Annotated in this window: 59 protein-coding genes (1 of these 59 only partly in view); 28 read left to right on the top strand and 31 right to left on the bottom strand. The window is 68.6% G+C overall.

Translation table 11 applies throughout. The annotated features are described in order from the left end of the window. The 4 genes in view from ACFVIV_RS21200 to hutH are tightly spaced (at most 4 nt apart) and all read right to left on the bottom strand, a layout consistent with a single transcriptional unit that may run on beyond the window. Positions 1-329, bottom strand: the start of a protein-coding gene (locus ACFVIV_RS21200; protein ID WP_379198776.1) for a formimidoylglutamate deiminase. The gene continues 1018 nt to the left of window position 1, outside the view; 329 of the gene's 1347 nt are visible here — the first part of the coding sequence; it begins with the start codon at positions 327-329; the stop codon falls past the left edge of the window. After that, positions 326-1528 carry an allantoate amidohydrolase gene (locus ACFVIV_RS21195; protein WP_379198774.1) on the bottom strand — a complete coding sequence of 401 codons (1203 nt, stop codon included), beginning with the start codon at positions 1526-1528 and terminating at the stop codon, positions 326-328. The genes ACFVIV_RS21200 and ACFVIV_RS21195 overlap by 4 nt, the downstream gene beginning before the upstream one ends. A 4-nt stretch (positions 1529-1532) precedes the next feature. After that, the gene (gene hutU, locus ACFVIV_RS21190; RefSeq protein ID WP_379198772.1) at positions 1533-3182 is read right to left on the bottom strand and encodes a urocanate hydratase; all 1650 of its coding nucleotides are present in this window, start codon (positions 3180-3182) and stop codon (positions 1533-1535) included. Next, complete coding sequence (hutH, locus tag ACFVIV_RS21185) at positions 3179-4816, bottom strand: histidine ammonia-lyase (RefSeq protein WP_379198770.1); 1638 nt, start codon at positions 4814-4816, stop codon at positions 3179-3181. The genes hutU and hutH overlap by 4 nt, the downstream gene beginning before the upstream one ends. Before the next feature lie 94 nt (positions 4817-4910). Here hutH and ACFVIV_RS21180 point away from each other — a divergent pair, with 94 nt between their 5' ends. The 8 genes from ACFVIV_RS21180 (at position 4911) to ACFVIV_RS21145 (ending at position 11946) form a co-directional block, all read left to right on the top strand. Further along, on the top strand, positions 4911-5702 hold the full coding sequence (locus tag ACFVIV_RS21180) for an IclR family transcriptional regulator (protein ID WP_379198768.1): 792 nt from the start codon (positions 4911-4913) through the stop codon (positions 5700-5702). 209 nt (positions 5703-5911) lie between these two features. Then, complete coding sequence (locus ACFVIV_RS21175) at positions 5912-7348, top strand: sensor histidine kinase (RefSeq protein WP_379198766.1); 1437 nt, start codon at positions 5912-5914, stop codon at positions 7346-7348. A 95-nt stretch (positions 7349-7443) separates the two neighbouring features. Then, positions 7444-7797, top strand: coding sequence for a roadblock/LC7 domain-containing protein (locus ACFVIV_RS21170; RefSeq protein ID WP_379198840.1), 354 nt, complete (start codon positions 7444-7446; stop codon positions 7795-7797). Continuing rightward, the gene (locus tag ACFVIV_RS21165; RefSeq protein WP_067541109.1) at positions 7794-8138 is read left to right on the top strand and encodes a DUF742 domain-containing protein; all 345 of its coding nucleotides are present in this window, start codon (positions 7794-7796) and stop codon (positions 8136-8138) included. Before ACFVIV_RS21170 ends, ACFVIV_RS21165 begins: the two co-directional genes overlap by 4 nt. Positions 8139-8202: 64 nt before the next feature. After that, entirely contained in the window at positions 8203-8757 is a 555-nt protein-coding gene (locus ACFVIV_RS21160; RefSeq protein WP_379198838.1) for an ATP/GTP-binding protein, read from the top strand. Between the two features lie 14 nt (positions 8758-8771). Continuing rightward, on the top strand, positions 8772-9989 hold the full coding sequence (locus tag ACFVIV_RS21155; RefSeq protein ID WP_379198836.1) for a cytochrome P450: 1218 nt from the start codon (positions 8772-8774) through the stop codon (positions 9987-9989). Positions 9990-10008: 19 nt separating this feature from the next. Further along, positions 10009-11223: a cytochrome P450 gene (locus ACFVIV_RS21150; protein WP_379198834.1), complete on the top strand. Its 1215-nt coding sequence runs from the start codon at positions 10009-10011 to the stop codon at positions 11221-11223. Positions 11224-11529: 306 nt separating this feature from the next. Beyond that, entirely contained in the window at positions 11530-11946 is a 417-nt protein-coding gene (locus tag ACFVIV_RS21145; protein ID WP_379198764.1) for an NUDIX hydrolase, read from the top strand. Here ACFVIV_RS21145 and ACFVIV_RS21140 read toward each other — a convergent pair. Together ACFVIV_RS21140 and ACFVIV_RS21135 are read right to left on the bottom strand one after the other, a co-directional pair. Beyond that, positions 11934-13112 carry an MFS transporter gene (locus ACFVIV_RS21140; protein WP_379198762.1) on the bottom strand — a complete coding sequence of 393 codons (1179 nt, stop codon included), beginning with the start codon at positions 13110-13112 and terminating at the stop codon, positions 11934-11936. The two genes, ACFVIV_RS21145 and ACFVIV_RS21140, sit on opposite strands and share 13 nt — an antisense overlap. A 75-nt stretch (positions 13113-13187) precedes the next feature. Further along, positions 13188-13640: a carboxymuconolactone decarboxylase family protein gene (locus ACFVIV_RS21135; protein ID WP_379198760.1), complete on the bottom strand. Its 453-nt coding sequence runs from the start codon at positions 13638-13640 to the stop codon at positions 13188-13190. Positions 13641-13686: 46 nt separating this feature from the next. Between ACFVIV_RS21135 and ACFVIV_RS21130 the strand changes: the two genes are divergently transcribed. After that, positions 13687-15132 carry a PLP-dependent aminotransferase family protein gene (locus ACFVIV_RS21130; RefSeq protein ID WP_379198758.1) on the top strand — a complete coding sequence of 482 codons (1446 nt, stop codon included), beginning with the start codon at positions 13687-13689 and terminating at the stop codon, positions 15130-15132. Positions 15133-15148: 16 nt separating this feature from the next. Here ACFVIV_RS21130 and ACFVIV_RS21125 read toward each other — a convergent pair whose 3' ends face one another. Further along, complete coding sequence (locus ACFVIV_RS21125; RefSeq protein WP_379198756.1) at positions 15149-15634, bottom strand: MarR family winged helix-turn-helix transcriptional regulator; 486 nt, start codon at positions 15632-15634, stop codon at positions 15149-15151. A gap of 57 nt (positions 15635-15691) precedes the next feature. Between ACFVIV_RS21125 and ACFVIV_RS21120 the strand changes: the two genes are divergently transcribed. Beyond that, positions 15692-16543 (top strand): alpha/beta fold hydrolase, encoded by an 852-nt coding sequence (locus ACFVIV_RS21120; protein ID WP_379198754.1) that lies wholly within the window; start codon positions 15692-15694, stop codon positions 16541-16543. Between the two features lie 85 nt (positions 16544-16628). On the opposite strand, the gene ACFVIV_RS21115 is transcribed toward ACFVIV_RS21120, so the two are convergent. Beyond that, on the bottom strand, positions 16629-16802 hold the full coding sequence (locus ACFVIV_RS21115; protein ID WP_379198752.1) for a hypothetical protein: 174 nt from the start codon (positions 16800-16802) through the stop codon (positions 16629-16631). 18 nt (positions 16803-16820) lie between these two features. On the opposite strand from ACFVIV_RS21115, the gene ACFVIV_RS21110 reads away from it, so the two are divergent. From ACFVIV_RS21110 to ACFVIV_RS21100, 3 genes are all read left to right on the top strand, one after another. Further along, positions 16821-17474, top strand: a complete 654-nt coding sequence (locus ACFVIV_RS21110; RefSeq protein WP_379198750.1) for a hypothetical protein — start codon at positions 16821-16823, stop codon at positions 17472-17474. A gap of 52 nt (positions 17475-17526) precedes the next feature. Then, on the top strand, positions 17527-18402 hold the full coding sequence (locus ACFVIV_RS21105) for a DUF2268 domain-containing protein (RefSeq protein ID WP_379198748.1): 876 nt from the start codon (positions 17527-17529) through the stop codon (positions 18400-18402). A gap of 89 nt (positions 18403-18491) precedes the next feature. Continuing rightward, positions 18492-19121, top strand: coding sequence for a glyoxalase (locus ACFVIV_RS21100; RefSeq protein WP_379198746.1), 630 nt, complete (start codon positions 18492-18494; stop codon positions 19119-19121). On the opposite strand, the gene ACFVIV_RS21095 is transcribed toward ACFVIV_RS21100, so the two are convergent. Next, positions 19087-20328 (bottom strand): MFS transporter, encoded by a 1242-nt coding sequence (locus ACFVIV_RS21095; protein WP_379198745.1) that lies wholly within the window; start codon positions 20326-20328, stop codon positions 19087-19089. The genes ACFVIV_RS21100 and ACFVIV_RS21095 overlap by 35 nt on opposite strands. Before the next feature lie 85 nt (positions 20329-20413). On the opposite strand from ACFVIV_RS21095, the gene ACFVIV_RS21090 reads away from it, so the two are divergent. Next, entirely contained in the window at positions 20414-20881 is a 468-nt protein-coding gene (locus ACFVIV_RS21090) for a winged helix-turn-helix transcriptional regulator (RefSeq protein WP_379198743.1), read from the top strand. A 12-nt stretch (positions 20882-20893) separates the two neighbouring features. On the opposite strand, the gene ACFVIV_RS21085 is transcribed toward ACFVIV_RS21090, so the two are convergent. Beyond that, positions 20894-21127 (bottom strand): DUF397 domain-containing protein, encoded by a 234-nt coding sequence (locus ACFVIV_RS21085; RefSeq protein WP_379198741.1) that lies wholly within the window; start codon positions 21125-21127, stop codon positions 20894-20896. Beyond that, positions 21066-21557, bottom strand: coding sequence for a DUF5753 domain-containing protein (locus ACFVIV_RS21080; RefSeq protein WP_379198739.1), 492 nt, complete (start codon positions 21555-21557; stop codon positions 21066-21068). Before ACFVIV_RS21080 ends, ACFVIV_RS21085 begins: the two co-directional genes overlap by 62 nt. 404 nt (positions 21558-21961) lie before the next feature. Here ACFVIV_RS21080 and ACFVIV_RS21075 point away from each other — a divergent pair, with 404 nt between their 5' ends. Next, a complete protein-coding gene (locus ACFVIV_RS21075) occupies positions 21962-23653 on the top strand; it encodes a hydrogenase maturation protein (protein ID WP_379198738.1) in 1692 nt (563 codons plus the stop codon). Positions 23654-23701: 48 nt separating this feature from the next. Next, on the top strand, positions 23702-24529 hold the full coding sequence (locus tag ACFVIV_RS21070; protein WP_379198736.1) for an MHYT domain-containing protein: 828 nt from the start codon (positions 23702-23704) through the stop codon (positions 24527-24529). A gap of 11 nt (positions 24530-24540) precedes the next feature. Here the strand turns inward: ACFVIV_RS21070 and ACFVIV_RS21065 are convergent, their stop codons facing one another. After that, positions 24541-24951: a RidA family protein gene (locus ACFVIV_RS21065; protein WP_379198735.1), complete on the bottom strand. Its 411-nt coding sequence runs from the start codon at positions 24949-24951 to the stop codon at positions 24541-24543. A 77-nt stretch (positions 24952-25028) separates the two neighbouring features. Between ACFVIV_RS21065 and ACFVIV_RS21060 the strand changes: the two genes are divergently transcribed. Beyond that, positions 25029-25421 carry a winged helix-turn-helix transcriptional regulator gene (locus tag ACFVIV_RS21060; RefSeq protein ID WP_379198733.1) on the top strand — a complete coding sequence of 131 codons (393 nt, stop codon included), beginning with the start codon at positions 25029-25031 and terminating at the stop codon, positions 25419-25421. A gap of 72 nt (positions 25422-25493) precedes the next feature. After that, positions 25494-26189, top strand: a complete 696-nt coding sequence (locus ACFVIV_RS21055) for a hypothetical protein (protein ID WP_379198731.1) — start codon at positions 25494-25496, stop codon at positions 26187-26189. Between the two features lie 19 nt (positions 26190-26208). On the opposite strand, the gene ACFVIV_RS21050 is transcribed toward ACFVIV_RS21055, so the two are convergent. Both ACFVIV_RS21050 and ACFVIV_RS21045 read right to left on the bottom strand, forming a co-directional pair. After that, the gene (locus ACFVIV_RS21050) at positions 26209-27027 is read right to left on the bottom strand and encodes a bifunctional allantoicase/(S)-ureidoglycine aminohydrolase (RefSeq protein WP_379198729.1); all 819 of its coding nucleotides are present in this window, start codon (positions 27025-27027) and stop codon (positions 26209-26211) included. Between the two features lie 175 nt (positions 27028-27202). Continuing rightward, positions 27203-27736: a hypothetical protein gene (locus tag ACFVIV_RS21045; protein ID WP_379198727.1), complete on the bottom strand. Its 534-nt coding sequence runs from the start codon at positions 27734-27736 to the stop codon at positions 27203-27205. A 205-nt stretch (positions 27737-27941) separates the two neighbouring features. Here ACFVIV_RS21045 and ACFVIV_RS21040 point away from each other — a divergent pair, with 205 nt between their 5' ends. Next, the gene (locus ACFVIV_RS21040) at positions 27942-28370 is read left to right on the top strand and encodes an XRE family transcriptional regulator (protein ID WP_379198726.1); all 429 of its coding nucleotides are present in this window, start codon (positions 27942-27944) and stop codon (positions 28368-28370) included. A gap of 4 nt (positions 28371-28374) precedes the next feature. On the opposite strand, the gene ACFVIV_RS21035 is transcribed toward ACFVIV_RS21040, so the two are convergent. The 3 genes from ACFVIV_RS21035 to ACFVIV_RS21025 are packed head-to-tail and all read right to left on the bottom strand — an operon-like array spanning position 28375 to position 30538. Continuing rightward, complete coding sequence (locus tag ACFVIV_RS21035; protein ID WP_379198724.1) at positions 28375-28980, bottom strand: hypothetical protein; 606 nt, start codon at positions 28978-28980, stop codon at positions 28375-28377. Continuing rightward, positions 28977-30056: a hypothetical protein gene (locus tag ACFVIV_RS21030; protein WP_379198722.1), complete on the bottom strand. Its 1080-nt coding sequence runs from the start codon at positions 30054-30056 to the stop codon at positions 28977-28979. The genes ACFVIV_RS21035 and ACFVIV_RS21030 overlap by 4 nt, the downstream gene beginning before the upstream one ends. Beyond that, positions 30053-30538: a hypothetical protein gene (locus ACFVIV_RS21025; RefSeq protein WP_379198720.1), complete on the bottom strand. Its 486-nt coding sequence runs from the start codon at positions 30536-30538 to the stop codon at positions 30053-30055. Before ACFVIV_RS21025 ends, ACFVIV_RS21030 begins: the two co-directional genes overlap by 4 nt. Before the next feature lie 139 nt (positions 30539-30677). Between ACFVIV_RS21025 and ACFVIV_RS21020 the strand changes: the two genes are divergently transcribed. After that, positions 30678-31112, top strand: coding sequence for a hypothetical protein (locus tag ACFVIV_RS21020; protein ID WP_379198718.1), 435 nt, complete (start codon positions 30678-30680; stop codon positions 31110-31112). Here ACFVIV_RS21020 and ACFVIV_RS21015 read toward each other — a convergent pair. Further along, a complete protein-coding gene (locus ACFVIV_RS21015; RefSeq protein WP_379198717.1) occupies positions 31102-32829 on the bottom strand; it encodes a glycoside hydrolase domain-containing protein in 1728 nt (575 codons plus the stop codon). The genes ACFVIV_RS21020 and ACFVIV_RS21015 overlap by 11 nt on opposite strands. Positions 32830-33038: 209 nt before the next feature. Here ACFVIV_RS21015 and ACFVIV_RS21010 point away from each other — a divergent pair, with 209 nt between their 5' ends. The 3 genes from ACFVIV_RS21010 (at position 33039) to ACFVIV_RS21000 (ending at position 35358) form a co-directional block, all read left to right on the top strand. Then, on the top strand, positions 33039-33932 hold the full coding sequence (locus tag ACFVIV_RS21010; RefSeq protein ID WP_379198715.1) for an AraC family transcriptional regulator ligand-binding domain-containing protein: 894 nt from the start codon (positions 33039-33041) through the stop codon (positions 33930-33932). 8 nt (positions 33933-33940) lie between these two features. Further along, a complete protein-coding gene (locus tag ACFVIV_RS21005) occupies positions 33941-34933 on the top strand; it encodes an AraC family transcriptional regulator ligand-binding domain-containing protein (RefSeq protein ID WP_379198713.1) in 993 nt (330 codons plus the stop codon). Between the two features lie 233 nt (positions 34934-35166). Continuing rightward, on the top strand, positions 35167-35358 hold the full coding sequence (locus ACFVIV_RS21000; RefSeq protein ID WP_379198711.1) for a hypothetical protein: 192 nt from the start codon (positions 35167-35169) through the stop codon (positions 35356-35358). 11 nt (positions 35359-35369) lie between these two features. On the opposite strand, the gene ACFVIV_RS20995 is transcribed toward ACFVIV_RS21000, so the two are convergent. Beyond that, positions 35370-36719, bottom strand: coding sequence for a lipase family protein (locus ACFVIV_RS20995; RefSeq protein WP_379198709.1), 1350 nt, complete (start codon positions 36717-36719; stop codon positions 35370-35372). Positions 36720-36974: 255 nt separating this feature from the next. Between ACFVIV_RS20995 and ACFVIV_RS20990 the strand changes: the two genes are divergently transcribed. Further along, entirely contained in the window at positions 36975-38834 is a 1860-nt protein-coding gene (locus tag ACFVIV_RS20990) for a CocE/NonD family hydrolase (RefSeq protein ID WP_379198707.1), read from the top strand. Here ACFVIV_RS20990 and ACFVIV_RS20985 read toward each other — a convergent pair. Then, the gene (locus ACFVIV_RS20985) at positions 38804-40723 is read right to left on the bottom strand and encodes a CocE/NonD family hydrolase (RefSeq protein ID WP_379198705.1); all 1920 of its coding nucleotides are present in this window, start codon (positions 40721-40723) and stop codon (positions 38804-38806) included. The genes ACFVIV_RS20990 and ACFVIV_RS20985 overlap by 31 nt on opposite strands. 193 nt (positions 40724-40916) lie before the next feature. Continuing rightward, positions 40917-41219: a hypothetical protein gene (locus ACFVIV_RS20980; RefSeq protein ID WP_379198703.1), complete on the bottom strand. Its 303-nt coding sequence runs from the start codon at positions 41217-41219 to the stop codon at positions 40917-40919. Positions 41220-41360: 141 nt separating this feature from the next. Here ACFVIV_RS20980 and ACFVIV_RS20975 point away from each other — a divergent pair, with 141 nt between their 5' ends. Next, a complete protein-coding gene (locus ACFVIV_RS20975; protein WP_379198701.1) occupies positions 41361-42521 on the top strand; it encodes a DUF5925 domain-containing protein in 1161 nt (386 codons plus the stop codon). Between the two features lie 192 nt (positions 42522-42713). Here ACFVIV_RS20975 and ACFVIV_RS20970 read toward each other — a convergent pair whose 3' ends face one another. Both ACFVIV_RS20970 and ACFVIV_RS20965 read right to left on the bottom strand, forming a co-directional pair. Next, entirely contained in the window at positions 42714-43580 is an 867-nt protein-coding gene (locus ACFVIV_RS20970; RefSeq protein ID WP_379198699.1) for an LLM class flavin-dependent oxidoreductase, read from the bottom strand. 22 nt (positions 43581-43602) lie between these two features. Then, on the bottom strand, positions 43603-44475 hold the full coding sequence (locus ACFVIV_RS20965) for a LysR family transcriptional regulator (RefSeq protein ID WP_379198697.1): 873 nt from the start codon (positions 44473-44475) through the stop codon (positions 43603-43605). Between the two features lie 80 nt (positions 44476-44555). Between ACFVIV_RS20965 and ACFVIV_RS20960 the strand changes: the two genes are divergently transcribed. The 3 genes from ACFVIV_RS20960 to ACFVIV_RS20950 all read left to right on the top strand — a co-directional run bounded on the left by ACFVIV_RS20960 (position 44556) and on the right by ACFVIV_RS20950 (position 47179). Then, entirely contained in the window at positions 44556-45482 is a 927-nt protein-coding gene (locus tag ACFVIV_RS20960) for an EamA family transporter (RefSeq protein WP_379198695.1), read from the top strand. After that, entirely contained in the window at positions 45479-46408 is a 930-nt protein-coding gene (locus ACFVIV_RS20955; protein ID WP_379198693.1) for an SMP-30/gluconolactonase/LRE family protein, read from the top strand. The genes ACFVIV_RS20960 and ACFVIV_RS20955 overlap by 4 nt, the downstream gene beginning before the upstream one ends. Positions 46409-46531: 123 nt before the next feature. Further along, positions 46532-47179, top strand: coding sequence for a hypothetical protein (locus tag ACFVIV_RS20950; protein WP_379198691.1), 648 nt, complete (start codon positions 46532-46534; stop codon positions 47177-47179). Here ACFVIV_RS20950 and ACFVIV_RS20945 read toward each other — a convergent pair. The 8 genes from ACFVIV_RS20945 to ACFVIV_RS20910 all read right to left on the bottom strand — a co-directional run bounded on the left by ACFVIV_RS20945 (position 47176) and on the right by ACFVIV_RS20910 (position 55303). Beyond that, on the bottom strand, positions 47176-47337 hold the full coding sequence (locus tag ACFVIV_RS20945; protein WP_379198689.1) for a hypothetical protein: 162 nt from the start codon (positions 47335-47337) through the stop codon (positions 47176-47178). The genes ACFVIV_RS20950 and ACFVIV_RS20945 overlap by 4 nt on opposite strands. Before the next feature lie 60 nt (positions 47338-47397). Beyond that, positions 47398-48243 (bottom strand): lysophospholipid acyltransferase family protein, encoded by an 846-nt coding sequence (locus ACFVIV_RS20940; RefSeq protein ID WP_379198687.1) that lies wholly within the window; start codon positions 48241-48243, stop codon positions 47398-47400. A gap of 72 nt (positions 48244-48315) precedes the next feature. Then, on the bottom strand, positions 48316-49323 hold the full coding sequence (locus ACFVIV_RS20935; protein ID WP_379198685.1) for a sugar phosphate isomerase/epimerase family protein: 1008 nt from the start codon (positions 49321-49323) through the stop codon (positions 48316-48318). Next, positions 49311-50483 carry a Gfo/Idh/MocA family protein gene (locus ACFVIV_RS20930; protein WP_379198683.1) on the bottom strand — a complete coding sequence of 391 codons (1173 nt, stop codon included), beginning with the start codon at positions 50481-50483 and terminating at the stop codon, positions 49311-49313. The genes ACFVIV_RS20935 and ACFVIV_RS20930 overlap by 13 nt, the downstream gene beginning before the upstream one ends. 22 nt (positions 50484-50505) lie before the next feature. Beyond that, on the bottom strand, positions 50506-51552 hold the full coding sequence (locus tag ACFVIV_RS20925; protein WP_379198681.1) for a substrate-binding domain-containing protein: 1047 nt from the start codon (positions 51550-51552) through the stop codon (positions 50506-50508). Positions 51553-51578: 26 nt separating this feature from the next. Beyond that, positions 51579-52592: an ABC transporter permease gene (locus ACFVIV_RS20920; protein ID WP_379198679.1), complete on the bottom strand. Its 1014-nt coding sequence runs from the start codon at positions 52590-52592 to the stop codon at positions 51579-51581. After that, a complete protein-coding gene (locus tag ACFVIV_RS20915) occupies positions 52589-54085 on the bottom strand; it encodes a sugar ABC transporter ATP-binding protein (protein ID WP_379198678.1) in 1497 nt (498 codons plus the stop codon). The genes ACFVIV_RS20920 and ACFVIV_RS20915 overlap by 4 nt, the downstream gene beginning before the upstream one ends. Positions 54086-54112: 27 nt before the next feature. Then, a complete protein-coding gene (locus tag ACFVIV_RS20910) occupies positions 54113-55303 on the bottom strand; it encodes an ROK family protein (RefSeq protein ID WP_379198676.1) in 1191 nt (396 codons plus the stop codon). Positions 55304-55504 lie beyond the last annotated feature (201 nt).

The raw sequence follows: 55504 nt of genomic DNA, 5'->3' as shown, positions 1-55504 counted from the left end.
GCCAGACGGTAGTAGGACTCCGGTTCCAGCCGTTCGGCCAGGGCGTACATGTGGTTGCGCCAGGTCCAGAAGCTGCCGCGATCGTCGTGGGTGCGCCCGCGCAGGGCGCGGTGGAAGGCGTGCGAGTGAGCATTGGCGAATCCGGGCACGACCAGCCCGGGAAGAACAGTGCCGGTGGGAGTTTCACCGACGGCCACGCCAGTGATCACGCCATCCGCGACCTCGACGCGCACCCCGTCCGCGACTCCGGAGGGCAGCCATGCCCGACGACACCAGTACGTCTGGACCGCGCCCGGCCCGGTGGCGGACGCACCTCCCGTGCCGCTCATCCGGCCAGACTCCGCAGTACCCGCGCCAATTCCATTGTCCCGTGGTCGATATCTGCGGGCTCGGCGAATTCCTCCGGCGCATGGCTGATTCCGCTCGGATTGCGCACGTACAGCATGGCCGTCGGGACGAAGGGAGCCAGCACCGCGGCGTCATGACCCGCACCGGTGGGCAGCACCGGTGCGCCGCCGAGCAGTGTGGTGAGTTCGTCGCGCAGCCGGGGATCGAAATGCGCCGTGCCCTCGAACGACTGCTCCACGACGTCCAGCCCGCACCCCTCGAGTTCGGCCGCGGCCCTGGCCTGTTCGGTGATCGCGGCGACCAGCTCACGAACGTTCCCCGGTTCGGGCAAGCGGGCGTCGAGCCAGACGTCGACCTGCGAAGCGATGACATTGGTGCCGCCCGGGGTGGGCACGAGCCTGCCGACCGTGGCCCGCGCCTCGGGCACGGCGGCCGCCGCGCGACGCACCGTGCGAATCATGTCGGCGGCGGGCAACATCGGGTCGCGACGGTCGTCCATGAGCGTCGTCCCCGCATGATTGCCCTGCCCGGTGAACGTGAACCGCCAGCGCCCGTGCGGAATGATGTTGCTGCCCACCGCCAGCGGCGAATCCAGGTGAATGAGACCCCGCCCCTGCTCGACATGCAGCTCGACGAAAGCCCCTATCCGCCCGAGTGTTTCGTCATCCCGGCCGAAATGCTCCGGCACCAGCCCCGCCACCCGCGCCGCCTCGGCGAACGAAGTGCCATCCGCATCGCGCAGCACGAGCGCATCCGCCGGATCGAGCGTGCCGGTCAGCAACCGGGATCCCAGACACGGCACCCCGAACCGCCCACCCTCCTCCTCCGCGAACACCACGATCGCCAGCGGCCGCCGCGGCACGAACCCCTCCGCCCGCAACATGTCGAACGCCGCCAGCGCACTCACCACCCCCAACGGCCCGTCATAGGCCCCACCCCCCGGCACCGAATCCAGATGACTCCCGGTCACCACGGCATCCGCCCCCGGAGCCCCGAACCAAGCCCACACATTGGCATTCCGATCCACCTGCACATCGAGCCCCCGCACCCGCGCCGCCGCGGAAAACCACTCCCGCAGCTCGGAATCGGCAGTCGTGAAAACATGCCGCGAGTAGCCTCCCCGCGCCCGGTCGGCACCGACCGCGCTGATCTCGGACAGCAGATCATTGGCGGATGTCATCGGCTCACTTCTCCCACATCGGAACTCGAAGGTCTTTGGCGCGGGCGACGGTTTCCGCTTCCGGATAGCCGGCGTCCACGTGGCGTAGGACGCCCGTGGCCGGGTCGTTGGTGAGGACTCGTTCGATCTTCTGGGCGGCGAGGGGTGTGCCGTCGGCGACGGTGACCTGGCCGGCGTGGATGGAGCGGCCCATGCCGACGCCGCCGCCCTGGTGGATGGAGACCCAGCTGGCGCCGGAGGCGGTGTTGACCAGGGCGTTGAGGAGGGGCCAGTCGGCTATGGCGTCGGAGCCGTCGGCCATGGCTTCGGTTTCGCGGTAGGGGGAGGCGACCGAGCCGGCGTCGAGGTGGTCGCGGCCTATGACGATGGGGGCGGAGACTTCGCCGGTGGCGACCAGTTCGTTGAAGCGGAGGCCGGCGCGGTGGCGGTCGCCGTAGCCGAGCCAGCAGATGCGGGCGGGCAGGCCCTGGAAGGCGACGCGGTCGCCGGCGAGGCGGATCCAGCGGGCCAGGGATTCGTTCTCCGGGAACAGGTCGAGGATGGCTCGGTCGGTGGCGGCGATATCGGCCGGGTCGCCGGAGAGGGCCACCCAGCGGAAGGGGCCTTTGCCTTCGCAGAAGAGGGGGCGGATGTAGGCGGGGACGAAGCCGGGGAAGTCGAAGGCGCGCTCGTAGCCGGCCAGTTCGGCTTCGCCGCGAATGGAATTGCCGTAGTCGAAGACCTCGGCGCCGCGGTCCAGGAAGCCGACCATGGCGCCGACGTGCAGGGCCATGGAATCGCGGGCGCGGCGGGTGAATTCATCGGGTTTGCGACTGGCGTAGTCGTCCCAGTCCTCCAGGGCGATGCCGATGGGCAGGTAGGTGAGGGGGTCGTGGGCGGAGGTCTGGTCGGTGACGATGTCGGCCTCGACCTCGCGGCGCAGCAGTTCGGGCAGGATCTCGGCGGCATTGCCGATGAGCCCGACCGACAGCGGGCGGCGGGCCTTCTTGGCGGCCATGACCCGGGTGAGGGCGTCGTCGAGGTTGTCGGCGATCTCGTCCAGGTACCGGGTCTCCACCCGGCGCGCGGCATGGCGCGGATTGCATTCGATGCACAGCGCCACGCCCTCGTTCATGGTGATGGCGAGCGGCTGCGCGCCGCCCATGCCGCCCAGACCCGCTGTGACGGTGAGGGTTCCGGCGAGGCTGCCGCCGAAGCGCTTGGCCGCCACCGCCGCGAAGGTCTCGTAGGTGCCCTGCAGAATGCCCTGGGTGCCGATGTAGATCCAGGATCCGGCGGTCATCTGCCCGTACATGGTCAGCCCGAGCTGCTCGAGCCGCCGGAACTCCGGCCAATTGGCCCAATCGCCAACGAGATTGGAATTGGCGATGAGTACGCGCGGCGCCCATTCGTGGGTGCGCAGCACGCCCACCGGCTTGCCGGATTGCACCAGGAGCGTCTCGTCGTCGGCGAGATCGGTGAGGGTGCGGGCCAGGGCGTGAAAGCTGTTCCAGTCCCGCGCCGCCTTTCCCGTCCCGCCGTAGACGACCAGATCCTCCGGCCGCTCGGCGACTTCGGGATCCAGATTGTTGTGCAGCATCCGCAACGCGGCCTCGGTCTGCCAGCTGCGGGCCGTGCGCGACGTGCCGCGGGCGGCTCGGACGATATCGGTCATGGTTTCGAAACCCCCTGCTCGAGAATCTGATTCACCGCACCGGAGCGAATGAGCCGCTCCACCGCCGCGATATCGGGCGCCAGATGGCGATCCGGCCCCGGCCCGGGTACCCGCTCCCGCACCAGATCCCGCGCCGCCGCGGTCACCGGCGCGGGCCGCAGTGGTGCGCGGAAATCGAGAGCCCGTGCGGCGGTGAGCAATTCGATGGCCAGCACACTGGTCAACCCGTCCACGGCGCGGCGCAGCTTGCGCGCGGCGGCCCAGCCCATGGACACATGGTCCTCCTGCATGGCGCTGGACGGAATGGAATCCACCGAGGCCGGCACCGCGCACCGCTTGAGCTCGGAGACGATGCCCGCCTGGGTGTACTGGGCGATCATGTATCCGGAGTCGACGCCCGGATCGTCGGCCAGGAAGGCCGGCAGCCCGTGCGACCGGTGCACATCCAGCATCCGGTCGGTGCGCCGCTCGGCGATGCTGGCCACATCCGCGATGGCGATGGCCAGGAAGTCCAGCACGTACCCGACCGGCGCGCCGTGGAAGTTGCCGTTGGACTCCACCCGCCCGTCGGCCAGCACCACGGGATTGTCGATGGCGGAGGACAATTCGCGCTCGGCCACGGTCTCGGCATGGGCCAGGGTGTCGCGCGCGGCCCCGTGCACCTGCGGGGCGCACCGCAGCGAGTAGGCGTCCTGCACACGCGGGCAGTCCTCCCCGCGATGGCTGGCCACGATCTCCGAATCCGCCAGCGCCGCCAGCATATTCGCCGCCGACACCGCCTGCCCGGGGTGCGGCCGCAGCTGCTGCAGATCGGCCGCGAACACCCGGTCGGTGCCCAGCTGCGCCTCCACGCTCATGGCCGCGGTCAGATCGGCAAGATCGAACAGCCGATGCAGATCCGCGATGGCCAGCAGCAGCATGCCCAGCATGCCGTCGGTGCCATTGGTCAGCGCCAGCCCTTCCTTCTCGGCCAGCGTGAGCGGTGTCAGCCCGGCCTCGGACATGGCCTCCGCCATCGGCCGCAATCCCTCCACCACCGGCCGCGCACCCTCCGACCCCGGCCGCGCACCCTCTGCCATCGGCCGCGAATCCTCAGCCCCCGCGCGCGAACCCGCTCCCCCGAGCACCGTGCCCTCCCCCATGAGCGCCAATGCGACCGCGGCGAGCGGCGCGAGATCGCCCGAGCAGCCGAGTGACCCGTATTCGGGGACGACCGGAATCAGCCCGCTGTCGAGCAGTTCGGCCAGCGCCCGCGCGGTCTCGGGCCGCACGCCGGTGTGCCCGGTCATGAGGGTGCGCAGCCGCAGCAGCATCATGGCCCGCACCACCTCCGGCTCCACCGGCGCGCCCGCCCCGGCCGCGTGCGAGCGGATGAGCGAGCGCTGCAGATCGGTCCGCCGCTCCGGCGGGATGTGCCGCAGCGCGAGCGCCCCGAATCCGGTCGACACCCCGTACACCGGCCGCTCGCTGTGCGCCAGCTCGTCGATGTGCCCGCGCACCTTGGCCAGCCGGTCCAGGCCGTCCGCGGCCAGCTCCACCCGGGCGCCTTCCCGCGCGACCGCCACCACCTGCGCGGCCGTCATCGGCCCCGCGCCCACCACCACCCGCTGCGTCCCGATCGTCATGGGCACCATTCCAGTCCTTACGACCTTCGGATTCGAGCACCCACACCCGGATTTCGTCTGGTATTTCAGACAGTACGAACAATGCGAGCGCGAGGCGGGTGTGATGAGTACCGATATCCCGGCCCTGCGCCGCGGCCTGCGCATTCTCGGCCTGCTCGCCCAGCGGCCCAATCCCATGCCCGCCGGGGCCATCGCCCGTGAACTGGCCATCCCGCGCTCGTCCACCTATCAGCTGCTCGGCGAGCTACAGCACGCCGGCTATGTGGCCTACCTGCCCGACGAGCGCCGGTACGGCCTCGGCGTCGCGACCTTCGAACTCGGGTCCGCCTATCTGCGCCACGACCCGCTCGAGCGTCTGGCCGCGCCACTGCTGCGCACCCTGGTCGACACCGCCGGCTGCACGGGCCACCTGGGCATCCTGCACGGCAATGAATCGCTCTATCTCATCGAGCAGCGCCCGCCCCGCCCGCAGACCCTGGTGACCGATGTCGGGGTGCGCCTGCCCGCCCATCTCACCGCCACCGGCCGCGCCATGCTGCGTCACCTCGCCCCCGCGCACGTGCGCGCCCTGTTCCCCACCGCCTCCGCCTTCCCCATGCGCACCGCCCGCGGCCCGCGCGATCTCCGTCAGCTGCGCCGCATCCTGCGCGCCGAGACCGCTCGCGGCTGGTCGGTCGAGGACGGTTACATCACCCCGGGTTTCGCCACCGTCGCCGATGCCGTCTTCGATCACGGCGGCCGGCCCATTGCGGCGCTGAGTCTCACCCTGCGCCACCACTGCCCGGACGAGGATGTCGAATGCGGTGACACTTGGCCGGAATTGGCCGCCGCGGTGCGCATTGCCGCCGCCGCATTGACGACCGCAATCGGCGGCCGCCCGCCCGCGCGATCCTGATGCCCGTCCGTCTCAGTCGATTCCGGTAATAGGCCGGCGGACGACCAGCGGTTTTGTGCAGTAGCGAGCCCGCTCGAGTGCCTCTTTCCGACAGATCCGGGGTGAAAGTGACGCGGTGATAACGAAATAGGTATGTTGTTGGCTACCGTCGGGCAGTTTGCGCGAGTCGCCCGATCCGTGTGTAGCCGACAGGATTGACGAAACCCCATATGGCAGTGATGTTTCTCTGGATACTCGTCCCCGTACTTGTGCTCGCGATCGCGGGGGCCGGGTATACGGCAGTGCGGTTGCGTGCCGAAAGCGCGCGCGCCGACAATCTGGCCGCCCAGCTCCGTGGTTCGGAATACCTCATCGATCAGCTTGTCCGCAAGACGCTTCCGTCCATGACGGAGTCGGCACGCCGCCCGGGGCTGCCGGTGAGCGGACTGGAAATTCCTCCGGGCCTGGAGCATTCGAATACCGCGACGCTGCTGCGGCAGGCCGTCGAAACCTACGCCGATGATCTGCGCCTGCTGTGGGCCGAGGCGCTCGATCACGGCCGCCGCGAGGCCGAGGAGCGGGCGCGGCAGGCAATCGCCAACGCGGAGCAGGCCGTTCGCGCCGAGGCGCAGGGCGCCTCGCGGGATGTGACCGGCGCCGCGGTGCGCTCCTTCGGCACCTCCGTGGTGAGCCTGGGCGCGGACGTCGGCAAGGTGGTCAGCGTGGCGCTGCGCGAGCACCGCGATGACGCCGTCTACGAGACCCTCATCCGCATCGATCACAGTGTGCAGCAGATGATCCGGCAGGCGCAGTCCTATGTGATCGTCAGCGGTGGCCTGCCCGGCCGCCGCTGGCCGCAGCAGTCGGTGACCGATGTGGTCGGCGGCGCGGTCGGCCGTGTCCGCGACTACCTGCGCGTGCGGTCGGCGCAGGCCGACCGGGTGGTGGCCAGCCGCGTGGTGGAGCCGCTGGTGCACACCGTGGCGACGCTGCTGGACAACGCGCTGCGTTATTCGCCGCCGACGTCCTTCGTGGACATCAGCTTCCAGGAGGGCCACCACGGCGTGACCATCCTCATCGACGACGCCGGTGTGCGCATGAGCCCGGAGCAGTTGGAGGAGGCCCGCCAGGTGCTCTCCGGTGAGCGCTCCATCGACATCCTCGAGCTCGGTCCCGCCCCGAAGATCGGTTTCCCCAGTATCGCGGCCCTGACGAAGCGCTACGGCTTCAGCGTCTACATCGACGGGCCCAATATGTACGGAGGTGTGCGCGCGATGGTGTACATCCCCGAACAGCTGCTCGTCGCCCCGCAGGATGTGCGCGAGCAGCCGGCCGCGGTGCCGCCCGCGAGCACCCCGCCGGCGGTCGCCCCGGTGCAGCGGCCCGCGGAGGAGTCCGAGGCGGCCGCCGCGCTCACCGCCAGCGGACTGGCGAAGCGGCGGCGGCGCACCGTGGTTGCGTCGACCACGTACACCACCGGCCCGCTGCCGGTCCTGCAACCGGCCCCGGCCCCCGCGCCCGCGCGGCAGTCCGCCCCCACGCTCCAACTCGCACGACCCGATATCGCGGTGGCGTGGCACACCGGTTCGGTCAGCGGCCGCAATGCCGCCGCCTCGGCCGACCAGGGCGCCGCCGACTCCGATCAGACCGAAGGGAAGATCTCGTGAACTCACCGACTGCGACCAACCCGCAGGGCACGGCGCCGGTCTCGAACCTGGAAGAGGGGCCCAACCGGCTCGCCTGGCTACTAGCCGAGCTGGATATGCCCGGGGTGCGGTTCGCGGTGCTGCTGTCCGAGGACGGCTTGCGAATGGCGCACTCGGGCACCATCACCCGCGACAATGCGGAGCGATTCGCCGCCGCCGCATCGGGATTGCGCTCGCTGGGCAAGGCGCTCGGCGAATTCTGCGGGGGCCCCGGGGACAATGTGCGCCAGAACGTCACCGAATACGACGGCGGGATGATCTTCATTACCGCCGCCGGGGTCGGGGCCGTGCTGGGCGTGTCCACCACTCCGGAGGTCGATGTCGCGCTGGTCGCGCACCGGCTCAATGAACTCGCCACCCGGGTCGGGCACGAGCTCGGCGCGGTACCGCGCGGGGTCGCCCGGCCATGACCGGCCCGCGACGTGATCCCGACCTGGTCCGGGCGTATGTGCGCACCGGTGGGCGTTCGCGTCCCACTCGTCATCTGGACCTGGTCACCGTGATCGTCGCCGCCGGGACACCATTGCAGGGGGGCTCTCCCGACGCGCGTCGGATCTTCACCTTGTGCCGCAGTGCGCTGTCGATCGCCGAGATCGCGGCGCACCTCGACCTGCCGCCCTCGGTGGTGAAGATCGTCATCGCCGACCTGATCGACAGCGGTCACCTGATCACCCGGACGCCCGAACACACGTTGCCGGACGTCAGTTTGCTGGAAGAGGTACTGAATGGGCTTCGCGCCCTTGCGGTCTGAGTCCGCCACCGCGGAATCCGGCCCGCACACATCGCCCGCGCACGTCGACTACCTGCCGTCCACCATCACCCGATCGGTGAAGCTGTTGGTGGCAGGCAGTTTCGGCGTCGGCAAGACCACCTTCGTCGGGAGCGTCTCGGAGATCAAGCCGCTGCGCACCGAGGAGACCATTACCGAGGCCAGCATCGGCGTCGACGACATCACCGGGCTGGGCAGCAAGACGACCACCACGGTGGCCATGGATTTCGGGCGCATCACACTCAATCCCGAACTGGCGCTGTACCTTTTCGGCACTCCCGGCCAGCGGCGCTTCCTGCCCATGTGGGAGGAGCTGGCCATGGGCGCGCTGGGCGCGCTGGTGCTGGTCGACACCCGGCGCATCGAGCAGTCCGACGAGGTGCTGTCGGTGCTGGAGGAACGCGGCGTGCCGTATGCGGTGGCGGTCAACGAATTCGAGGGCGCGCAGCGCTATCCGCTCGACGAGGTGCGCGATGCGCTCGACCTCACCGAGTCCACGCCGCTGACCGCCCTGGACGCCCGCGATCGCCGGACCTGTGTGCACTCGCTCATCACCCTCGTCGAATACCTGTTTCAATCGCGTCAGGAGTCTCGCCTTTGACCACGTCGACTGGAATGCCGGTCGGACCGTCCACGCTTTCCGACGGCACCCACTTCCCGCTCTACACCGAGGAATTCGCGGCCGACCCGCACGGCAGCTACCGCGAGATGCGGCGTCGCTACGGGTCCCTGGTGCCGGTGGAGCTGGCGCCCGGGGTGCCCGCGACCCTCGTGATCGGATATCACGACGCGGTGCGGATCCTCAATGATCCCGAGCATTTCCCGGCCGATCCGCGGGTCTGGCAGGAGACGGTTCCGGACGACTCCCCGGTCAAGCCGATGCTGCAGTGGTATCCGAATGTGCTGCGCAATTCCGGTGCGGTGCACGCGCGATACCGGCAGGCCAATGTGGCCGCGGTCGACGGCGTCGATCTGCACGGCCTGCACGCCATCGTGGAACGCGAGGCGCTGCCGCTGATCAACTCCTTCTGCGAGCAGGGCGAGGCGGAGCTGATCAGCCAGTACGCCATGCCGCTGGTCTTCGCCGGGCTCAACGACATGCTGGGCTGCCCACCGGATATCGGCGCGCGGGTGGCCGCGGGCATGGCCGCGCTGTTCGATTCGGTGGACGAGAACGCCGCGCTGGGCATGCAGATGCTCAGTGAGGCGCTGCTGGAGCTGATCGCGCTCAAGCGGCGCGAACCCGGCGACGATATGGTGACCCGGCTATTGCAGCACAATGCCGCGCTCGACGACACCGAGATGCTGTACAACATCATCAGCATCTACGGCGCCGGACTGGAGCCGCAGCAGAACCTCATCATCAATACGCTGCGGCTGATCCTCACCGACGACCGCTTCGCCGGTGACGTGCTGGGCGGAAGCCTTTCCACCCGTGACGCTTTGGACGAGGTGCTCTTCAACGACCCGCCCATGGCGAACTTCTCCGTCTCCTATCCGCGCCAGCCCATGCTCATCAACGGCACCTGGTTGCCGGCGCATCAGCCGGTGGTCATCAGCATGACCGGCTGCAACAACGATCCGGCCATCAGCGGCGGCGAGCGCATCGGCAATCGCTCCCATCTGGCCTGGAGTCTCGGGCCGCACGCCTGCCCGGCGCGCTCGGTGGCCTCGCTCGTCGCGCAGGAGGCGATCGATCAATTGCTGGATGCGCTGCCCGAGTTGCGTCTCGCCGTTCCAGTCGATGAACTGGTCTGGCGCCCAGGGCCTTTCCACCGGGCGCTGGCAGCGCTGCCGGTCGTCTTTCCGGCGTGTCCGCCATTGAATGTGTGAGTAGGAGACGGCTGTGACGATGGAACCCTTGGCGCTGGATCTGACCGGTGTCGACATTCAGGGCGAGAACGCCCGCATCCGCGCCCGCGGCCCGGTGACCCTGGTCGAGCTGATGGGCGTGCCGGCCTGGTCGGTCACCGACGCCGAGCTGCTGAAGCGGTTGCTGGCCGATCCCCGGGTGTCCAAGGACGCGGCACAGCACTGGACGGCCTTCCGCGAGGGTGAGGTCACCGCGGACTGGCCGCTGTTCCCGTGGGTGGCGGCGGTCAATATGTTCACCGCCTACGGTTCCGATCACCGGCGGCTGCGCAAGCTGGTGTCGCCGGCCTTCACCCACCGCCGCACCATGGCCATGCAGCCGCGCATCGAGGAGCTGGTGACCGGGCTGCTGGACAAGCTGGCCGCCGCGCCCGCCGGTGAGATCGTGGACCTGCGTGAGGGTTTCGCCTACCCGGTGCCGATCCAGGCAATCTGCGAACTGCTGGGCGTCCCGGAGGAGCGCGAGCCCGCCCTGCGCGTCTGCGTGGCCCGCTTCTTCGACACCGAGATCAGCCCCGAGGCCGCGCTGGCCAACTACATCGAAATGGGCGAGCTCATCGCGGATCTGGTGGCCTTCCGCCGCGACAATCCCGGCGACGATATGACCAGCGTGCTCATCTCCACCCGCGACGAGGACGGCGAGCGGCTGACCGAGAAGGAGATGATCGACACGCTGATGCTGGTCATCAACGCCGGGCACGAGACCACGGTCAACCTGCTCGATCAGGCCATCTTCTCGCTGCTCACCCATCCCGAGCAGCTGGCCGCCGTGCGGGCGGGGACGGCGAGCTGGGACGACGTCATCGAGGAGACGTTGCGCTACGAGTCGCCGGTGGCGCATCTGCCGCTGCGTTATGCGGTGGAGGACATCGAGGTCGGCGATATCAAGATCGCCAAGGGGGAGGCGATTCTGGCTTCGTATGCGGCGGCCGGTCGCGACCCGAAGATCCACGGCGCGACCGCCGAGACCTTCGATGTCACCCGGGTCAACAAGGATCATGTGGCCTTCGGTCACGGTGCGCACCACTGCATCGGCGCGCCGCTGGCGCGGCTCGAGGCGAGCATCGCCCTCCCGGCGCTGTTCGAGCGCTTCCCGAACCTGCGGCTGGCCACCGATCCCGCGGAGGTCGCCCCGGTGATCGGCTTCATCTCCAATGGCCACCGCGATCTCCCGGTGTATCTCGACGCGGAATAGCGACCCGGGGCGCGTGTTCATGCGACCGAGCCCGGCTTGTGCCGGGCTCGGTCCTTTGTGGGGGAGAATGGAAAAGTGCAAGTCAGCTGACCGGGAGGTCTGTCTCCGGTTGGTCACGAAAGATTTCCGGATGGAACATCGGTTCGGTTGATTTGCATCGGATCTGGCGTATTCGGCTGCTGCTGAATGCTTCTCGGGCGGTAGCGTTGACAGTGGGACTGGACGTGGATGTCCGGTGTTACGGGATGCGGGTGTGCAGTGCAGGGTTTCGAGTTGTCGCCCAGACAATCTGTCGGGGAGTCGGCATTGACCGAATTGTCGGAGAAGGCCGCCGCGGAGGGGGTCGCTCTACGCGTGGGGGTCGTGCTGGAGCACAATGGCGCGGTATTGCTCTTGGAGCGTGACGAGTATGCCGAGGGGCGCAGCACGCTGAGCCTGCCGGGGACCATCGTGCGCGCCGGGGAACCGCTGGCCACCGCCGTGGCGCGAGCCGTCGCGGAGGAGACCGGGCTGACGGTCGTCGACATCCACCGCCACCTCGGCAGTTTCGACTATCTGTCCAATGCCGGAAAGCCGGTCCGCCGAGAGCATTTCGCGGCGGAAGTCGCCGCGGTCTCGCCGGTCCGGCTCACCAACTACGCCGCCTACCGGTGGCTGCCCCTCGATGGCGACCTACCCGTCACGTCCTCGATTCGCGCCATCCTCACCACCTACAGGGCGTGAGCCCGGCCCGCCCGGTGGATGATCGGCAGGGCCAGCAGGACCAGGGTCGCGCCGATCCAGAGCACGCCGGCGGTGGCGAGGCCGTCGACCGCGAAGCCGCCGAACAGCGCGCCGAGGGCGATGGAGATATTGAAGACCGACACGAACAGTGAGGACGCGGCCTCGGTGGTGTCGGGGGCCGAGCGCATGACCCAGGTCTGGAAGGTGACCGGCACGCCGCCGTAGCCCAGGCCCCACAGGATCAGGGCGGCGGCCGCGGTCACGGTGGTGTGGTCGGCGACGGCGAGCACCAGCATGGCCGCGATGAGGGCGGCGGCAATGGCGGCGGTGGCGCGGCGCAGGCCCTTCGAGACCAGCGCGCCGGCCAGGAAGTTGCCGCAGATGCCGGCAATGCCGAACACCAGCAGCAGCACGCCGATCGCGTGCTCGCCGATGCCGTCCTCGAGCAGGATGGGGCGCACGAAGGTGTAGGCCAGGAAATGGCCGGTGATGACCAGGAAGGTCAGCGCGAGCGCGGCGCGCAGGGTGGGGTTGGCGCCGAAAACCTTTGGCAGGTCCGCGAATCCGATGGTGCGCTGGGCGGGCAGGCTGGGCAGCAGGAAGGCCATGGCGATCACCGAGACCAGGCCGAGCAGGCCGACCACGGCGAAGGCGGCGCGCCAGCCGCTCAGATCACCGATGAAGGTGCCGGTGGGGACGCCGAACACGGAGGCGGTTTCGACGCCGCCGAAGATGACGGCGGTGGCGCGGCCCACCTGATGCTCGGGGACCAGGCGCAGCGCGATACTGCCCGCGATGGACCAGAATCCGCCGACGGCGATGCCGATGAGGAAGCGTGCGATCAGGATGACGGTGAAGCTGGTCGCCATGCTGGAGGCGAGATTGGCCGCGCCCATGAGCGCGATGAGGGCGACCAGCACGAGGCGGCGGTCGACGCGGCCGGTGATCACGGTGATCAGTGGGGCGGAGAAGGCGGCCACCAGACCGGGCACCGTGACCATCAGGCCCGCGGTGCCTGCGGAGATGTGCAGGGCCGAACCGACCGGGGTGAGCAGGCCGACGGGCAGGAGTTCGGAGGTCATCAGGGAGAAGATGCCGAGCGTCACGGCCAGTACGGCGAGCCAGCCGCGCAGCGGGGTGCGCTCGGGGGCGAGGAGGGCGGTCATGGCGGAAAACCTTTCGTGCACAAGGGGTCCCGGGGCGGCTCGCGGGGAGCCGCCCGGCGCGAGGAGAGCAGCGGATCAGAGGGTGCCGGGGGTCTTGCGGGTGGTGACGTTCATCCGGTTCCAGGTATTGGTGGTGAAGATGAGCGCGATGAGTTGCGCCAGTTCGGATTCGCCGAAGTGTGCGGCGGCCTCGTTGTAGACCGCGTCCGGAACGCCTTCGGGCAGTCGGGTGACCGCCTCGGTCAGAGCCAGGGCGGCGCGCTCCCGCGCGGTGAACAGGCTCGATTCCTCCCAGGCGCTGAGCTGGTAGATGCGCTCCTCGGCTTCGCCGGCCTTACGGGCGTCGGTGGTGTGGTAGTCGATGCAGTAGGCGCACCGGTTGATCTGCGAGGCGCGAATCTGCACCAGTTCCAGCAGGACCGGGTCGATGCCCTGGCGGGCGGCGGCGTCGAGGGCCATGACGGCCTTGAAGACCTTGGGGGCGACGGCGGAGAAGTTCATGCGTTCGGCGATCTGGATCGTTGTCATGACATAAACGTACGGCTGGAAAGACCCACGAATATGGTTCATTCCTATGGCAGAAGCATGGGTCAATTCTCGGCGATCTCCGGAGCTGCCCGAGTCGGATCAGGGCGTCGACCTGCACCTCGAGCTCGCGAGGGCGGGCAACCGGCGGTCCGCGCTCATGGCCGCCCTGCGCGAGGCCATTCGCTCCGGACGCCTCGCACCCGGCACCCGGCTGCCCCCGTATCGCAGTCTCGCGATGGACCTGGGCATTGCCCGCAATACCGTGGCCGCGGCCTATGCCGAACTGGTCGAGGAGGGGTGGCTCACGGCCCGCCAGGGTTCCGGCACCCGCGTGGCCCAGCGCGCCGTGCCCGCGCCCGATGAGCGCACCGGCCGCCCCTATCGCCCGGCCCCGCGCCGCGTCAGCCATGACCTGCAACCCAGTTCCCCCAATGCGGCGGCCTTCCCGCGCACCGCCTGGATCGCCTCGACCCGCCGCGCCCTGTCCGCGGCCCCCAATGACGCCTTCGGCGTGGGCGATCCCCGCGGCCGCCTCGAATTGCGCACCGCCCTGGCCGAATACCTGACCCGGGCCCGCGGCGTGCGCACCGAGCCCGATCGCATCATCATCTGCTCCGGCTTCGCCCACGGCCTGCGGCTCATGGCCTCCGTCCTGGACGGCCCAATTGCCATGGAGGCGTATGGGTTAGGCTTCTACCGCGACATCCTGCACGGCGCGGGGCAGCACACCATCCCGCTGACCGTCGATTCCCACGGCGCTCACACCGGGGAACTCCCCGCCACCGACGCCCGCGCCGTCCTGCTCACCCCCGCGCACCAATACCCCACCGGCGGCCCCCTGCACCCGGAACGCCGTGCGGCAGTGATCGATTGGGCCCGCTCCACCGGCAGCGTGATCCTCGAGGACGACTACGACGGCGAATTCCGCTACGACCGCCAGCCCGTCGGCGCGCTCCAGGGCCTGGACCCCGACCGCGTCGTCTACCTGGGCTCGGTCAGCAAGAGCCTCTCCCCCGCCCTCCGCGTCGGCTGGATGGCCCTCCCCGCCCGCCTCATCGACAATGTCCTGTCCGCCAAAGGCGCCCGCGAAATGCAATGCAGCGCAATAGACCAACTAACCCTGGCCGACTTCTTCACCTCCGGCGCCTACGACCGCCACCTGCGCCGCACCCGCATCACCTACCGCCGCCGCCGCGCCCAACTGGTCCACACCCTCGCCACCCGCGCCCCCCACATCCGAGTCTCCGGCATAGCCGCCGGCCTCCACGCCGTCCTCGAACTCCCCTCCGGCACAGAGGATTCCACCCTCCACGCCGCCCGCCGCCAGGGCCTCGCCCTCGACGGCCTCACCCCGTACCGCCACCCCGCCGGCCCCATGCCCACCCGAGACGGCCTGGTAATCGGCTACGGCACCCCCGCCGACCACGCCTTCACCCCGGCCCTCGAAGCCCTCTGCCTGGCCCTCCCCGACCCACCCGAGACTCGAAAGTAGGTCGCAGCCGGGCAATTCAGCGATCGCATCCGGCCGGGCTGTTCATGTCCACACCGGCGAAGGGTTCGCCGAGGTGACGCAGGACGCGCAGGCAGGTGTCGATATCGGCGGCGGTGAGGTCGCCGCCCACACCGCGCAGCACGGCGTGCTCGCGGGCGGTGGTCGCGGTGATCGCCGCCTTCCCCTTCGCCGTCAGGCTGATCAGCGGCGAGCGTTGATGCCGTGGGTTGTCGAGGGTTTCGACGAGCTCCTCCGCGAGGGCGTCATTGACCATGCGCTGGACGAACTGCCGGCTCAATGCCTGAGCGCGCCCCATCTGCGGAACGGTCATGGGCCCGTGCGTGCCGAGCAGATCGCACACGGCGCGAACACCGACCGACACCCCCGGCGGCAATGTCTCCTGCTCGATCTTGCGATAGACGTGCCGGTAGAGGATGCCGACCTGGGAGAAGACCTCCATGAGTCGAGGTGCGAGGTCATCGGGTGCGAGGGGATCGTCCACAGAATGATTATGACACCTCAGTTGTCAAACCAAACCAGTTATGACACCTTGGTTGTCATGACTGCCGCGACCGACCTGCACACCTTCGAATCCGCCGACGGCGCCCTGGCGTACCGCGATACCGGCGGCGCGGGCCGCCCGGTCGTCCTGCTGCACGCGAGCTTCGTGGACTCCACCATGTTCGACCCGCAACTGTCGGCCCTGAGCCGGCGCCACCGCGTAATCGCCCCCGACGCCCGGGGTCACGGCGAATCCGCCATCGCGACAAAACCTTTCCGCCAGGTCGACGACGTGGCCGCCCTCCTGCGTCATCTCGAAGTGGAATCCGCCGTCCTGGTGGGCGTCTCCATGGGCGCGATGACCGCGATCGACACCGCCATCGAGTATCCGGAGCTGGTCGACGGCCTGATCGTCAGCGGCCGCGGCCTCGGCGAGCCCGACTATCGCGACCGGTGGTCGAAGGATCTCGCCGCCGCCCAAGCCGACGCCATGACTCGCCGAGACATCGCCGCATGGATGGAAGCATTCGTCCGGTGGGCGGCAGGCCCGACCCGCTCACTGAACGACGTCGACCCGACCGTCATCGAGAAGCTCCGAACCATGGCCGCTCGAACCCTGGCCAAACACACTGCCCCACAACCGGACTACACCGTCCCCGCCGCCGACGTCACCACCCGCGCCCACACGATCCATGTCCCCGTACTAGCCGTCGACGGCGCACTCGACTCCCCGGACCTGACCGCAACCGTCGACCGCCTCCTCGACGCCGTTCCCCACGGCCGCCGCACCACAATCGACCACGCAGGCCACTTCCCGAACATGGAACAACCAGCGACCTACACCCGCCTGGTCGAAGAATTCGTCGACCAGACCGCCGGACTCCGCCCAGGCATCCAGTCCCGCATGTGAAACGACGCCGACCGGGAACTGGTGGCGGCAAACGTCGAGAGGGCGCCGCCACCAGTTCCCGGTCGATGCTGTTTCACACGGGCGCTCAGGGCTTGTTGTCGCCGGGGGGCTCGGGGTGGTCGGCGAGGCGGGCGTGGAGGCGAGCGCGGACCTGGTCGGGGGTGTAGGCGCGGCGTTTGCGTTCGGAGCGAACGATGACCACTCCGGTTGCCGCTACGCCTGCGGCGCCTGCCAAGCCGAGCACTTTCCACCAGCGCATGGGCCTAGGCTAGCCGGTGTGCCAGGCGAAGCGCTGTCGAGTATCGGGTTGGATGAAGCGGTGGAGCTCACGCGGACGGGTGATCTGTGGTTGTTTCGTGGGCATTCGGGGGCTGATCGGGCGATTCGGGGGCTGACGAACAGCCCGGTGAATCATGTCGGGATGGCGGTGGTGATCGATGATCTGCCGGCTTTGATCTGGCATGCCGAGCTGGGGAAGGCATTGCCGGATATTTGGTCGGGTAGTCATCATCGTGGTGCGCAGCTGCACGATATGCGGGCGGCGGTCATGCGGTGGGCCAATGAGTATGGGCAGCAGGCGTGGGTTCGGCAGTTGGATCGGGCGGTGACGCGCGAGATGGAGGATGCGGCGCTGCGGATGGTGGCGCGGCTGGACGGGATGCCGTTTCCGTCGACCAGTGCGCTGGCGGGGCGGTGGCTGCGGGGGCGGGTGCCGCTACCGAAGCGATCGAAGACGCGCGAGGCCGAGGCCGGGCTGGAGAACGCCTACTGCGCGGAGATCGTCGCCATGACGTACCAGGCCATGGGATTGCTGCCGGAGAAGCGGCCGAATTGGTATGACCCGGGCAGGTTCTGGAGTGGGGACAATCTGCGGTTGACCGACGGCTACCACCTCGGTGGGGAGATCGCGGTGGACGTTCCCGAGCGCTAGCGGATGCGCGGTGTTTGACCCTCACGTTACGTGAGGGCTTAATTTTCGGCGGGTGACGATAACTGTTCTCGACTCGTATACGGCTATGAAGGAGATCCTGCGGGCGCCGGTGGGTGATCGTGAGGGCATGCTGCGATCGATGCTCGAATCGATCGCGGGGATGTACCGGTATTTTCCGGGGGAGGTCGATCTGGTGGCGTTCCATCGGCAGGCGGCCGGGTTCCCCATCGATCGCGACGAGGAGCGTTGCCTGGACGCGCTGGAGACAATGGCGGCGGCCGGGGCATGGGAGCGCATGCAGCAGGCGCTCGATGCGGCGGCGGCCGTATTGGTCGACGCGACACCGGGATTCAGCGTGCCGGATATCACCGTACTGCTGGTGCTCGGCGATCCGGGCGACGCCAACTTCATGGGCCCAAGCCTGGGGGTCACCGGGTTCGGCGGCATCTCCGGCTACATCACGATCCCGTTCTGGCCCTACCCGGAGAACCTGGAGCGGCTGGAGAGCACGGCGGTGCACGAGCTCAACCACAATCTGCGCTACAGCCCCGGCGGCGTGGTGTGGGATCCGATGACGGTCACCGTCGGCGAGCATGTGGTGGGTGAGGGGTTGGCCGATGCCTTCGCGCGCCAGCTCTACGGCGACCTCGGGTACACCCGGATCGGCGTGCCCACCTTGCACGATGACGCGGCGTTCGCGAAAGTCGTTACCGGACTGGGGATTACCGGCATGCAGAACTTCAGCGCCTGGGTGCACGGCGACACCATCGCCGAGCATCTCGGGGTGACCCCGGTCGGGTTGCCGACGGGGGCGGGGTATTCCGCAGGCAATCGGCTGGTCGACGCCTACCTCGCGGCGACCGGCAAGACCGCGGCGCAGGCGCTGCACGTCGACAGCGCGGAGATCATCGCCACCGCGCTCGGGTGACCCGCAGCGGCGGTACGTGGCCGGTTACGTGGCGGAACCCGTGTTCGGCACGGATGTCGCTGGTCCAGGCGAAATTTAGCGTTATAGCCATGACGAACACCACCGCCACCGCCCCCACCACCGAGATCAATGTCAGCCTCGAGGTCGCCGATCCCACCGGCGTCGCGGCCGCCTACGAAGCCGCCTTCGGCCTCGGCGGCAAACTGACCTTCCGTCCCGCACAGGCGTCGCCGGAAGGCTTCCGCGGATTCATGATGTCCCTGGTAGTCGACCAGCCCGGGACCGCCGACAACCTCATCTCCGCAGCCCTGCGGAACGGCTTCACCCTGTTGAAGCCCGCCAAGAAGAACCTCTGGGGCTACGGCGCCGTCGTCCAAGGCCCCGACGGCACCATCTGGAAAATCACCACCTCGCAGAAGAAGGACACCGGACCCTCCAGCCGCGAGGTCGACAGCGTCGTCCTGCTGCTCGGCGTCGAGGACGTGAAGGCCAGCAAGCAGTTCTACGTCGAGCGCGGCCTCACCGTGTCGAAGAGCTTCGGCGGCAAGTACGTCGAGTTCGCACTGCCGGATTCCCCGATCAAGCTGGCCATGTACCCGCGCAAGGCGGCCGCCAAGGATGCCGGTGTCTCACCCGATGGGTCGGGCTCGCACGGGATCGTGGTCAGCGGCAATACCGGCCCCTTCACCGATCCCGATGGGTTCGTGTGGGAAGCCTGACGGATGCGTCCTCCTCGAGATGTTCACCCGCCGCAGATGCACTGCGGCGGGTGAATTGCGTTATGGCCCACAGGATCAGGGCGGACAGGGAGAAGGCGGCCCCGGTCAGGCAGGCGGCGGGCCAGCCCCAAGCGGTGTACGCCCAGGCGGTTGCGACCGCGCCCAGGGCGGACCCGAGGGAGTAGAACGCCATGTACGCGCCGATTACCGTGCTGGCCCGATCGGGATGGGCCGTGGTGAGCAGGTGCTGGCTGCTGACGTGGACGGCTTGCACGGCGAAATCGAGCAGGACGATGCCGAGGATGAGCAGCCACAGCGTTGACTCGGTGCGGGATACGAAGAACCAGGACGCGGTGAGCAATGCCAGCGCCGAACCCGTGATCGCTTGTGCGTGACCGGAATCGGCCCAGCGTCCGGCGCGCGCGGCACCCAGGGCCCCAGCCAGGCCGGCCAAGCCGAACAGGCCGATCTGAGTGGTGGTGAGGTGCCAGGGTGCGGCGGCCAAGGGAAGTGCCAAGCCGCTCCAGAGAGTGCCGAAGGATGCGAAGAGGAAGAAGGCGATCAGCCCGCGGGACAGGAAGAGACGGTCCGAGCGGACCAGTCGGCCCATCGACGCCAGGGCTCGGCCGTAGCGCGGACCGGGGGTTCTACGGTCCGGGGCGAGGGTGGTGTGCACGATGAAGGCCAGCGCCAGGCAGAGGATCGCGAGCAGAGCGTAGACGGCCCGCCAGCCGGTCGTATCCCCGAGGACGCCCGCGAGAATGCGGACGCCGAGGATGCCGAGCACCACCCCCGAGGTGACCGCGCCGATATTGCGGCCACGTTCGACCGGCGCTGAGACCGCTGCGACGTAAGCGACGGTCACCTGCACCACGACAGCGAAGAATCCCGCGATTGCCAAGCCCGCCAACGCGATCGGACCGTTGGGCGCGAGGGCCGTGATCGTCGCGCCGACCGCGGTGAGCGTGAGATGCGCGGTAATGAGGCGACGGCGGTTCAGGATATCGCCGAGCGGAACCAGCAGGATCAGCCCGAGGAAGTACCCGATCTGCCCGGCCGCCACCAGACCACCGAGCGATCGCGGAGCCAAGCCGAGGTCTCGGCCCGCTTCTTCCAGGACGGGCTGGATGGCGTAGATCGTCGATACCGCCGCCGCGCACACCGAGGCCAGGACGAATCGCCGCGAGCTTGTGACTGCTGTTGGCACAACACCTCCAAAATCAGTAGCAAAATGCAACTAATCGAGGATAGGTACAATCGGTTTCGAATTGCAACCGATTGGATGGAGGGCCATGAGCACGACCCCCGGTCCCAGCCGCGCGTGGACCGACCCCACCTGCCCGGTCGCACGCACCGTAGACCTGGTCGGCGACCGCTGGACCCTGCTCATCGTGCGCGACGCCATGGACGGCGCGACAACCTTCACGGACTTTCAGCAGCGCCTGGGAATCGCCCGCAACATCCTCACCGACCGCCTGCGCAAACTGGTCGACCACGGCATCCTCACCACCGCCACCACCCCCGGCGGCAAACGCCACACCTACGAACTAACGGCGGTCGGCCAAGACCTCTTCACCACCATCGTGGCCCTGCGCCAATGGGGAGAACGCCACGCCTTCACCCCCCACGAATCCCACTCCACTCTCGTGGACACCGAAGGCACCCCAATCCCCCAGCTACGCCTGGAAACCCGCGCAGGCAAGCGCGCCACCATAGCGACAACCCGAGTCCGCAAGGTGGGCGAGCGCGACCCACACTAGCCCACTGCGCGATCAGAGACCTGCGATGAAGGCAGCCCACTGCGCGGACGTAAACAGCAACGCTGGCCCAGTTGTGCGCTTGGAATCTCGGATACCGACCAACCCGCCGTCGAGGTACGAAACTTCTACGCAGTCCTGACTGGCACCGCTATAGCTGCTCTTGAACCAGCGAGCTCCGGATAGTTCACCGTTCACGCTCGTACTCCCTTGCCACCTGACGAAGCAGATCACGACTGCGCTGCGCATCCAACGCTATCCGCCGCAGCGTCTCATGCGCTGAACGATAACGCTCAACGATGTCGGCATCATCGAAATACATTGCACCGGTGTAGCTCTCAACGTAGACAACGGCTGGCTCGAGCGGCTCTTTGTTGTCGTCCTCACCGAAGTCCAAGATGATGAACGGTCCAGTGAGATCGCCCAGCGGCATCCCGGCGGAGTACGGCAGCACGCGGATCGTGATGTTCGGCTTCGTTCCGGATTCCGCCAGATGACGCAACTGCACAGACATGATCCGACGGCTGCCGACCACCCGGTGCAACGCCGATTCATCGAGAAGCACATCGAAATTCGCTGGCTGAGCTCGTCGAGTGACCAGAATCTGCCTGTGCATTCGCATCTCGACGCGACGAGTGATCTCGGAGTCGGACTCGCCCGGATGGCTGCTCAGTTTCATCCCGGTCGCCGCTGCCGGGTTTCGCGCCGGCACGTGGTGGCGGGGCGTGTCGACCTATGGGCGGCATGCGGTTGGCAACGGCTAGTCGCGGTGTGGAATCTGCCCGGAGGGGCTGTCCGGGTGAGGGTTTCGTGGTTTCAGTTAACGGCTCGTGAACGTCAGTGTCCCGCTTTGGACACGCTTCCACTTGAAAGCTGTGGCAGTGATAACACTGAAATACGGGTTTAAAACTCGGACATATCGCTCACCATGGCAAACGGCTCTCATAATGCAACGTTTCACTCGGTCTCGGCGCGGGTACGACGTGCGCTCGAGTTATCGGCTGGCTAGCTTCATCTGCGAACTACGTACGGGGAGCCGGGGATTCGGTTTCCGGTCGCTAGATGTTTGATGGAGGAAGCACTGTGCGCATCCTGCTGGTTGCCAGCGCATTCAACAGCCTCACGCAGCGGATCCACACCGAGCTGAGGGAGCGCGGGCATCACGTGGGGGTGGAACTGGCGCTGGGGGACGAGGAGCTGCGGGCGGGGGTGGCGCGGTTCCGGCCGCAGCTGATTCTCGCCCCTATGCTCACGACCGCGATTCCGGAGGATATTTGGACCGCGTACACGGTGCTCATCGTGCATCCGGGACCGAAGGGCGACCGCGGGCCGTCCTCACTGGACTGGGCGATTCACGAGAACGCCCCGCAGTGGGGCGTGACCGTGCTGCAAGCCGTGGCCGAGATGGACGCGGGACCCATCTGGGCCAGTGAGCCGTTCCCGGCGACCGGCGGGAAGAGCGAGCTGTACCGCAATGAGGTCGCGGACGCCGCCGTGCGGGCGGTGCTGCTGGCGGTGGAGCGGTTCGAGCACGGCGGGTTCACGCCGGAACCGCTGGACTACTCCCGGGCGGATGTGACCGGGCAGCTGCGGCCTTATCACGCACAGGAATTCCGGCGCATCGACTGGTTGCACGACAGCACCGCCACCGTGCTGCGCAAGCTGCGGGCCGCCGATTCGCAACCGGGCGTATTGGATTCGCTGTTCGGGCGCGAATTCTTCCTGCACGGCGGGCATTACGAGGATCAGCTGCGCGGCCCGGCGGGCACGGTCATCGCCACCCGCGACGGCGCGATCTGCCGTGCCACCGCTGACGGCGCGGTGTGGCTGCCGCAGTTGCGCGCGCGCCGGATCCCGGGCGGCCCGGCCACCTTCAAACAGCCCGCCACCCAGGCGCTCGGCCCGGAACTGCTGGCCGGAATCCCGGAGGTCCCGGTCACCCCGGCCGAGGCGGCCACGCGCAATACCTGGTCGGAGCTGCGCTACCGCGAGCACGACGAGGTCGGCTACCTCGAATTCGGCTTCGCCTGCGGGGCCATGAGCACCGAGCAGTGCCGGCGACTGCTGGCGGCCTACCGGCAGGCGTGCGCCCGGCCGGTGAATGTGCTGGTGCTCGGCCCTTCTCGCGACTTCTTCTCCAATGGCATCCACCTGAACGTCATCGAGGCCGCCGCCGATCCGGCCGCCGAATCCTGGCGCAATATCAATGCGATGGACGACCTCGTCGAGGAAATCCTCACCACCACCGACAAACTCGTCATCTCGGCGCTGGCCGGAAACGCCGCCGCCGGCGGGGTCATGCTGGCGCTGGCGGCCGACGAGGTCTGGTGCCGCTCTTCGGCGGTGCTCAACCCGCACTACCGACTGATGGGCCTGCACGGTTCGGAGTATTGGACCTACACCCTCCCCCGCCGCGTGGGCGCGGCCATGGCGCACCGCCTGACCAGCGAACCGCTCCCCCTCGGCGCACCCGCAGCCGCCCGAATCGGCTTGGTGGACAAGGTAATTTCCGGCAGCGCCGGTGACTTCTGGAGCTGGGTGCGGCAGGAGGCCGAGGCCCTGGCCGCCGAACCGGAGCTGTCCGATCGCCTGATCGAGAAGAAGCGCCGCCTGGCCGCCGACGAGGCCGTCAAACCGCTCTCCGCCTACCGCGCAGAGGAATTGGCGCACATGTGGCAGAACTTCTACGGCCAGGACGAGCCTTACCACCGCCTGCGGCACAACTTCGTGCACAAGGCGCGCCCCTGCGGCACTCCGGCGCACCTGCTCGGCTGAGCCGGAACGCCCACGGCCCCACACACAATCATTATCGGAGTAGTACCCGTGCTCGAGCTCGACCATTTCAACAACGGCTGGGTGACCCCCGTCCTGGCCTATCTCATGTCCGTCATCGGCTCCGTGCTCGGCCTGCGCTGCGCGGCCCACGCCCGCGACGCCCGCTGGCCCGCGGGCTGGCTGGTCGCCGCGGCCGTGGCCCTCGGCGGCTGCGGCATCTGGGTCATGCACTTCACCGCCATGCTCGGCTTCGCCATCACCGATGCCACCATCCGCTACGACGTGCCGATGACCGCGCTGAGCGCGGCCATCGCCATCGTCGTCGTGTGGATCGGGCTCTCCATCGCCGTGCGCGTCCGCCGCGAGATCATCGCACTGCCCATCGGCGGGGCCATTACCGGGCTGGGCGTCGCCGCCATGCACTACCTGGGCATGTACGCCATGCATTCCTCGGCGCACATGGAGTACCGCACCCCGCTGGTGGCGCTGTCCATTGTCATCGCCATTGTCGCCGCGACGGCGGCGCTGTGGTTCATGCTGCACGTCCGCGGCTTCCGCGCGACCCTGGGCGCGGCCCTCATCATGGGCTTGGCGGTGTGCGGAATGCATTACACCGGAATGGCTTCCATGCGCGCGCACGCCATGGACAACCACGTCCCCGCCACCGGTGTCGATCCCATGCAGCTGATCGGCCCGCTGATCCTCATCGTCACCATGGTGACCATGATGCTGATCGTCCTGGTCGGCCTGGCCGAGCTCGACGACCGCTCCGATTTCGAAATGCCGTCGAGATCAGCCGATTCCGACGACCACGACGGGTACAACTGGCCCCGCGCCGCCAGCAGTGACGGTCCGATCGGCCGCCCGGCCCGCTGACGGCCCGCCGCTCAGTCGATTACGGCGAACGCCTCGACCTCGACGAGCACATCGGGCTCGAACAGGTAGTCGACGCCGATCGCCGACAGGGGTGGCAAGGGCTGCGGTATTCCGAGCTCGTCGACGACGCGCTCGATGCCTTCGACGAATTCGTCGTACTTGTCCGGGCTCCATTGCGTGACGAAGAACCGGAGCCGCACGACATCGGCGAAGCTCGCCCCGGCCCCGGCCAGCCCGCGAGCCGTATTGCGCAGCGCGTGCGCGACCTGACCGGCGAGGTCGCCCGTCGCCACGGGATTCCCCTCGGCGTCGCGCGCGATCTGCCCGGCCACGTGCACCTGGCGCGAACCCGTGCTGATCGAAACATGATGGTACGGAACGGGAGCGAACATGCCCTCGGGGGTCAGCAACTGCACTGTCATGGGGTGTCCCTTCACTTCGGAGTAGGTATCCGATGTCTACCTGGTACTCGAAGGGCACTTCAACGAGACTAGGTGTCATGCTGGAAACCGCTCTACCCCAGTCGGACACTCCCCAGTTCACCGACAAGCACCGCGAACTGCTCGATCAGGTCCTCGACAAGTGGTCGCTGAACATCCTCGACGCCCTGTGTGGAAATCCACTGCGCTTCAACGAACTTCGCCGCGCAATCCCGGTGATCACCCAGAAGTCCCTCACCACGGCGCTGCGCCGGCTGGAACGCAACGGCATGATCGAGCGCGTCATCACGAGCACGCGCCCGATCGCCGTCGAATACCGCATCACCCCGCTGGGACGGACCTTGCAGGAACTCATCGACGCCCTGCTGAACTGGTCCACCGTCGCCTTGCCCGAGGTCGAGCAGGCCCGCGCCCACTACGACGACCGATTCGACTCCGGTGACCTGCCCTAGCCGATCCACGCATTCGGCCCACCTCGCCGACCTGAAACCGGCGCGGGCTCGGGGCACCTGGATGATGTGGGCATGCTTCCCACCGACCACCTGGACACAGCGGATCGGCGCCGGGCCGTGATCGATACGCCCCTCGGCATTGTCGGATTCTCCGTCACCCTCGGATCGGACACGCTGACGGCCGAGCCGGATGCCCTGTGGCGCTTGCCGAATGACTCGCAGCTGCACCGGTGGACGCATCGCAGCGCAACGGTCGATCTGCTGATCGGGAGCATCGAGGTACCCGCCTGGGACGGCGGCGCGCCGGTGCCCATGTGGGCGGCCATCTGGCAGGTGCAGGCACACGCCGATGTACCCGGACTGTGCATTTCGGCCGAGATGACCGATCTGCCCGCCGATGCCGTCGGCGGCCCGGATCCGGGCGAATGCCTCGCGGCCGTGAGCGTCGAGAACGAGCATTTCCTGGTGTCGGTCGGCGGCCCGGATTCCGAACTGCTCGGCATGCAGGCCGCGGACGGCCGGCTCATGCCCTACGGCTGGGCGCACCTGCTGCCGGACGGCGAGGAGGGCTCCGCCGAATACGGTGTGCGCTACGCGGATCCGGCCGCCATCGCCTGGCGCCTGCCCGGCCTGGCCGCCACGGAGGTGGCCCGGCTGTGCATCGCCACCGCGTGGTCGCCGCGCGACGACGATCGCCCCGCGGCCTGGTTCGCGGTCGATATTCCCCTCGACACCGCTTACCACCACCTCATTGCCGAACCGGCCTGATCCGCGCCCCGAGGCGTCGTCAGGTCAGCTTGATCTGGCGGTTGACGTCCTTGTACAGCAGGTAGCGGAATTTGCCGGGACCGCCCGCGTAGCAGGCTTGCGGGCAGAAGGCGCGCAGCCACATGAAATCGCCCGCCTCGACCTCGACCCAGTCGTCGTTGAGGCGGTACACCGCCTTGCCTTCGAGGACGTAGATGCCGTGCTCCATCACGTGCGTCTCGGCGAACGGGATCACCGCGCCGGGCTCGAAAGTGACGATATTGACGTGCATGTCGTGGGCGAGGTCGTTCGGGTCGACGAATCGGGTGGTGGCCCAGGCGCCGTCGGTGTCGGGCATCGGCGTGGGCTCGACATCCTGTTCCTGCACCGCGAACGCCCGCGGCGTGTAACCCGCCAGCGGTTCGTACGCCTTGCGGACCCATTGGAAGGTCGCCGCCTCGGCGGACTCGTTGGCCACCGACCAGTTCGCGCCCGCGGGGAGATAGGCGTACCCGCCCGGCGTGAGAGTGTGCTTATCGCCCTCGATGACGACGTTCAGGGTGCCGGTCAGCAGGAACAGCACCGACTCGACGCCGCGCTCGGGCTCGGGCTCGGAACTGCCGCCGCCGGGTGAGACCTCGACGATGTACTGCGCGAACGTGGTGGCGAAGCCGGCGATCGGCTTGGCGAGGATCCACGTGCGGGTGTTGTTCCAGCCGGGCAGATTGCTGGTCACGATGTCGCGGAGCACGCCGCGCGGGATGACGGTGTACGCCTCCTTCACGATGGCCCGGTCGGTCAGCAGCGTGGTCTGTGACGGCAGGCCGCCCTCAGGTGCGTAGTACGTCGGCTCGCTCAAGTGCGCCAGCTCCCATCATGTCGATGCTCATGCCGCCGCGCAGTGCCTGCGGGGGCGTCCGCGAGGACCAACGTATTCACCCCCGGCGGGCGGAGGCAATCGTGTGAACCACCATGCTTGGCGCCTTCGATCCGGCTCGGAGCCGTAGCTTCACCCCGGCCCGGGCGGATACGGCCTAGTTCTTCCGCAATGTGCCGGTGACGGCTTCGCCCGCCGGTGTGGGTGCGGTGTACTCGGCCGAGCCGTCGGGTCGCAGGGTGATCGCCATTCGCCTGCCGTCGTCACCGCACGCGGCGCCGCCGACGAGCCGCCCGGAGAAGGTGAGTTTGTCCGCGGTGATGGTGATGACTCGATCGACCCATTCGCAGCGCAGGCCCGACCGCGCATCGCTCTCCAGAGTGCGAGCGATTTCCTCGCTGTTCTTACCCGGATTGATGGTCAGCACGATGTCGTGGCCGGCGGCGGTGCCCGTCCATTCGCCCAGAAACGCCGGTGGCACATTCCAGACGGCGGCCAGCGGGGTCGTATCGTCCGGCGCGATGAGTGAGGTGCCGGGCGTGGTCGGTTCGGTATCGCCCGGTTCGCTCAGGGAGAGAACGGTGATCAGCGCGGCGGCGAGGACCGCGAGGGCGACGGCCAGGGCCCACCACGCCCACACCGGCGGCCGCCGCACGGTGGGCTTTCGGTGTTCTGCCAGATTCTGGCCCACGCGTCCGAGTGTAATCCGGTGCGAGTGGACCGTATTCGGTTCGCCCGCCCCCTTCGCGAGCGAACCGAGGTACGGCTACAGTGACCCTAAGCCACGGCAACTTGCAGCTGCAAGTTGCAGTAGCAAGTTGCGGGGCGGTCGCGGCAGCGACCAAGATCAGCCGATCGGGCGGATGATCAGGTGCTGAAGGAGAAGGGGGCGAGGGATGCCGGACCGCGAAAACAATGATGTAGCAGCGGAAGCCGAAGCGGATGCGATATTCGCCGATCGGCTGCGGTTCCTGTTCGAGACGGTGCATCCGCGGGGGCGGGGGCCGTACACCCAGACCGAGATCGTGGACATGATCCGCGCCAATGGCGGCCGGATGACCACCGGGTACATGTCGCAACTGCTGTCGGGGAAGCGGCGGGCGCCGACGCTGCCGACGGTGACCGATATCGCGGCCGTATTCCAGGTGCCGATCGACTATTTCGGGTCCGGCGAGGCGTACGAGGAGATCCGGCGGCATATCGAATGGATTGCGGCGCTGCGGGATTCGGGAGCCGAGCAGGTGGCGGCGCGCAGCTACGATCCGACCCGGGTGTTCCAGGTCGGATTCCGCGAACTGCGGCGCGAAAACGACGGGGAGCGCTGAGGATTCAGGCCGCGAGCAGGTAGGCGGCCGCGGCCAGGGCGGCGCCGAGGAAGGCGCCGACGGTCACCTGGCCCCGGGTGTGATCGCCGAGCCACACTCTCGACCAGCCATTGACGGCGGTCAGCGGGAGCGCGAGCAGGAACCAGGGCGAGGCGAGCAGGGCCAGCAGGACGGTGGTGCCCGCGCCGACCGCGGTGTGCACGCTCACCTTCCATTTGCCGAGGACGGTGATGATGCCGATGCCCAGCAGCACGACCAGGCCGGAGACGGTCCAGGCGATCAACTCGCGGGGTGCGCCGGCCAGGATTTCGACGATCAGGCCCGCGCCGCAGATGGCCAGAATCGCCGGGATCACCCAGCGGCGGCCGTCGATATCGGTGACGTGGTGATCGCTGGCGATGCCGCGCCGGACTCCGGCCAGAATGATGATCATCGGAATGCCGCCGGTAATGGCCGCGACGAACAGGCCCCAGCCGACCGCTCCGAGGGCGAATCCGGCGATCGTCGAGGTGACGATATTGATCACCCACGGCGCACCGAGCTCGGTGATCACCCGCGCCGCCCGCGCTCGCAGCGGGGTGGGCGCTTGCTTCTCGCTGGTCTCGGTCACACCGCAATCCTCCGTTGTCCATCTCGATATTCCCGCGCCAGCAGCAGCGCCCAGCCGCGGTCCATGCCCGCGTCGAGGGCGGCGGATCGAATGCCCGCGGCGTTCAGCGCGGGCGCCTGCCGCCCGTGCAACAACCACGCCGACACCGCCGCGGCCACTTCGGATGCCGGTGCGGTGTCCCCGGTGGCAGGGACCTTGTTCTCGGCTTCCATGCTCAAGGCGTCCAGCAGTTCGGTGATGCGGTCCTCGGCGCGCTCATCCGCGCCCGCGCCCCGCCGCGACGGCCGTTGCACCCCGGGCCAGCGGGACACCAGCTCCCGATGCATCGGGGCGATCGCCCACAGCACGCGTTTCGCGCGCACCCAGGACAGGACCGGCGACAGCATCATGCCGACGAAGATCACCAGCACGCCGATCGCGGACACGCCGCGCGTCACGTCGAATACCGTGGGCGTCGGCGTCGCATCGAAGTACCGCACCGCCACGAAGTACAGCAGCCGCAGCCAGGCCCACACGGTCGCGGCCGCCATTCCGGCCGACAGCAGGGTCAGGCTCCAGCCGGTCACGCTGCGCACATCCGCGCCGCGGGCGGTGATCACCATCAGCGCCGGGCACAGCAAGGCCGGAAACACCGCGGCGGCAATGCCCGCCTCGGCATAGCCGGGCAAATGCCCGTAGGCCCTGTCGAATTCGAATCCGCCCGCCGCCTGCGGTATCGGCGGCGAACCGAGGAAGATCGCCACCGCCGCCACGGAGGCGAGCACCGCGACCACCCCGAGTATCCGCGCCCCGCGCCGCACCCGCTCCGGATCGCTCGTCACCGCCAAGGCCAGCACTCCCGAGGTGGCGGCGATCAGGTTGTACACCACCATGCGCAACCCGATGGAGAAGTTCGGCACCGGCGCGACGGCCCGCAACCCCGTCTCCACCACGGGAATGCTCACAGTGAGATGCGCGGCGACCACGGCCAGCGCCACGGTCGTGCTGCCGAGCACCCAGCTGCGCGACCACCACCACCGCCACGCGCGGCCGATCACGGCGACCCACATCAGGGGCGCCAGCACCATGGCGATCACCCGAGCGCCTCACCCCAGCGCGACCGCAACCGCGGCTGTTTGCCGCCGATGCTCTGCAATCGGTTCAGCAGCAGGCTCGCGAACTGCTCGGCGGCCGACTCCTCTTCCACCCCAACCGCATTCCCGCACTCGCGCCGCAGCATGAGCGCCGCCATATCGTGCATGCCCGCGGGCAGCGCATCCTGCGCCAGCTCGACTACGGGCCGGCCCTGATGCCCCAGCAGAATATGCCCCAGCTCGTGCGCGACCGTCCGATCCCGGGTCTGCACCCAGGACGCGAAACTCACCTCGTCGCGATCCCGATAGTGCACCCACTGCCCGAAAACCCCCGCGGGCATAGCCGGATCCTCGATCACCCGCAACGGCCGCCCCCGCTCCCGCGCAACCGCCGCCACCAGCCCATCCAGGCTGGTCGACTCCACCGCCGTCGCCATCGCGAAGACGCGATCGACCGCCGAATTGACCGCCGACCCGAAACTCACGCCCACATCCAACCACACCCCGACACGCCGCACCGGGCGTCAATACTCCTGACAACACCCGGATGCCGCCGGGCCGATATGGTTTACGAGGCATCCCGTGGAAGGGCTCGGGGATGCGCGACACCGAGGGGAGCGGTTCGTGTCGGAGGTACAACTGTCGAGTGTGCAGCAACCGGCTGTGCAGCAACAAGATTCGCAACAGCAAGACGATGACCTCAGCAATGCCGAGTTGCCCTGGGCGCCGCTGACGCGCCACGAGCGGGCCGTGGCGCTCATGCTCGGCATCGCAGCCGGAACCACCGGCGTGGTAGCCGTTTTCGTCTCCGCCAACCAAGCGGGCACGGCCGCCCTGTTCCTGATCTCAACGGTGTTGCTGCTCATGGGAATTCAAGGCACGCCACTCACCCGAGTCGGCTCCGGCGTACACAGCGCGGAGTTCGCCCGCCGCCGCTGGGCCCGCGCGCTGCTCGAGGTGGCCGACCGCGAGCAGGACCCCAAGGTGGCCGCCGGAGTGGTGCGGGCCGCCGAGGTGATTGCCCGGCGGCCGCAGCACTCGGCCCGGATCAAGCAGTAACCGTCAGAGGTTGCACGGCGCCGTCGAGCACCGCCAGCGTCGGCTGCCGGGTCCAATAGACGGTGCCGTGCTCGAACCGCTGGTATGCGCCTGTCTCGCAGGAGATTTCGTCACCTTCGGCCCAGCCGAGCGGACCTTTCTCGAAGCCCGAGCGGTTCCAGCATTCGCGGACCGCGCCGCGCAGGACATAGGCGGGTTTGCCGGTGCGGCGGTAGATGGCGCCGTGCTGGAAGCCCTGGACCACGCCCTGTTCGGCGCCGGTCGCATCCACGAGCACGGTGTGATCATTGACCGGATAGCCCAATTCGCCGGTCTCGTGCTTCATTTCGGCGAACTTGTCCCACAGCGCGGCCGGGATCGGGTGCGCTTCGGTGCGCGGATGCCAGTAGACGTAGCCGTGCTCGAATTCGGCGTAGCGGCCCTCACCGTCGGGACAGGTGTTCTCGCCCTGGGTGATCCGGTTGCCGAGCCAGGGGGTTTGGGCTGCCTTCTCGTCGATCATGTTGCGCGACGGCTCGTCTCCGGCGGCGAACTCGGCGACGAAGTCGGCGAAGACATCCCAGGGGAAGTTCGGCCCGACGTCCCAATGGGTTCCGAAGCCGAGGACCTGGGTGACGTAGTTGTGGTCGGAGATGCCGTCGCGGCGGGTGTAGGGCGGGGCGATGACCACCGGTTCGAAGCCGCAGTCGCGGGCATCGCGGACGGCTATCCAGGCGGCGATGCGCAGGTCGGGCTCGCGTTCGAGCCATTGCTCGCGGCTCCAGGCGCCGCGACTGCCGGCGAAGCAGAGGTTGAGGGTGTAGGAGTTGGCGTCGAGGACGCTCCAGCTGGCGCGGTCGTTGGGGACCACGCGGCACAGGACGCCGTCGCGCAGGGTGTAGTGGTAGGAGACGCCGTTCGCGCGGTTGTTGAGGTAGGCGGCGAGGCTTTCGGCGGTGCCGTCGCCCTCCTGGGTGTGCAGCAAAAAATTGGTGATACGGGCGCCGTGGCGCGACTGATGGGAGTCGCCGGTCAGGTCCAGTTCGATGAAGTCGGGGCGACCCGAGCGCGCGGGCGCGCGGTTGCTGCTCCACTGCCCGAAATCGCCGGCGAGGATGTCGTTCACGTCGACGCTGGAGCCGTCGATCAACGGCCCGGGGCTGCTGGGCGTGTCGATCACCCGCTGGAAGAGGACCGCATTGTCCTCGCGTTCGCCGCGGCTCCACGCCCGGGTCTGCCAGGCCCAGTACTTGCCCTCCCGGGTGCGGCCGACCACGCCGTCCTCGATGGCCCACGCGCACACCCGGGCATGCCCGTAGATGCCGGTCCACTCCCGTCCGATGGCATCGTTCACGCCCCGGAAGAAGTGGACCGCCGTGTCGTTCCACTCGTCGAGGGAGATGTCCTCGTCCACCGCGAAGAAGATCGGGCACCAGTCGGGGCCGCCTGCGGCGTGATGATTCTCCTTGGCCTGCAAACCCATTCGCTGACCGCCCTCGTAGCCGAGGGTCCAGTCCGACGGCGATTGCGCATCACCGGGTTTGCCGAACTGATAGCAGCTGACGATCTGCAGCCCGGCGGCCGTGAGCGCCTCGGTGTACTCCCGTGTCACCGGTTTGGCCCCGAAAGCGGCCCCGGGCCGGCTGGGTGCGACGTACACCAGCACCGCGGTGTGCCCGGCAGCCTTGATGGCGTGCGGATCGATGAGTCGCGCAGCGAAATCTACTGCAGTGAACAAGATTTCCCCCCACAGGAAAAGTTGGTTTCGACTGTCTGGCACAGTAGCCGCCCACACGGCCGCGAGCGAGCCGAATTCCGAGATCCGCGCGAAACGACGGGCCGCAGAAAAACAAGGACCGGCAGCCGATCTCACAGTTCGGCGAATTCCCAGTTTCCACCGCCCGTTTCGCCGCACCATTGGCTATGCACACCTCCGACACTGTTCTGATGCCCCGGCTCATCCTGTCTCGCGCGGCGGCGGCCGGTATCGACCCGAATCGGCTGGCGCGCGAGGCCGGTATGCCGTCCTGGTTGCTGGCCGACAAGACGGCCCGCGTGCCGAGCGACTACTACCCGAAACTGTGGGAGCTGCTCGAACACACCACGGGCGACCCGAATTCGACGCTGCGCGTGGTGGGCGGCTATCGCGTCGGCGAACTCGGCCTGTTCGACTATCTGATCTCCACCGCCGACACCCTCGGCGAGGGCCTGGAGGTGGTCGGCCCCTATGTCGGCTCCGTGAGCTCCAATTTCCGCATGGATCCGGGCGAACAGACCGAGACCGAATCCACCTTCAACCTCTACATGATCAATGCCGAGGGCCGCGGCCGCGATCTGAGCATCCAGTCGTCATTGGGCATCCTGGTCTCGCGCATCCGCCAGATGACCGGCCGCCCCATCGATCCGGTGCGCGTGGCCTTCGCCCAGCGGGCGCCCGCCCGGCACGACGCCTTCACCGAGCATTTCGGCACGGCCACACTCGATTTCGGCGCGCCCGTCGACAGCATGACCTACCGCCTGGCCGACTTCGAGCTGCCGCACGTCACCGCGGACCCCATGCTGGCGGCGGTGCTGCGCCGCTACGCCGCCGCCATGCCCCCGCCCCCGCCGCGCGCCACCGAATGGCCGGACCGGGTGGCCGGCGTGCTCGAGCAGCTCATCGACGACGCCGAACCGGCCCTCGATCAGGTGGCGCGCCGCCTGTTCACCAGTTCGCGAACCCTGCAGCGCCGCCTGGCCGAATCGGGCACCTCCTGGAAGCTGGAGGTGGAGCGCGCCCGCAAACGCCACCTCGAACAACCCGCACCGGCCGGCGTCGACCGGCTCGGGGCGCCGCGGTGAGGTAGTCCGTGAACGAGACAGCGGAGCCGGCCGACAGCATTCTCATGCCGCGATTCGTGCTCGCGCGCGCGGCGCAGGCGGGACTCGATCCCGACCGGCTCGCCCGCCGCGCCGGCGTCCCGAACTGGCGCGAGGGCGGGGAAGCCACCCGGGTATCGCACCGGCATTGCCCGCGGCTCTGGGAACTGGCCGAGGAGGAATCCAACGATGCCGGCCTCGCCCTGCGCTGCGCCGATCAGAGCACCGTCGGCGAACTGGGCGTGCTGGAATACCTGTTCCTCTCCGCGCCGACCCTCGGCGAGGCCCTGAACGCCGTCATCGCGCATTCGGGCTGCCTGACCACCAGTTACAGCATGCGGCTCGGCGACCGCACCGATCGGGAGATCGTCGTGGAACTCGCCACGGCCGCCGACGACGGCCGCGGCCGCGAGCTGCTCATGCACGCCGCCTTCGCGCTGCTGCTCGGCCGCGCCCGCTGGGCCACCCGCTATCCGGTGGTCCCGACCCGCGTCGCCTTCCGGCAATCCGCGCCCGCCGCCCTGGGCGAACTCGTCGAGTTCTTCGGTACCGCCACCATCGATTTCGCGCAATCGGCCGACAGCGTCACCCTGCGCGCCGAGGACTTGGCGCTGCCCATGAAGACCGCGGATCCGGACCTGGCCGGGGTACTGCGCGGCTACGCGGCGACGCTGCCCGCGACGCCGGATCTGACCCTGTCCTGGATCGACCGGCTCGCACTCGTGCTCGACGCGAGCCTGGCGAACGGCGCCGCCACCCTGGATTCCGTTGCCCGGCAACTGCACACCTCCCCGCGGTCGCTGCAACGCCGGCTCACCGATTCCGGAACCAGCTGGCGCCACGAACTCGACCGCGCCCGCCTGCGCCGTTTCGAGCAAGCCGCCCACCTTTCCCGCGCTCGCCAAGCCGAACTCCTCGGCTACGCCGATCCGGCCAGCCTGCGCCGGGCCGTGGCGCGCTGGCAGCGCCATGATCCTGGCTGACAACTAGGCAACCCGGCTACCTGGTAGCAGCATTTTGGCGCGGTAGCTGTCCAGTTGGCGTGTTCTGCACTCCCGAGCGCGCTGCGCCGCAAAGAAACTGGACGGAAACGCCTGCGTCGCCTCGCGCCGCGCGAGCAGGCGTTCGAGATGCGTGGCCGTGGCCGACGACGTCCTCGGCCACGCATTGCTTTCGGTGCGCCTCGTCCGGCCAGGTAGTCGATTGGAGCCGTCCCATGCCCCACACCGCAGAAACCGCCACCGCCTACGTCATCACCGCCCTGGAGGAGCGCGGCACCGCGACCCGAGACGACTTCGATATCCCGGCGATCGTCACCGTCACCCATACGCTCACCGACACATGGGATTTCCACAGCGTCGATCGGTCGCTGTTCTGGAACGTCGCGGCCACCTTCATCAAGACGTAGCGTTTCCGCGCCTACGCCGAAGCCCGTTCGGTGAGCGGCCGCCCGGTCAGAATCCGTCCGGCGACGCCGAGCAGGCTGCGGTAGCCCCGCAGCGCGCTTCCCGAGAAGCCCACGGACCACACGGTTTTCGGCCCGTCGGGCACCAGGGGCTTGCCCTCCAGCCGGTCGGCCAGCCAGTCCACCACGATCGGCAGCGCGATCACCGCCAGCGTCACATGCCCGCTGAGCCGGTCGCGAATGTATTGCACCGGAGTGCCTTCCGCGCGATAGCGCCACACCTGTTCGTCCATGTCCTCGACGCGGACGACGATGTCATTGGTGGCCTGTACGACCAGCATGGGGAAGGCGGGCGGCTTGCTGACCGGCTTCAGCTCCTCGAAGACCGAGCGGAACTGCGGGCGCGCCATCAGCTCGGCGACCTCGACATCGGTGTGCTTGCCGATATCGCGGCCGATGCTGCGGAAGAGGATGGGGAAGATGGTGTTCGCTTCCGCATGCGCCATGAGGTCGAGGAAGGTCCGGTCGAAATGGGTGCGCACGGCGCGGTCGAGATCCGGGTAGGCACGGCAGAGGGCCGCGAGGACCAGCGGGATGAGCCCGGCGAGCACGGTGCCGTTGAGCTTCGAGAACGCGCTCTGCGGATCGCCGACGGGCGAGCCCGCGGAGGCGCCGACGATATCGATCTCGGGGGCGTATTCGGCGGCCAGTTCCGCCGCCCAGGTGGTGGCCAGGCCGCCGCCGGAGTAACCCCACAGGGCGACGGGGGTGTTCGCCTCGAGGCCCAGCGGTTCGAAGGACAGGGCGGCGCGAATGCCGTCCAGAATCCGGTGCCCGGGTTCGCGGGGCACGCCGAAATGCCCGTCGCTGCCGACATGATCCGGAATCGACAGCGTCCAGCCGCGGGTCATCGCATTGGCGAACAGGAAGATCTCGAACTGCGGGAACGAGCCGAACGCGCTGGCGCCGTGGCGCAGGTTGTAGGACGGCAGCCCGCGGTCGACGACCACGTCGATGGCGCACTGATAGGACACCAGCGGGCGGGGCTTGGCCGGATCGGCGTTCCACGGCCGCAGCACCGTGGTCACCACGGCCTCCGGCTCGCCGTTCAAATCGTTGCTGCGGTAGAGCAATTGCCATGCGCTGACCTGCTGCGGAATCACGCCCAGCAGGCCGAGCTCGACCCGCCGAAATCGGATGATCTCACCGGGCGCGTAGGAAGCCAGCTCCGGCGGGGCCTGGTAGAACGGGTCCTCCCCCGGCAGCAGCGGGCCACCGGCCGCCGGTTCGCTCTCGACGGCCAGGCGCAGCGGTACGACGTCCGCGGACACGGCATCCGAAGGTTCCTCGAGATCAACAGTCATGGAAACGCCCCTCCTGCTTCATTCAACGATGAACTGGTTCAAGACGGTAACAATCTCGGTGATCGAGACTTCGAGTTTCGAATCCGCACGAGCACTGGCCATTCCGCGCAGCAACCCGGCATGCACCCCGCTGGAACGAGGGGTTCTCAAATGACGCGAACCCCGCGCAATCGCGATCGCTAGGGGGCGCGTAGGGGTCGACGCGGAATGTAAAATGTTGTGCGCCAAGGAATTACGGAAGTACCGTAATTCGTCATGGCCGTTCCGACGCTTCCGTTCGAATCGCTACCCCCCACCGCCCGCTTCGATATCGGGCCCGAGTTGTACCAGCGCGTACACCTCTTGCCCGACATGCCGATTCGCATGCGCGACGGCGTCGCGCTCTCCGCGGATCTGACCCGCCCCGCCGATGAGACGGGCCCGATAACCGAGCCGATGCCGGTCGTCGTCAGCTTCACGCCCTACAACAAGAAGTTCTTCCGCGCCCTGGGCGGACCCCGGGTCCGGGCCTTCGGCCGCTGGGTCGGTCCCTCGGACCGCCGCCGCTTCACCGGCCGCGACGCGCTGCACACCCTCGCGGGCGGCGTGTTCGACGTGCTGGGGGTGAGCCGGACGCTGGTCACGCGCGGCTACGCCTACCTCATGGTCGACGTCCGCGGCACCGGTACCTCCGCCGGCCGCTGGGACTTCTTCGGCGAGGACGAGCAGCTCGACTACCTGGAGGTGCTGCGCTGGGCGCGCGAACAACCCTGGTGCAACGGTCGGGTCGCGTTGACCGGCATCTCCTACAACGCCATCGCGGCCCTGCTCGCCGCGGGACGGGAACCGGACGGGCTCGAAGCCATCTTCGCGGTCGAGGCCGGGGAGAATCCGGTTCGCGAGCTGGGTTTGACCGGCGGCGTGCCGACACCCGGGCTGGGCGTGTGGCTGGTGGGCGTGAACACCGTCAAATGGATGCCGTCCATCGGCGGGCTGCTGGCGTCGGGCACGGCGTGGGAATTCCTGCGCGACCGGCTCGCCGACCCGGTCAGCTGGCTGTTCCGCTCGCTGGGCATCGCCCTGGCCGAGCGGCACGACGACGCGTATCTCAATGACAACTGGAACGCCAAACTCGCGGAATTGGAGAAGATCAAGGTCCCGACCTGGCTGCACGGCAGCTGGCACGATGTGTACGCGCGGTCCAATTTCCGCATGTACAACCGCATTTCGACCGATCCGGGGGCCAAGCAGCTGGTGGTGGACGACGGCTATCACCTGACGCCCGGCTCCGGGCTCGGGGCCGCCGATGCTCCGCAGGCGCTGGATGAGTTGCAGTGCGCGTGGTTCGATCGGTGGGTCAAGGGCATCGACAATGGCATCGACCGCTACGGCCCGATCACGCTGCGGCAGTTGGGCGGTGACTGGGTCGCGCGCGAGAGCTATCCGGTGGCGGGCGCGCGCCTGCACCGGCTCTATCTGCATGCGAACGCACCGGAATCCGCCGGGTTGGCGCCCGAACCGCCCACCGTCGAGCAGCGCGTGACCCTGCCCCGGACCTTGCCCAGCCTGGCCTCGAGCAATACCGCCGTCATCTCCATGGGCCTGTCCACGCTGCTCGGCAGGCGTTTCGGCTCCGACGACCGCTGGGCCGAGGCCGCCGCGCTCACCTTCACGACCGAGCCGTTCGACACCGATGTCGTGCTGTCCGGCCCGATGAACCTGCACCTGTGGGCCGAAGCCGCGGGCGCCGAGGCATTCTGGTCGGTCACGGTCACCGATGTCGGCCCGGACGGCGCATCGGCGGCCATTACGCGCGGTGCGCTGCTGTCCTCCCTGCGCGCCGTCGACACCGACCGAAGTGGTTACGTCGACGGCGAATTGGTGGCCGCGGAGCACCCGATGACGGCCGAGTCGGTGCTGCCCGTGACGCCGGGCGAACCGTTCGCCATCGATATCGACATCAATGCCACCGAGGCGATCCTGTACGCGGGCCACCGGCTGCGGGTGGCCGTCAGCGGGTCCGGCTTCCCCCGCCATCTGCTGAGCCTGCCGCAGCTGCGGAAGGTCAAGGGCCAGACCGTCATTCTGGCCCCCGACCGGCCCAGCTACCTGACCTGCACCGCCGTCGGGCTCTGAATCGCCTGGAAGGCGAGATATCCCGGCTCGGCCGGATCCAGCACGATGCTCTGGCCGAGGATCTCGCGCTGCTTCCAGCGCGGAATCAGGTGCCGCGGGAAACTGGTGCGGCTCACCGCGACCCGCAGCCGATGACCGGGGCGCAGCAGCGCCTCGGTCGGATTGATCTCGATATCCAGGTCGAAGGGCTCGCCCGGTTTCACCGGCTGCATGGAGTCCGCGGTCAGCGGATGGCTGGCGAACAGCAGCTCACCGTCGACGTAATAGCTGGTCTCCGGGTCGGTGTAGCGCATCGAGGACAGCAGCGCCCCGCGGGTGATCGGGACCGAGAGGCCATCGGGATACACATCGCAGACGGTGACCGACCAGAAGGCGTCGGTGCCGTCGGCCACGGCGCGCAGGTGCAGGTTCATCGGCCCGGTGAGCGTCAGCTCGCCGTCCATCGGCGCACTGGTGAAGGTGACGGCGGTGGCCTCGCTGCGGCGATCGTCGTTACCGTGATCGGGACCGAACAGCAGGGTTATGCCCATGCTCATGACGGCGCTGTTGCCCGAGGCCGCGCTGACCCGGCCGACCGGGACCCGGAGGTGATCGCGGCTGCCGTCGGGCCTGGGCGAGAGTCCCGCGTCGATGGCGGCATGCGGTGCGGTGCCGGTGTTCTCGGCGGTCAGGTAGAGCCTGCGGACCTGCGCGACGGGATCCGGGAAGTGCTCGCGCTGCACCCAGCGGCCGTCGCCCTGACGGCGCACCGTGACGGGGCCGTACCGGTCGATGCCGTTGTCGATGCCCTTGACCCAGCGGTCGAAGAACGCGCACTGCAATTCGTCGAGGGCCTGCGGATTGCCCGGATCGCCGAAACCCGCGCCCGGGGTCAGGTGGTACGAGTCGTCGACCAGGATCTGTTTCGCGCCGGCCGCCACCGGAATGCGTTCGTACATCCGGAAATTGGAGCGATTGTAGACGTCGTGCCAGCCGCCGTGAATCCAGGTGGGCACGTCGATCTGTTCGAGCTGCGGTATTTTCGCCGCCCACATCGCATTGAGATAGCCGTCGGGGGAATCGGCGAGACCGATGCGCGCCGCGCGTCCCAGCCAGCCGGAGCGGGCGGTCATCCGGTGGCGCACGAACTCTCGCATGAGCCCCTCGCGCAGGAGCCCCGGCAGGGCCGGAACCATCTTGCCGCTGTTGACCGCCAGGATCCACAGCAGCATGCCCGGTGTGGGCACGCCGCCGGTGAGACCGAGTTCGCGCGGCGGGTTCTCCCCCGCCTCGATGGCGAAGACCGCCTTCAGGCCCGCCGGCCGCTGCGCCGCGGCGTGCAGCGCGGAGATCGCGCCGTAGGACAGGCCCATTACCGCGATATCGCCATTGCACCAGGGCTGTTCGCGCACCCAGCGCAGCACCTCGACATAGTCGAGCTGTTCGCGTGGGCTGAAGAAATCCCATGCGCCCATGGATGTTCCGGTGCCGCGCACGTCGACCATCAGGCCGACATAGCCGCGCGCGACCGCGGTGCGATTGATGGCGAAGGGTTCCAGCACGCCGCCCGCGGGCGTGCGCAACACATCTCGCGCGGTCATCCGGGTGCGATCCGAGGCCCGCACCAGGCCCGCCAGCCGGCGCAGCGCGGTGTTCGCCCGCATGGTGTGCCGGTTGAACATCTTGTTGTAGGGCGTGAAGTTCACGATGGCGGGCAGCGGTTCGGCGGTCGCCCCGCGCGCGTCGCCCGGCCGCAGGATATCCGCGGAGAGCAGCACCCCGTCCGACATGCGAATCGGAACCGTATTGTGCGCGAACAGCTTCGGGTATCTGACCGGGCCGATATCGAATCGGGTATCCGGCGGAGCCTGCGGCTCGCGCGGAACGGCGGTGGACAGGGGTTCGGTCATCGCGAGTCCTTCGTCGACGTCGGTGTCGATGTGGAGCGCCGGGTCGGGCGACCTACGCTCTCGTCCCCAGGATAAATAGTCTGAGACAGTTTCCAAAGGGGTCGCGATCCAGAATCCTGACGCGCGACTGTGTGCGCCAGCGGAATTCGTCGTTGGCGGAGCCGGTGTTTCGGACCGGCTCCGCCCGGGTGTCTCAGGCGCGCCGATCCACCGCGGCCCAGGCCGCCAGCGCGACCACGCTCGAGACCACCGCGACCGACGGCCAGGCGCCGATCTTCTTGGCCAGCGGATGCGAGGCGCCCATGGCCCCGATCGACACGCCGGTCAGCGCCGCCGCGCCGCCCGCGCCGACCGTCTTGTACCACTGCGGCACGGCGGCGAGGGTGCCCGCCGCGAACACCGCACCGCCCAGCTGCCGCTTCTTCGTCGCCTGAGCAAGCGCGAAGCCACCGGTGAGACCACCGGCGACCAGTGCAGACGTGGGAATACGAGCCATCTTCACAACCTCCAGCACAGATCCAACAACTGTCTCGACCATAGACCCGGCGCGCCGGCGTCCGGATTCGGCCTACTACACGCGCCCGTAGACGATCGAAAATCGTTGGACCACCGCCCGATATGTCCGCATGATCGTCGGATGACCTCGACTCCCCAGGAACGCCTCAGGCTGGTCGGCCGCGAGCAGCCGGCCGCCGCCCACGAGGCGCTGTCGTGGGTGATGAACATCGACGATGCCGATACGCCCCGCGACATCATCGACGCGCTCGGCCTCGCACCGTTTCTCAGCGGCGAACAACCGCACGCGGTGACGAAGGAACTCGAGCACGTGAAGCCGGACGCGCCGCTGCTGCCCGCCGGCGCGCTCGTGCTGCGCACCAGCGAGGACGAGGGCACCCGGACGGTCCTGTCCACCGGCGACGGCTGGACGCTGCGCGTGGACCGCCGCACCAGCGGCAATGCCGTGCTGCACATCAGCGCCACCACCGAGGCCCTCGCCCGCGAGATCCTCGACGCCTGCACCGCCGATGCCACGGTGGCACCCGAGCCCGACGAGAGTCACGTCTCGATGGGCTTCTGGCACTACGGATCCCACGGCCCGCAGCGCCGCGAGCGCACCATCACCGCCGCCGCCTGGTCCGAGGTCGCGCAGAACTACGCCACCGCGGTCGGCGAGGCCATCGGGAAACTCATGGCCACGCGCGCCGACAGCGTCTCCGGCCGCCTGCTCCTGCTGCACGGGCCGCCCGGCACCGGCAAGACCTCCGCGCTGCGCGCCCTGGCCCGGGAATGGAGCGACTGGTGCCAGGTCGACTGCGTGCTCGACCCGGAGATCCTGTTCTCCACGCCCGGCTATCTCATGGAAGTGGCCATGGGCGTGGACACCTACGACGAGGCCAAGCGCCGCTGGCGGCTGCTCGTCCTGGAGGACTGCGACGAGCTGATTCGCGGCTCCGCCAAAGAGTCCACCGGACAAGGCCTTTCCCGCCTGCTGAACCTCACCGACGGCATGCTCGGGCAGGGCCGGGACGTGCTGGTGGCCATCACCACCAACGAGCACCTCTCCCGCCTGCACCCCGCCGTCATCCGGCCCGGCCGCTGCCTGGCCCAGCTCGAGGTGGGACCGCTCTCCCCCGCCGAGGCCACCACCTGGCTCACCCGCGAACTCGACGACCGCCCGCACCCGGCGATCGGACCCGACGGCATGACGCTGGCCGAGCTGATCGAAGCGCGAGACAACCGCTCGCGCATTCAATCCGAGCCCGCTCCCGACCTCACCGGTTCCGCCGGCTACCTGTAGCCCGCGAGGCGACCGAACCCGCAGACAGCAGCTCTCCGCCCTCGTGCGGCAGCCTCCCCCGTCCTCGCGCGGCAGCCTCTCCCGTCATCCCGGCGCGCTTTTGGCCGGGATCTCCTACGACGCGGTGGATTCCGGCCAAGAACGCGCCGGAATGACGAAGGGAATGTTCGACCGGGCAGTTCGGCCGCGCGGTCAGGGGACGAGGGGGCGGACCTGTTCGGCGACGAAGCGGACGAAGCCGGCCGGATCCGGCTCGTCGGAGGTGGGTTCGAGGATGACGCTGGTGGCGCCGGCCTCGGTCCAGCGGGCGATGGCGTCGGCCATGGCGTGGGCGTCGCCCGCTACGCCGATCTCGTCGGTGTAGTTGTTTCTGCGGCGGTCGGCGGCGAGGCGGTCGGCGGCATCGGGGCCGGTGGCGGCGAGCAGGTAGACGACGACCGGATACGGCTGGGCGGCGGTGCTTTCGGGGCGGGCGGCGCGGAGGGTGTCGACGGCGGCGCGAATGCGGTCGGGCGGGGTGCTGCTGGTCAGGATGACGCCGTCGGCGGCCGCGCCGACCAGACTCAGGGTGCGCGGGCCGCTCGCGGCGGACAGGATCGCGGGCGCGCTGGCGGGCGGGTAGTCCAGGGCGACGTCGTCGAGCTGAATGTAGCGGCCCTTCACGGTGATTCGGTCCCCGGCGAGCAATCCGCGCAGGGCATCGAGGTATTCGCGGAGCAGCGTCAGCGGCGAGGCGGCGCGCACGCCCGCCTGGCCCATCCAGTCCAGGACACCGTGGCCCACGCCCCAGATGCCGCGGCCGGGGAACATCCGCTCCAGCGTGGCGATTTCCATGGCGGTCAGCGCGACATTGCGCAGCGGCACCGGCAGCACGCCGACCCCGATGCGCATTCGCTCACTCCATGCGAGAGCCGCTGCGGCGCTCGCGATTCCGCCTTCCTGGAAGCAGTCCTCCCACAGCCACAACTCCTCGAGCCCCGAATCCTCGGCCGCGCGAACAACTTCGCGCATGCGCTCCGGCGGATTCTCGGGACGGAACACGGCACCCAGCGTCGTCATCCTTCATGCCTACCAGAATCGGTCAGCACGGGACGCCGAGAACGGAGAGGAAGGCGGTGGCGGCCGGGGTGCGGGTGGCGCGGTTCCAGATGACGTATTCGATGCGGTCCGGGGCGTCGGCGATCTCGAGGGTGACCACACCGGTGAGTTTCGGGGCGTAGGTGGCGGGAACCATGGCGACGCAGAGGTTCTGCTCGACCAGGCGGGCCATGTAGTCGGCGGTGCTCACTTCGAAGGCGACGTCGCGGACGAGTCCGGCGGCGGTGAAGGCCTGGTCGGTCTGGATGCGGCCGGCCGTGCCGGCGGGGAGGTCCACGAACACTTCCTCGGCGAGGCGGCGCAGGTCGACCGCGGGCCCGGCGGCCAGTGGATGGTCGGGCGCGACCACGGCGACCAGGCGGCCGCGGGCCAGTTCGTGGGCGGCCACGCCGTGCGGGCGGGCGGTGATCGGCAAGCCGAGGAAGGCCACGTCGAGAGTGCCCTGCTTGACCTTCTCGACCAGATTGTCGCTCGCACCGACGCACAGGCCGATGCGCACGTGCGGGTACCGGCCGCGGATCTCGCGCAGCGCGCCGGGGACATCGACGGCGGCGACGGTGGGAATCAGGCCCACGGCCAGGCGGCCGCGGATCTCGCCGACGGCCGCGGCGACCTCGGCGGCGGCGCGGTCGGCGGCCTCCAGGCATTGCTGCGCGGCGGGCAGGAAGGCCGCGCCCGCCGGGGTCAGCCGCACCCGGCGGCTGGTGCGCTCGAACAGCTTCGCGCCGAGTTCCCGTTCCAGGCGGGCGATCTGGTGACTGAGGGCGGATTGCACCACCAGACAGCGTTCGGCCGCGCGGGTGAAGCTATTGGTCTCGGCGACGGCGACGACGTAGCGCATCTGCTGGAGCTCCATCTATCAATCGTGATTCACGATCGATGAATTGACAAACATGTGTTGGACTCATAGATCCGGCGTGCGCGAGACTTGGAGGTGTGAAAAGTCCCGCAGCACAGCCGATTTCCGGCGCGTACGGCAGCGAACCGCAGCGGGCGACGCTGTCCCGGGTCGCGCTGACTGCGATCGCTCCCGTCTCATGGGGCACGACGTACGTGACCATCACCGAGCTGCTGCCGGCCGGTCACCCAATGTTCGCCGCGCTCATGCGGGCGCTGCCCGCCGGGCTCATCGCGCTGGCGTGCACGCGGGTGCTGCCGCGCGGCGGCTGGTGGGTGAAGACCGCGGTGCTGGGCGTGCTGAATATCGGGCTGCTCAATGCCCTGGTGTTCATTGCGGCCGAACGCCTGCCGGGCGGCATTGTGGCGACGTTGGCGGCGGTGCAGCCGCTGATCGTCGCGGTGCTGGTCGTGGTCGTGCTCGGGGAGAGTCCCTCCGCGTGGCGCTTCGCCTGGGGGATCGCGGGCGCGGTCGGCGTCGGACTGGTGGTGATCGGCCCGGAGGCCGCCTTCGATCCGATCGGGGTGGCGGCGGGACTGATCAGCGCGGGGTCGATGGCGCTCGGGCTGACGCTCACCAAACGCTGGGGACGACCGCCCGAGGCCGGGCCGACCGCGTTCGCGGGCTGGCAGCTCGCGGCGGGCGGGCTGTTCCTGGTGCCCATCACATTCCTGGCCGAGGGGCCGCCGCCCGGCATCGATCCCATTGCCGCGCTGGGCTATCTCTGGCTGGGCGGGACCGGCGGGCTGATCGCGTATGTCGTGTGGTTCCGCGGCATCGCCACCTTGCCGGTCGCCTCGGTCGCGGTACTCGTCCTGATCTCGCCGCTGGTGGCCGCGGCGCTCGGGGCCGTGCTGCTCGGCCAGACCTTCGGCCCGATCCAGTTGGCCGGGTTCGGGATCGCGCTCGCCGCCATCGTCGCGGGACAGCTTCCCGTGCCTACTCGCAAAGAAAAGATGAGATGAAACGCATTCTCGGTATCACGGCGGCTCTCGGCTGCCTCGGCCTGTTCGCGCCCGCCGATCCGGCGGCGGCACAAGGGCTGTTTCCCACCACGATCGAATTGCCCGCCGGGTTCCGGCCGGAAGGCATTGCCATCGGAACGCTGCCGGTGGCCTATATCGGTTCGATGGCCGACGGCGACATCTATCGCGTGGACCTGATCACCGGGCAGGGCGGGGTCTTCAGCGAAGGGCCCGGTACGCAATCGCTCGGGCTCTCGCTCGACGATCGCGGACGGCTGTTCGTGGCCGGTGGCACGGCGGGTGACGCTCGGGTTATCGACACGCGGACGGGTGCGGTGCTGGCCGGCTATCAATTCGGCACGGCGCCGGACACTTTCGTCAATGACATCGTGTTCACGGGTGCGGGTGCGTGGTTCACGGACTCGCGCAGTCCTGTGCTGTATCACCTGCCCATTGGTCCCGATGGCGCGTTGCCGCCGCGCGAAGCGGTGGTGACGGTGCCGCTGAGCGGCGATATCGCTTATGTGCCAGGGGCTTTCAACGGCAATGGAATCGTGCGCACGCCCGACGGCACCGGGCTGGTCATGGTGCAGTCGGAGACCGGGCAACTGTTCCGGATCGATCCGGCAACCGGTGTGACCGAGCGGATCGATATCGGCGGCGAGAGCCTGGTCGACGGGGACGGGCTGCTGTTGCAGGGCAACCGGCTGCTCGTCGTGCAGAACCGGCTCAATGCGATCGCCGTGGTCACCCTCGATGATGCGGGCACGACGGGCACGGTCCAACGGCGCGTCACCGATCAGCGCTTCGATGTGCCGACGACCTTCGGGGTGTTCGGCGGGCGGCTGTATCTGCCCAATGCCCGCTTCGATACGCCGCCGGAGCCGACCACCACCTACAACGTGGTCGCCATCGATCAGCCCTGAGCCCGGCAGCGCCTGGACTCGAATAGGGCATCCGTCCGATACCCGCTGACGCCGCGCCCTTTTAGCCTCGAATACGGGTCGGGGGTGGGCTGCTGCGGCAGCGGGAGGAAGAGAGTTCCGATGATGCGGACGGGTAGTCGGCTGCGCGCCGTCATAGGCGTGCTGCTGGGTGCGTTGGCGCTGGTGCTGGTGTTGTCGGCGTGCACGACAAAGGAATCCGATTCCGGCGCGCCGGCGTCGAGCACGGTGTCGAAGACCTCGGTCAGCGCCACGAAGACGGTCACGCCGACGAGTTCGGGTGCACCGCAGGGCAATCCAGGCGGCGCCGGTGGCCAGGACGTATCACAGCCGGGCGGTGGCGGCAATGGTGGCGGTGGCGGTACGGATCAGGGGAATGTGCCCACCGCGCCGAACGAGTGCGGGCCCGATATTCCCTACTGCGGGACGGACAATTGCGATTCCGGCGTCATCTGCGGCGAACAGCCGACCGTGCCCACCTCCACGAGTGATTGCCCGGGCGGCGTTCCCTTCTGCGGCACCGACAATTGCGGATTCGGCCAGTGCGGCAATCCGGACGAGGTGAAGTGCACGGACAAGATCAACTATGCGGGCGATCCCCGCTCGAATGCCGAGATCAACATGATCGGTGAACGCGACGGAAGGTGCCCCGACCCGATCCGCCTCACCACCACCGTCGCCCCGGTGCCGACGACCACACCGCCCCCGGTGACCACCACGACCGGGTCGTGGCCGACGACGACCACCCGCTAGGCGGCGTACTCCGGTTGTGATCCGACCGCGGTGACGAGCCCCGTGACCACCGGTGAATCGTCCAGCGCCTGCGCGCTGGACGATTCACCGGTTTCGGCGCTCGAATCCGTCTTGTCATGAGCGGCCAGGTAGACGCGTTGCAGGCTATTGATGCACATGCGTTCACGCTAGGCGCGGCGTGGATTCGGCCGCTTCTCGATTCCTGACCACTCGTTCCGTCAACCGAGCACGGGCAACTGCCGTTCATCCGCGAGCTTGCTCAGCTTCCGCTGCATCACACCGGTGACGAGCTCGTAGGCGGCATCCCAGTCGTCGGGCTCCTTACCGGCGTCTTCCAGCGCCGCCCGCACATCGATGGGGTCGCGAAACTCCACGATGATCTTGGCGGGCAAGGGAATGTGGCCGAGGGCATCACTGATATTGAGGCCCCACGGCAGAGCGAACGAAATGGGGAAGACCTTGACCCGGAACAAGCGGTCCAGTCGCAATGCCCGCGCGATCCGATCGCCCCTCGTCAGGATGAACAATGTCTCCTGACCGCCAATAGTCACCACCGGCACAATCGGCACACCTTCCTCCACCGCCAACCGCACGAACCCCTTCCGCCCGGCGAAGTCGATCCGATCCTGTTCACACGTCGGCCGCATAACCTCCCAATCCCCGCCCGGATACACCAGCACCGCCGCACCCACCCGCAAGGCCTTCCGGGCATTCTCCGGGGCCGCCGCCAAGGTCCCCCACTTCCGCGCCGCATCCCCCAATCCCGGCGCGACCATCAGCAAGTCGTGCGCCAATTGGTAGAACGCCCGCTCCACCCCGAAATACCGCACGAACCCCAACGCCGTCACCGGCACCTCCGGCGCGGTGATTCCCCCGGTGTGATTCCCCACCAGCAAAACCGGCCCCTCGGCGGGCACCTTCTCGATCCCCCGTACCTCGGCCCGGAAATACACGCGCACCATCCGCCACCCGAAATCAACTGTGCGAGCGATAAATTCCGGATCGCGGTCGCTCAGCTTGCCCTCCGGCACCAGCCCGCGCACCCACTCGCTCACCGCATCCACCGGCCGTCTCCAGAATCTCGCGCTCATAACTCCGGTTGTGCCCGGCCGAGGGCGCCCGAAACGCGCTCGCGATTACCGATGGTCGGTGAAGGCGGCGTCGAAGGCAGCGGGCGGGGGTGTGATGGCGTTGTGGCGGCGGATGAAGGTGAGGGCTTCGGGGGCGCCGGATAGGCGGTCCATGGCGGCGTCTTCCCATTCGATGGAGATGGGGCCGGTGTAGTTGATGGCGTTGAGGGCGCGGAAGGAGTCTTCCCAGGGGACGTCGCCGCGGCCGGTGGAGACGAAGTCCCAGCCGCGGCGGAGGTCGGACCAGGGGAGGTGGGAGGAGAGGCGGCCGCGGCGGCCGTCGCCTACGCGGAGTTTCGTGTCTTTGCAATCCACGTGGTAGATGCGGTCGGGGAAGTCGAGGATGACGGCCACGGGGTCGAGGTCTTGCCAGATGAAGTGGGAGGGGTCCCAGTTGAGGCCGAAGGCGGGGCGGTGGTCGATGGCTTGGAGGGTGCGGACTGTGGTCCAGTAGTCGTAGGCGATTTCGCCGGGGTGGATTTCGTGGGCGAAGCGGATGCCTTCGGCGTCGAAGACGTCGAGGATGGGGTTCCAGCGGTCGGCGAAATCTTGGTAGCCGCGGTCGATCTGGGCTTGGGAGACCGGGGGGAACATGGCGACGGTGTGCCAGATGGAGGAGCCGGTGAAGCCGACCACGGTGGTGACGCCGAGTTCGGCTGCCGCCCTGGCGGTGTCGGCCATTTCGGTGGCGGCGCGTCGGCGGACGCCTTCGGGGTCGCCGTCGGACCAGATGCGGGCGGGGAGGATGGCGCGGTGGCGGTCGTCTATGGGGTGGTCGCAGACCGCTTGGCCTACCAGGTGGTTGGAGATGGCGAAGACTTGGAGGCCGTGCTTTTCGAGGGTTTTGCGTTTGGCGGAGATGTAGGCGGGGTCGGAGAGGGCCTTGTCGACTTCGAAATGGTCTCCCGAGCAGGCTATTTCGAGGCCGTCGTAGCCCCAGCCCGCTGCCAGTTCGCAGACTGTCTCGAAGGGGAGGTCGGCCCATTGGCCGGTGAACAGGGTTATCGGTCGCATGGCGGGTCTCCTGCGATGGTGGTCCAGCGGCCCGCGTCGGCGGCGCTGGATTCGACTGCGGCGAGGACGCGTTGGACGGCGAGGCCATCGGCGAAGGTGGGTTCGGGATCCTTGCCGGCGGCGATGGCGATGATGAGGTCGGCGACCTCGTTGGTGAAGGTGTGGTCGTAGCCGAGAGCGTGACCGGGGGGCCACCAGGCGCCCGCGTAGGGGTGCTGGGGTTCGGTGACCAGGATGCGGCGGAAGCCGGCGGTGTCGGCGTCGCCGGTATTGTCGTGGAACCACAGCTCGTTCATGGCCTCCAGATCGAAGGCCAGGCTGCCGCGAGTTCCATTGAGTTCCAGCCGCAGTGAGTTCTTCCGGCCGGTGGCGACCCGGGTGGCCTCGAAGGAGGCCAGGCCGCCGCCGGAGAGGCGGCCGAGGAACAGGGCGGCATCGTCGACGGTGACGGGGCCGCTGCCGGGGCCGTCGGGGAGCGGGCGTTCGGTGACGAAGGTGTCCAGCAGGGCAGAGACGCCGATCAGCGCTTCCCCGGTGACGAATTGGGTGGCGTCGATAATGTGCGCGCCGATATCGCCGAGGGCCCCGGAGCCGGCGCGCTCGCGATCGAGCCGCCAGCTCATGGGCGTGAGCGGATCGGCAAGCCAGTCCTGGAGGTACTGCGCCCGCACATGCCGGATGGCCCCGATCCGCCCCTGCGCCACCAACTTCCGGGCCAGCGACAGCGCGGGCACGCGCCGGTAGCTGAAGCCGACCATGGACCGCACCCCGTGGCGCGCCGCCCGCTCGGCCGCGGCGGCCATGGCCTCCGCCTCGGCCAGGGTATTGGCCAGCGGCTTCTCACACAGCACATGCTTGCCGGCTTCCAGTGCGGCGACGGCGATTTCGGCATGGCTGTCGCCGGGGGTGCAGATATCGATGAGATCGACATCCTCGCGTTCGAGCAGATGCTTCCAATCGCCCACCGCGCTCCCCCAGCCGAGCCGGGCGGCCGCCGCGGCCGCCCGCCCGGCATCGCGCCCGGCGAGCACGGAAAGCACCGGCTGCCACGGCAAATCGAAGAACGCGTCCACGCTGCGCCAGGCGTGGGAGTGGGCGCGCCCCATGAAGGCATGGCCGACCAGGCCGATGCCGACAGTCGGTCGGTTCGTCGAGCTCATCGGGCTCCGTTCGGGTCGGGTGTCAGTAACCGTTGGCCAGGTACTGATCCACGTTGTCCTTGGTGACGACCGCGGAGAAGGTCGTGATCTTCGCGGGCACATCGTGTTCGGCGAGATCGCCGAGCGCCTTGCGCTGCCCCAGCAGCCGGGCCAGCGCGACCGCGGAGGAGGCCATGGCGGGGCTGTAGAGCACGGTCGCCTGCAAGGGCGAGCTCCCTCCCTTGATCTCGTTCATGGCCTGAGTGGAACCACCGCCGCCGACCATGACGAATTCACCGGCGCGATTGGCCTGCCGGATGGCGGCGAGCACCCCGATGCCCTGATCGTCGTCGTGATTCCACATGGCGTCGATCTTCTTGACCGCCTGCAACATCTGGCTCGCCACCTGCTGCCCGCCCGAGGCGGTGAAGTCGGTGGACTGCCTGGCCTCGATGCGGAATCCCGCGGCTCCCAGCGCATCCCGGAAGCCCTGGCTGCGCTCCTGAGTGAGCTGAAGATTGTCGATTCCCGCGATCTCCACGATCACCGGGTCGGCGATGTTCTTCTCCCGCATCCGCGCGATGATGAAATTGCCCGCATTGATGCCCATTCCATAGTTGTCGCCGCCGATCCAGGTGCGATACGCCAGCGCCGAGGCGAACACCCGATCCAGATTGATCACCGGAATCCCCGCCGCCATGGCGCTTTTCGCGATCTCGGTGAGCGCATTGCCGTCGAACGGCAGGATCACCAGCACATCGACCTTCTGATTGATCAGCGTCTGCACCTGCTCGATCTGGCGAGCGACGTCATTGGTCCCCTCGGTCAGGCTGAGCTTCACATCGCTGAGCCCCTCGGCCTGCGCCCGGGCATTGCGGGTGACGGCCGCGGTCCAGCCGTGATCGGCCGAGGGCGCGGAGAATCCGATGTTCACCTCCGCCCCGGCGGCCGCATTGTCGCCGGTATTGCCCGCGACCTGGGTGGTGGAGGTGCTCTCGTTGGAGGTGCAGGCCGCCGCGAACAGGCCCGCGCCGGCCGCCAGCCCGCCGAGCAGCACGCCGCGTCGGGAGGGGGAATGGGTGGTGCTCATGGTATTCCTTAGTGCTTCAACAGTTCTCAGGTGAGAGTGGGGACGGCCCGGGCGCGGCCGAAGCGCTGGAACAGCAGGACCGCGACGATGATCGCGCCCTTGCCGATCGCCTGGATGGGTTGTTCCAGGTTGTTGAGGATGAACAGGTCCTCGATGACGGTGAAGACCAGCACCCCGAGGATCGACCCGGTGATGGTGCCGAATCCGCCGCTGAGCAGCGTGCCGCCGATGACCACCGCGGCGATCGCATCCAGTTCGTAGAGCTGGCCGTTGGTGCTGGCCCCGGTGGTCGTCTGCGCGGTGAGCATGATGGCGGCGATACCGCAGCACACGCCGGAGATCACATACAGCAGCAGCGTGTGCCGCCGCACATCGATGCCGGCCAGCCGCGCCGCCTCCGGATTGCCACCGACCGCGCAGCTGCGCCGCCCGAAGGCGGTGCGCTCCAGCAGGATCCACCCGATGGCCACCACGACCAGGAACAGGTACACCAGCAGCGGAATGCCCAGCACCCGCTCCTGCGCCAGCGCCAGCAGATCGGTGGTGACCAGCTGCGACTGCCGCCCCGAGAGCTGTTCGGCCAGACCGCGCGCGGCCACCATCATGGCCAGCGTCACGATGAACGGCACCAGCTTGCCGTAGGCGATGAGCGCACCATTGAGCAGCCCGCAGGCCGCGCCGACGGCCAAGGCGCTGAACATCATTCCGGCCACGCCGTAGGACTGCGTCGCGGTGGTCGTGCACCACACCGAGGCCAGCGCGATGATCGCGCCCACCGACAGGTCGATGCCGCCGCCGATGATCACGAATGTCATGCCCACGGTGACCACGCCGATCACCGACGCCAGCGTGAGAATGGTGATCATATTGCTGGTGCTGAGGAAGTCCTCGCCCTTGGTCACCGCCCCGACCGCCAGCAGGGCCAGCAACGCCACCACCAGCGTCGCGTGTTTGCGAATCTCGCGGCGCGCCTTGCCCGGTGCGGCCGCCGCCGGTCGATCACCGGGCGGGGCCGCCGTTTTCGCCTGCACCTCACTCACAAGGCGCTCCCTTCCATGATCATGGCGATGATGTCGTGTTCCCCGAGCTCGGCCGCGGCGGCCGCGTGGATCACCACGCCGTCGCGCAACACCAGCACCCGGTCCGCGAGCGCGAGCAGTTCCGGCAGATCGCTGGAGACCAGCAGCACCGCCACACCCTGCTCGGACAGCCGGCGGATCTGGGCGTACACATCCGCGCGCGCACCGACGTCCACCCCGCGGGTGGGCTCGTCCAGCAGCAGCACCCGGGCGTCGTCGAGCAGCCAGCGCGCCAGAATCGCCTTCTGCTGATTGCCGCCGGAGAGTTCGCGCACCGGATGCGCGGGATCGGCCGGACGCACCCCGACGCGATCCAGGGCGGCACGGGTGTCGGCGCGTTCGCGCCGCCGGTCGAACCAGCCGAAGCGGGAGTAGCGCGGCAGCGAGGCGGCGGAGATATTGCGCCCCACCGATTCCAGCAGGAACAACGCCTGCGATTTGCGCTCCTCCGGCGCGAGACCGAGCCCGGCGGCCACCGCCGCGCGGGTACTGCCGGGCCGGATCCGCCGCCCGTCGACCAGCACCCGGCCCGCCGACGGACGCCGCGCGCCGTAGACGGTCTCCAGGATCTCCGAGCGCCCGGCCCCGACCAGCCCGGCCAGTCCGACGATCTCCCCGGCGTGCACGGTGAACGACAGATCGTGGAATCGGCCCGGCAGCGCGAGCCCCTCCACCCGCAGCACCTCCCCGCCCGCGAGGCGCGATGTCCGCGCCGCCGCCTGCCGGAGATCGCCGCGCCCGGTCATCAGCGACACCACATGCTCGGTGGTGGTCCCGGCGGGCAGTCCGGCGGCGACCGTGCGCCCGTCCTTCAGCACGGTGATCCGATCGCCGATCGCCCGGATTTCCTCCAGGCGATGCGAAATGTAAACCACCGCAACGCCTTCGGAACGGAGCTGGCCGATGATGCGAAACAGGTTGGCCACCTCGTCATTGCCCAGCGCCGCCGAGGGCTCGTCCATGACGATCAGCCGCGCGTCGTGCGAGAGCGCCCGCGCAATGCTCACCACCTGTTTGGCCGCGGCGGGCAAGGCGCCCACGGCGGTATCGGGCCGCAGCTCCGCATGCCCGAGCCGCCCGAGCAGTGCGGTGGTCGCGCGCGCCGCCGGCGCCCGGCGGGTGAATCCGAAGCGCGAATGCTCGTGCCCGAGAAAGATGTTCTCGGCGATGCTCAGCCCATCCGACAGGTCCAATTCCTGATAGATCGTCGCGATCCCCAGCCGCGTCGCCGCCGCGGGCCCGGACAGCCGCACCGGCGCACCGCGCCAGCGCATTTCACCCCCATCGGGTTGATGCGCCCCCGACAGCACCTTGATCAGCGTCGATTTCCCGGCCCCGTTCTGCCCGAGCAGGCAGTGCACCTCCCCCGCCCGCACCTCCAGATCGACATGATCCAGGGCCCGCACGCCCGGGAATTCCTTGACGATGCCGCGCATGGTGAGCACGGTGTCCATGGCCGGCCTCCTCGCCGGCGCCGCGAATCAGGCGACGCTGAAGACGTGATCGCTGATGAGCCGGGCCGCGCCGATGAGCCCGCCGACACCGGCGAGTTCGGACAGCACGATCGGCAGATTGCCGGTGGCCAGCGGCAACGACCGCCGGTAGACGACGCTGCGGATCTCCGCGAGCAGCGGATGCCCGAAACCGGTGACGCCCCCGGCGATCACCACCAGCCCGGGATTGAAGAAGCTGACCAGTCCGGCCAGCACCGTGCCGAGATGCCCGCCCGCCTCGCGAATCATGGCCACCGCCACCGGATCTCCCGCCGCGGCGGCATCGGCCAGATCGGCGGCGCTCAGCGTCCCCGCCGTCGCCAGCCGCTCGGCGAGGAAGGCCGATCGCCCGGCCCGCGCCGTGGCCACCGCCTCCCGCGCCAGCGCCGCCCCGCCCGCATACGCCTCCAGGCAACCGGCATTGCCGCAGGCGCACACGGGCCCGTCATCACTGATCCGGATATGGCCGATATCCCCCGCGCTGCCGGATACGCCGCGATAGATCCCGCCGCCCACCACGATCCCGCAGCCGACGCCGGTGCCGACCTTGACCAAGAGGAAGTCTTCGACGGAATGCGCTGACCCGGCATGCATTTCGCCGAGCGCCATAATGTTGACGTCATTGTCCACCAGCACCGGGCAGCCCAGTTCCTGCGCGACCGCCTCGCGCACCGGAAACCGATGCCACCCGGGCATGATCGGCGGCGTCACCGGTATCCCGTCGCGAAAGCTCACCGGCCCCGGCACGCCGATCCCCGCCCCGTGCAACCGCCCGCCCGCCGCATGCTCCTCGCGCAGCTTGCCGACCAGATCCAGCACCCGCTCGAGCACCGCCGCCGGCCCCTGCCGGATATCGCACGGCTCGGAAAGCTTTCCGAGCACCCGCAATTCGCCGTCCGTCACCGCGACATCGATCGAGGTGGCCCCGATATCCACGGCCGCGAACCGCAACCCGGAGGCCAGCCGCGCAATGGCCGACCGCCGTCCCCCACTGGAGGCCGCGAGTCCGCCCGCCTCCACCAGCCCCAGCTCGGCCAGCCGATCGAGCTCGACCGCCAGCTTGGATCGGGACAACTCCATGGGATGCCCGAGCTCCGACCGCGATTGCGGCCCGCGATCCCGCAACAGCCGCAATAGCCGTACCTGGTGGGCGTTTTCGGGTCGAGCCGCGATCCGCATCGGGTCCTTCTTTCCTACGGATACCGCGATTCAACGCCTCTTTGTCGCCCCCTGTCCCGACTTTCGACGAATTCGCACAAAGTTTGTTCTGTGTCGAGACAAAGTGGTGGGGGGGCGCGAGAGGCCCCCCCAGTGCGGTTATAGAGAAGGACGCGCGCGGTTTCGTACCCGCGGTGGGGGGTGAGCTGCCAACAGCCCCCC

The organism is Nocardia sp. NPDC127526 (assembly GCF_042672265.1).
Taxonomy (GTDB): domain Bacteria; phylum Actinomycetota; class Actinomycetes; order Mycobacteriales; family Mycobacteriaceae; genus Nocardia.
Note: the sequence above shows the minus strand (reverse complement) of the source record. Positions and strands in the feature narration are given on the sequence as shown.

Coding starts and splice junctions, on each gene's coding strand:
- ACFVIV_RS21195 (WP_379198774.1), bottom strand. CDS start 1,528: ATGACATCCGCCAATGATCTGCTGTCCGAGATCAGCGCGGTCGGTGCC.
- hutU (WP_379198772.1), bottom strand. CDS start 3,182: ATGACCGATATCGTCCGAGCCGCCCGCGGCACGTCGCGCACGGCCCGC.
- hutH (WP_379198770.1), bottom strand. CDS start 4,816: ATGGTGCCCATGACGATCGGGACGCAGCGGGTGGTGGTGGGCGCGGGG.
- ACFVIV_RS21180 (WP_379198768.1), top strand. CDS start 4,911: ATGAGTACCGATATCCCGGCCCTGCGCCGCGGCCTGCGCATTCTCGGC.
- ACFVIV_RS21175 (WP_379198766.1), top strand. CDS start 5,912: ATGGCAGTGATGTTTCTCTGGATACTCGTCCCCGTACTTGTGCTCGCG.
- ACFVIV_RS21170 (WP_379198840.1), top strand. CDS start 7,444: ATGCCCGGGGTGCGGTTCGCGGTGCTGCTGTCCGAGGACGGCTTGCGA.
- ACFVIV_RS21165 (WP_067541109.1), top strand. CDS start 7,794: ATGACCGGCCCGCGACGTGATCCCGACCTGGTCCGGGCGTATGTGCGC.
- ACFVIV_RS21155 (WP_379198836.1), top strand. CDS start 8,772: ATGCCGGTCGGACCGTCCACGCTTTCCGACGGCACCCACTTCCCGCTC.
- ACFVIV_RS21150 (WP_379198834.1), top strand. CDS start 10,009: ATGGAACCCTTGGCGCTGGATCTGACCGGTGTCGACATTCAGGGCGAG.
- ACFVIV_RS21140 (WP_379198762.1), bottom strand. CDS start 13,112: ATGACCGCCCTCCTCGCCCCCGAGCGCACCCCGCTGCGCGGCTGGCTC.
- ACFVIV_RS21135 (WP_379198760.1), bottom strand. CDS start 13,640: ATGACAACGATCCAGATCGCCGAACGCATGAACTTCTCCGCCGTCGCC.
- ACFVIV_RS21130 (WP_379198758.1), top strand. CDS start 13,687: ATGGCAGAAGCATGGGTCAATTCTCGGCGATCTCCGGAGCTGCCCGAG.
- ACFVIV_RS21120 (WP_379198754.1), top strand. CDS start 15,692: ATGACTGCCGCGACCGACCTGCACACCTTCGAATCCGCCGACGGCGCC.
- ACFVIV_RS21115 (WP_379198752.1), bottom strand. CDS start 16,802: ATGCGCTGGTGGAAAGTGCTCGGCTTGGCAGGCGCCGCAGGCGTAGCG.
- ACFVIV_RS21100 (WP_379198746.1), top strand. CDS start 18,492: ATGACGAACACCACCGCCACCGCCCCCACCACCGAGATCAATGTCAGC.
- ACFVIV_RS21090 (WP_379198743.1), top strand. CDS start 20,414: ATGAGCACGACCCCCGGTCCCAGCCGCGCGTGGACCGACCCCACCTGC.
- ACFVIV_RS21085 (WP_379198741.1), bottom strand. CDS start 21,127: ATGCGCAGCGCAGTCGTGATCTGCTTCGTCAGGTGGCAAGGGAGTACG.
- ACFVIV_RS21080 (WP_379198739.1), bottom strand. CDS start 21,557: ATGAAACTGAGCAGCCATCCGGGCGAGTCCGACTCCGAGATCACTCGT.
- ACFVIV_RS21065 (WP_379198735.1), bottom strand. CDS start 24,951: ATGACAGTGCAGTTGCTGACCCCCGAGGGCATGTTCGCTCCCGTTCCG.
- ACFVIV_RS21060 (WP_379198733.1), top strand. CDS start 25,029: ATGCTGGAAACCGCTCTACCCCAGTCGGACACTCCCCAGTTCACCGAC.
- ACFVIV_RS21055 (WP_379198731.1), top strand. CDS start 25,494: ATGCTTCCCACCGACCACCTGGACACAGCGGATCGGCGCCGGGCCGTG.
- ACFVIV_RS21040 (WP_379198726.1), top strand. CDS start 27,942: ATGCCGGACCGCGAAAACAATGATGTAGCAGCGGAAGCCGAAGCGGAT.
- ACFVIV_RS21010 (WP_379198715.1), top strand. CDS start 33,039: ATGCCCCGGCTCATCCTGTCTCGCGCGGCGGCGGCCGGTATCGACCCG.
- ACFVIV_RS21000 (WP_379198711.1), top strand. CDS start 35,167: ATGCCCCACACCGCAGAAACCGCCACCGCCTACGTCATCACCGCCCTG.
- ACFVIV_RS20995 (WP_379198709.1), bottom strand. CDS start 36,719: ATGACTGTTGATCTCGAGGAACCTTCGGATGCCGTGTCCGCGGACGTC.
- ACFVIV_RS20990 (WP_379198707.1), top strand. CDS start 36,975: ATGGCCGTTCCGACGCTTCCGTTCGAATCGCTACCCCCCACCGCCCGC.
- ACFVIV_RS20985 (WP_379198705.1), bottom strand. CDS start 40,723: ATGACCGAACCCCTGTCCACCGCCGTTCCGCGCGAGCCGCAGGCTCCG.
- ACFVIV_RS20980 (WP_379198703.1), bottom strand. CDS start 41,219: ATGGCTCGTATTCCCACGTCTGCACTGGTCGCCGGTGGTCTCACCGGT.
- ACFVIV_RS20975 (WP_379198701.1), top strand. CDS start 41,361: ATGACCTCGACTCCCCAGGAACGCCTCAGGCTGGTCGGCCGCGAGCAG.
- ACFVIV_RS20970 (WP_379198699.1), bottom strand. CDS start 43,580: ATGACGACGCTGGGTGCCGTGTTCCGTCCCGAGAATCCGCCGGAGCGC.
- ACFVIV_RS20965 (WP_379198697.1), bottom strand. CDS start 44,475: ATGGAGCTCCAGCAGATGCGCTACGTCGTCGCCGTCGCCGAGACCAAT.
- ACFVIV_RS20955 (WP_379198693.1), top strand. CDS start 45,479: ATGAAACGCATTCTCGGTATCACGGCGGCTCTCGGCTGCCTCGGCCTG.
- ACFVIV_RS20950 (WP_379198691.1), top strand. CDS start 46,532: ATGCGGACGGGTAGTCGGCTGCGCGCCGTCATAGGCGTGCTGCTGGGT.
- ACFVIV_RS20945 (WP_379198689.1), bottom strand. CDS start 47,337: ATGTGCATCAATAGCCTGCAACGCGTCTACCTGGCCGCTCATGACAAG.
- ACFVIV_RS20935 (WP_379198685.1), bottom strand. CDS start 49,323: ATGCGACCGATAACCCTGTTCACCGGCCAATGGGCCGACCTCCCCTTC.
- ACFVIV_RS20930 (WP_379198683.1), bottom strand. CDS start 50,483: ATGAGCTCGACGAACCGACCGACTGTCGGCATCGGCCTGGTCGGCCAT.
- ACFVIV_RS20925 (WP_379198681.1), bottom strand. CDS start 51,552: ATGAGCACCACCCATTCCCCCTCCCGACGCGGCGTGCTGCTCGGCGGG.
- ACFVIV_RS20915 (WP_379198678.1), bottom strand. CDS start 54,085: ATGGACACCGTGCTCACCATGCGCGGCATCGTCAAGGAATTCCCGGGC.
- ACFVIV_RS20910 (WP_379198676.1), bottom strand. CDS start 55,303: ATGCGGATCGCGGCTCGACCCGAAAACGCCCACCAGGTACGGCTATTG.